Genomic DNA, 57057 nt, shown 5'->3' on the forward strand with positions numbered 1-57057 from the left:
CGCCCGGTTACATTCCGAACCCGGAAGCTAAGCCTTTCAGCGCCGATGGTACTGCAGGGGGGACCCTGTGGGAGAGTAGGACGCCGCCGAACAATCTTTCAAGGACCCTTGGTCCCAGCGTTCATGCTGGGACCAAGGGTCCTTTTTTGTTTTCTCGAAGCGCGTTGGCCGGTTGGCTGCGCGAGAATGTCTGTGGTACCCGATGACAGGAGTCACACCCATGTCCACCAACTCTCCCGACGATCGTCCGGAGCGCGAGCCGCGTCGCCGGGACGGCGGTGACAAGGGCGGCTTCCGCGGTGGTCGTGACGACCGGTCCAGCGCGCCTCGCCGTGACAACGACCGGGGTGGCTTCCGTCGGGACGACAGCCGACCCACGGGTGGCGGTTCCGGCGGTGGCTTCCGCCGTGACGACCGGGCCCCGCGTCGCGATGACAGCCGGCCGACCGGCGGTGGGTCCGGTGGTGGTTTCCGTCGCGATGACAACCGTGGCGGTGGCAGTTCGGGCGGTGGGTTCCGTCGGGACGACAACCGTGGTGGCGGTAGCTCCGGTGGTGGGTTCCGTCGTGATGACCGTGCCCCGCGTCGTGATGACAGCCGGCCCACCGGTGGTGGGTCCGGTGGTGGTTTCCGTCGCGATGACAACCGTGGTGGCGGCAGTTCCGGTGGTGGGTTCCGTCGTGACGATCGCGCCCCGCGTCGTGATGACGACCGTGGTGGGCGTCCCAGTGGTGGCTTCGAGCGGCGCGATGACCGGCCGCGTGGCCCCCGTCGTGACGACGACCGCCCCAGCGGCGGCTTCCGCCGTGACGACAACCGTGGCGGCGGTAGCTCCGGTGGTGGTTTCCGTCGTGATGACCGGGCCCCGCGCCGTGATGACAGCCGGCCCACCGGTGGTGGCTCCGGTGGTGGGTTCCGTCGTGACGATCGCGCTCCGCGTCGTGATGACAGCCGGCCGACCGGTGGTGGGTCCGGCGGTGGTTTCCGTCGCGATGACAACCGTGGCGGTGGTGGGTTCCGTCGTGATGACCGTGCTCCGCGTCGTGATGACGACCGTGGTGGGCGTCCCAGTGGTGGCTTCGAGCGGCGTGACGACCGGCCGCGTGGCCCCCGTCGTGACGACGACCGCCCCAGCGGCGGCTTCCGCCGTGACGACAACCGTGGCGGCGACCGGGATCGTGGCCCGCGTCGTGATGACGACCGTGGTGGGTACCGCGGTGGGCAGCGTGACGACCGCGGTGGCCGTTCCGGTGGTTTCGAGCGGCGTGACGAGCGGGACCGTGAGCCGATCAAGCGGCTCCCCATCCCCGACGACGTCACCGGTGACGAGATCGACAAGGACGTTCGCCAGGAGCTCCTGAGCCTGCCGAAGACGCTTGCCGAGGATGTCGCACGCAACCTCGTCATGGTGGCCAACCTGATCGACGAGGACCCCGAGCAGGCGTACGCGTACTCGCGCATCGCACTGCGGCTGGCCTCGCGTGTGGCCGCCGTGCGTGAGGCCGCCGGCTTCGCCGCGTACGCCACGCAGAAGTACGCCGAGGCGCTGGCCGAGTTCCGGGCGTCCCGTCGGATGACCGGGTCCGTGGAGCTGTGGCCCGTCATGGCCGACTGCGAGCGTGGCCTCGGCCGCCCAGAGAAGGCGATGGCCATGGCCGGCGAGCCGGAGGTGCAGAAGCTCGACAAGGCCGGACAGGTCGAGATGCGTCTCGTGGCCGCCGGAGCCCGCAGGGACATGGGGCAGATCGATGCCGCCATCGTCACGCTGCAGGGACCCGAGCTGGCGTCGAGCGCCGTGCACTCGTGGACTCCGCGCCTGCGTTACGCGTATGCGGACGCGCTGCTCGAGGCCGGTCGCGAGGACGAGGCGCGCGAGTGGTTCGGCAAGGCCCTGGAGGCCGACAAGGACGGTTCGACCGACGCGTCGGACCGGCTGGCCGAGCTCGACGGCGTCGAGTTCGTCGACGCTCTCGGTGAGGGCGACGACCACGAGGCCGTCGAGATTGTCGACGTCGTGGAAGCCGACGCTGCGGGCGACGAGCTCGACGACCAGGACGACGAGGACGAGGACGACGACGAGGACTCGGACGAGGCCCCGAAGGCGTAAGTCGTGATGAAGAGGGCGGCACCCGGTTCGGGTGCCGCCCTCTTCTGTTTGTGGCGCGGTTCGGTCAGTCCAGGTCGAGGCTGCGCAGCACGATGCCCGTGGCAGGCTTGGGGCCGAACGATGTCGATTTACGCGGCATCGTGACGCCCTGCCGGGCCAGGTCGCGGACGACTTCTTCCCGTACCGGATGGAGCAGAACCGCCGTGGCGTTGTGGCGTTCGGCCTGCTCGACGGCGGCTGCGGTGTCGTGGATGTACGCGATGTGTTCCGGGGCGTCGGGGATCCGCCAGACCTGGTCGAGCAGCGTGGAGTGCAGGACCGTCGCGTCCAGCGTCCGCCAGGCCAGGGGGCGGTCCGCCGGGACCGTACGGGACAGAAGCCCTCCGTCCGGGCGGTCGACCAGGTGGAAGCCACCGTCGCCGGCGAGGAGGAACGCGTTGCCCTCGGCCGTGGCTTCGGCGAGGGCGCCGAGCGCGTGGGGGAGCGGGCCCTCGACGTCCCGGACGCGGAAGAGGCCGTCCAGGGCGGCGAGCGCTTCGGCGACCGGGAGTCCGTGCAGCAGGCGGTGGATGGCGCGGACCTGGAGCGGGTAGCGGGCCGTGTCGACGAGAAGGACCAGGCCGAAGTCCCAGGGGCCTGGGCCGGTCTGTTCCTGCTGGAGTCTGAGATACGTGGCCCAGCGGTGGTGGCCGTCTGCGATCAGCGCCTGGTGGCGGGAGAGATCCGACTCGATCTCGGCCCGTTCCGCGGGGTCGGTGACGGCCCAGAGGCGGTGGCTGAAACCGTCCTCCGTCGTGGTGGCGAGGAGCGGCGGGCGCGCGACCATGCGTTCGATCACGGCGGTCGTGCCGGTGCGCCGGCCGTCGCTCCGGTACGTGAGCAGCAGCGGCTCCAGATGGGCCGCCGTCGTGCGCATCAGGTCGGCCCGGTCCTCGACGACGTGGGCCATGACGTCCTCGTGCGGGAGCACGATGCCGTCGGCGGCGGGTGACAGCGCCAGGGCGCCGATCAGGCCGCGTTGCAGGATCTCGCTGTTGCGCTGCTCGTAGACGTACAGCGCCGGTGCCGGATCGGGCGCGAGCACGCCCTCCGAGAGCCAGTCGCCGAGCGTCTCGGCGGCCTGCTGGTGGCGGGCCGTGGCCGTGTCCGCCTGCGGCAGGATCAGCCTGACGATGTTGTGCGGGTCCGCCGACTCCAGGTGGTGGAGTCCGTCGGGCCTGACGACGACGTCGTACGGCGGTGAGGTCACCGCGGCGAGGCTGCCGACCCGCTCGGGGACGTAACGAAGTCCACGGAACGGGATCAGACGCAGCCCCTGTTCGGCGGGACCTGATGTGTTCATTTCTGCATCGTATGTGCGCTCCGCGCATGCGCGATGATCGGGGGAGAGGCATGAATGAGGAGCGTATGCATATGAGTCAGCAGTACACGTCCCGGCCGCTCGGGAGCAGCACGGCGCTGAGCGAGGCGTACGACACGGCCCTGCTCGATCTGGACGGGGTGGTGTACGCGGGCGGGCACGCCATCGTCCATGCCGTCGAGTCGCTCGGCATCGCACGGAACGGCGGGATGCGTCTCGCCTATGTGACGAACAACGCGCTGCGGACGCCGGACGCGGTGGCGGAGCATCTGACCGAGCTCGGTGTGCCTGCCGAGGCCGCCGATGTGATCACCTCCGCTCAGGCGGTGGCCCGGCTGATGGCGGATCAGCTGCCGCCCGGTGCGCGGGTGCTGGTGATCGGCGGGGAAGGGCTGCGGGTCGCCCTGCGCGAGCGCGGTCTGGTGCCCGTGGAGTCGGCGGACGACGAGCCGGTTGCCGTGGTGCAGGGGTACGGCGGTCCGGACCTGGCATGGGGGCGGCTGGCCGAGGCGAGCTACGCGGTCGCGCGCGGGCTGCCCTGGTTCGCGTCCAACACCGATCTGACGATTCCGAGTGCCCGGGGCATCGCGCCGGGCAACGGCGCCGCGGTGGAGGTTGTCCGGATCGCTACGGGCGCCGAGCCGCAGGTCGCGGGGAAGCCATTGCCGCCGATGCACCGCGAGACCGTGCTGCGGACCGGGGCCGAGCGGCCGTTGGTCGTCGGGGACCGGCTGGACACGGACATCGAGGGCGCGTTCAACGGGGGCGTCGACTCGCTGCTCGTGCTCACCGGGGTGACGGACGCCGCCCGGCTCCTGGCCGCCGAGCCGCGGTACCGGCCCACGTACGTGGACCGGGATCTGCGGGGACTGCTCACCGGGCAGCCCGAGGTGACGGTGGTGGACGACGCGTGGCGCTGCGGCGGCTGGAGCGCCGCCGTGCGCGGGGACGAGCTGGTGCTGGAGGGGCAGGGCGACGAACTGGACGGGCTGCGGGCGCTCTGCGGGGCGGCCTGGACGTATGCGGGCGAGGGTTCGTGCGGCCTGGACGCGGGGAAGGTGCTCGCGAGACTGGGGCTGTAGGGCGGAGGGTAGGCTTGCCTAACTTGCGTCGACCGACTCCGGGAGTACGACCATGCAGCGCCTCACCGCAGATTCGGTGACCCTCGGCTACGACCAGCGGGTCATCGCCGAGGACCTCTCGGTCGAGATTCCCGACAACTCCTTCACGGTGATCGTCGGCCCCAACGCCTGCGGGAAGTCGACCCTGCTGCGCGCGCTGTCCCGGATGCTGAAGCCGAGCCGGGGCCAGGTGCTCCTGGACGGGCAGTCCATCCACGCGCTGCCCGCCAAGAAGGTCGCGAAGCTGCTCGGGCTGCTGCCCCAGACCTCGATCGCTCCCGACGGCATCACGGTCGCGGACCTCGTCGCGCGCGGTCGCTACCCGCACCAGGGGCTGCTGCGGCAGTGGTCGCCCGAGGACGAGCGCGTTGTCGTGGAGTCCATGGAGTCCACGGGTGTGGGTGAACTCGCCGGTCGCTATGTCGACGAACTGTCCGGTGGGCAGCGTCAGCGTGTCTGGATCGCGATGGCGCTCGCCCAGCAGACCCCGCTGCTGCTGCTGGACGAGCCGACGACGTACCTCGACATCCAGCACCAGATCGACGTGCTCGACCTGTGTGCGGAGCTGCACGAGACGCGTGGGCGCACTCTGGTCGCCGTCCTGCACGATCTGAACCATGCCGCGCGGTACGCCACGCATCTCATCGCGATGCGTGAGGGGCGGGTCGTAGCCGAGGGTGCGCCGGGTGAGGTCGTCACTGCGGAGCTCGTCGAGGAGGTGTTCGGGATGCGGTGCCAGGTCATCGATGATCCGGAGACCGGCACGCCCTTGGTGGTGCCGGCCGCCCGGAAGGCGCGGACAGGCGCTAGAGCAGGGATCTGAGCTTCAGGAGGTCCCGGAAGCCGGCCTCCAGGCGGACCCGGCCCGAGCCCCACGCCTTCGCGAAGTTCAGCTCGCCGGCCACCATCGCCACGAGATCGTCACCCGCCATCGCCAGCCGGATCTGGGCCTTCTCGCGGGGTGGGCCCTCGACCGTGTCGAGAACCGTGATCCGGCCATCCTTCAGCCGCCCGGTGAAGGTCACATCGAGATCCCTGATGTGACAGCTCAGTGACCGGTCGAGGTCGGCAGCGCTGCGCACGTCCCCCTCGGCCCCTGTCAGGTTGTCGGAAAGTCTGTCGAGTGCGCTGCGGCACTCCGCCATGGTCGCCATATCGCCGTCGACGCTACCTCAGCCCTTCGCGGTAGCGTTTCGGCATGAGCGACGACTGGATGCCGGGGCCGGAGACGCCGCCCGGGACCACCTCCGGGGAACCGGAACCGGCTGCCCCGCCCTCCTTCGAGCCCGCGGCGCCCACGCCCCTGGGCGTCGTACGCACCCCCACGGGGAACGCCGACGTGGACGCGCGACTGGAGCGTCTGGCCGATGCGGACCACCTCCCGGCGGACGGGCACACCGAGGTGTACGAGGATGTACACCGTGGACTGCGCGAAGCGCTGACCGCACTGGACGCCCGGCCCGCACCCGCGCCGATGGCCCCGCACAACCACAGGAGCTGAACCGAACGTGGCAGGAGTGGCACGTCGCCGCCTCGACGCCGAGCTGGTACGCCGTAGTCTCGCCCGCTCTCGCGAGCACGCGAGCCAGCTGATCGCAGCGGGGCGGGTGACCGTCGGAGGTACCACCGCGACCAAATCCGCCACGCAGGTCGAGACCAGCGCCGCGGTCGTCGTCACGAAGGACGAGGGCGATCCGGAGTACGTCTCGCGCGGCGGGCACAAACTGGCCGGCGCCCTCGCCGCCTTCGTACCCCTGGGGCTGAAGGTCGAGGGGCGGCGGGCGCTGGACGCCGGGGCGTCGACCGGTGGCTTCACCGATGTACTGCTGCGGGCCGGAGCCGACCATGTCGTCGCCGTCGACGTCGGCTACGGGCAGCTCGCCTGGTCACTGCAGTCCGATGAACGCGTCACCGTCAAGGACCGTACCAACGTGCGGGAGTTGACGTTGGAGCAGATCGACGGGACGGCGGTGGACCTGGTGGTCGGCGATCTGTCGTTCATTCCGCTGGGGCTGGTGCTGCCCGCTCTCGCGCGCTGTGCCGCCCCCGACGCGGACCTGGTCCTCATGGTCAAGCCGCAGTTCGAGGTGGGCAAGGAGCGGCTCGGCAGCGGCGGGGTGGTCCGCAGCCCCGAACTGCGGGCGGAAGCGGTACGGGAGGTGGCCCGCCGGGCCGGTCTGCTGGGCCTGGGGGTACGGGGTGTGACGGCGAGTCCGCTGCCCGGACCCTCGGGGAACGTCGAGTACTTTCTGTGGCTGCGGGCCGGAGCTCCTGAGCTGGACCCCGCGGATGTCGACCGTGCAGTGGCGGAGGGGCCTCGTTGACGACGAATACGGCACGAACAGTATTTCTTCTCGCGCACACCGGCCGGCCGGCCGCGATCCGGAGCGCCGAACTCGTCGTGCAGGGGCTGCTCCGCAACGGTCTCGGCGTGCGGGTGCTGGCCCACGAGGCGGCCGATCTGCCGCTGCCACCCTCCGTCGAGATCGTCAGCGAGACGGGCCCCGCCGCGGTGGACGGCTGTGAGCTGCTGATCGTCCTCGGCGGGGACGGCACACTGCTGCGCGGCGCCGAGATCTCCCGGGCCTCCGGGGTACCGATGCTCGGCGTCAACCTCGGCCGGGTCGGCTTCCTCGCCGAGGCCGAGCGGGACGACCTGGACCAGGTGGTCGAGAGGGTCGTCTCCCGCGCCTACCAGGTCGAGGAGCGCATGACGCTCGACGTCGTCGTGCACAGCAACGGCGACATCGTGCACACCGACTGGGCGCTCAACGAGGCGGCCGTGCAGAAGGTGTCGCCGGACCGGATGCTGGAAGTCGTCCTGGAGATCGACGGCCGCCCGGTCACCGGTTTCGGCTGCGACGGGATCGTCTGCGCGACCCCGACCGGTTCGACCGCTTACGCGTTCTCGGCTGGCGGACCCGTGGTCTGGCCGGAGGTCGAGGCGCTGCTCATGGTGCCGATCAGCGCCCACGCGCTGTTCGCCAAACCGCTCGTGACCTCTCCGACCTCGGTGCTCGCCGTCGAGGTCCAGCCGCACACGCCGCACGGGGTGCTGTGGTGCGACGGGCGCAGGACCGTGGAGCTGCCCGCGGGCGCCCGGGTCGAGGTACGGCGCGGGGCGGTGCCCGTACGGCTGGCACGGCTGCACCAGGCGTCGTTCACGGACCGGCTCGTCGCCAAGTTCGCGCTGCCCGTTTCCGGGTGGCGGGGAGCGCCCCACTGACCCTCCGGATGCCCGGCTCCGGCACCGTCCCGCGCACCCTCCCGCACACCGGAGAGTGAATCGGGTACCGGGCCCCGTCGCATACCGGGGTCCGGACCTCGTAAGGTCGTGTCCGTGTTGGAGGAGATGCGGATACGGTCGCTCGGAGTCATCGACGACGCGGTGGTGGAGCTGTCACCCGGTTTCACCGCGGTGACGGGCGAGACCGGCGCGGGCAAGACCATGGTCGTCACCAGTCTGGGGCTGCTGCTCGGCGGGCGCGCCGACCCTGCCCTGGTACGGATCGGGGCCAAGGCCGCGGTCGTCGAGGGCCGGATCACGGTGTCCGAGGGCGACGCGGCAGCGCTGCGCGCCGAGGAGGCCGGGGCGGAACTCGACGACGGTGCGCTGCTCATCAGCCGTACCGTTTCGGCCGAGGGGCGTTCCCGCGCTCATCTCGGCGGCCGGTCCGTGCCCGTCGGGGTGCTGGCCGAACTCGCCGACGAGCTCGTGGCCGTGCACGGCCAGACCGATCAGCAGGGACTTCTCAAGCCTGCCCGGCAGCGTCAGGCCCTCGACCGGTACGCGGGCGGTGGCGTCGACGTGCCCCACGCCAAGTACGCCTCCGCCTACCGGCGGCTGCGCGCGGTCGCGGCGGAGCTCGACGAGCTGACGACGCGTGCCCGCGAACGGGCCCAGGAGGCAGACCTGCTGCGCTTCGGCCTCAACGAGGTCGCCGCCGTGGATCCCAGACCGGGTGAGGACGTCGAGCTCGCCGCCGAGGCGCAGCGGCTCGGTCATGCCGACGCGCTCGCCTCCGCCGCCGCCCTCGCGCACGGAGCGCTCGCGGGCGATCCGGAGGACCAGGAAGGTGTCGACGCCACGACCGTGGTCGCGGCGGCGGGCCGGTCCCTGGAGGCCGTACGGGCCCACGATCCGGCACTGGCCGGGCTCGCGGACCGGATCGGGGAGATCTCCATCCTGCTGGCCGACGTGGCCGGGGAGCTTGCCGGGTACGCCGACCAGCTGGAATCCGATCCGCTGCGGCTCGCCGCGGTCGAGGAACGCCGCGCGGCACTCACCGCGCTCACCCGCAAGTACGGCGAGGACGTCACCGCGGTCCTGGCCTGGGCAGAGGACGGCGCGGGGCGGCTCACCGAGCTGGAGGGCGACGACGACCGGATCGGCGAGCTGACGGCGGAGCGCGACGCGCTGCGCGGCGAACTCTCCGCACTCGGACAGGCGTTGACCGACGCGCGTACGGAAGCGGCGGAGCGTTTCGCCGGGGCCGTGACCGCGGAACTGGCGTCGCTCGCGATGCCGCACGCCCGGGTCTCGTTCGAGATCAGGCAGACCGAGGCGCCGGACGAGGCGTCCGGCATCGACATCGGCGGGCGGAGCGTCGTCTACGGCCCGTCCGGCGCCGACGAGGTCGAACTGCTCCTGGCCCCGCACCCCGGCGCCCAGCCCCGGCCGATCGCCAAGGGCGCGTCCGGCGGTGAGCTGTCCCGCGTGATGCTGGCCGTCGAGGTGGTGTTCGCGGGGTCCGCCCCCGTACCGACGTACCTCTTCGACGAGGTCGACGCGGGTGTCGGCGGCAAGGCGGCCGTGGAGGTGGGCCGGCGCCTGGCGAAGCTCGCCAGGTCGGCGCAGGTCGTGGTCGTGACCCATCTGCCCCAGGTGGCGGCCTTCGCCGACCGGCAGCTGCTGGTCGAGAAGACGGTCGACGGCTCCGTGACGAGGAGCGGTGTGACGGTCCTGGAGGGCGAGGACCGGGTCCGGGAGCTGTCGCGGATGCTCGCGGGCCAGGAGGACTCGGAGACGGCCCGTGCGCACGCCGAGGAGCTGCTCGCCTCGGCGCGGGCGGACAGGTAGCGCGGATATCGGGGCAGGCGCGCACGGGAGCCCCTCGGTGGGGCTCCCGTCCCGGGGCCCGACTCGCCCGGCGGTCGCGCGGCCTCCGGGCAGGCGCGGGCAGGGGCGCCGGACGGTCGGAGCGGGTGCGTCCGGACGGCAAGAGCGCGCCATTTGTCTCACCCGTGCGAGTGATGCGGTGCGGCTCGTTGTCACCAGGCGCACGGCAACAACGCTCCGGCGGTCCCGGAACGTGCGTACGGACTGGCATCCTTGGCGCTGTACATACCGCCGACTCGGGAGCCCCGGGAGCCATTCAACGTGTCACAGCTGCATACGGTCCAAGTCCTCGGCGGGGGCAGTGCGGGCAGCAGCGCACATGTCAGCTCGCTGTCCGCAGGGCTCGTGGCCAGGGGCGTGCGGGTCACGGTCTGCGCACCGGCCGAGCTGGACCGCGCCTACGACTTCCCCGCCACCGGAGCACATTTCCTGCCCGTTCCCCGGCGCAGTGACCCCTCCGCCGTCGCTGCGCTGCGTGCCGCCTGCGCGGACGCCGACGTCGTTCACGCCCATGGACTGCACGCGGCGGTACGCGCCGGGCTCGCGCTCAGCGGGCGGCGCACCCCGCTCGTCCTGACCTGGCACACCCGCTCCCATGCCGAGGGCGCCCGGCGCCGGCTGCTGCGCATGCTGGAGCGAAGGGCCGTCCGTGCGGCGGCCGTTGTCCTCGGTACGTCATCGGACCTGGTCGACCGTGCCCGCAGGTGCGGTGCGCGCGATGCCCGGCTCGCGCCGGTCGCGGTGCCCGTGGCCCGGTTCCCCGTGAGTGTCCACGACGGCAAGGCGAGGGCCGAACTGGGCGCGGTCGAGCGGCCGTTGCTGATGTCCGTGGGCAGTCTCGTGCCGGCCCACGGGTACGACACGCTGCTGGACGCCGCCCGGATGTGGCGTGAACTCGACCCCGTACCCCTGCTGATCATCGCGGGGGAGGGGCCGTCCAGGGCGGCCCTGCAGCGCCGCATCAGGGACGAGGAGCTGCCCGTCAGCCTCATCGGCTGCCGGGAGGACATCGGTGAACTCCTCGCCGCCGCCGATCTGGCGATCCTGTCCAGCCGCTGGGAGGCCCGGTCGCTCCTGGCCCAGGAGTCGCTGAGGCTCGGTGTCCCGCTGGTCGCCACCGCGGTCGGCGGAGTGCCCGAACTCGTGGGTGAAGCCGCCGAACTCGTACCGTACGGGAACGCCGAAGCGCTCGCCCGTACCGTGATCCGGCTGCTCGGCGACCCGGAGCGGCGGGCGCGGCTGACGGCCGCTGGGCCCGTACAGGCCGCCGGCTGGCCGACCGAGGACGACACGATCGCGCAAGTGCTCGCGGTGTACGACGAGTTGGCGCAGCCGCAGCTGGTCCGCACCCGCTGACTCGCTTCTCCGAAGAGGGCGTTACGAGGCGTGGCGGCGGGCGCGCAGGGCCAGGCTCAGGGCCAGCACCGTCTGCGGGTCGTCCAGGTCCGTGCCGAGCAACTCGCCTATACGGGCCAGCCTGTTGTAGAGCGTCTGCCGGTTCAGATGCAGTTCGCGGGCCGTCTCCGCCTTGCGGCCCGCATGAGCGAGATACGCCTCAAGAGTGGGGAGGAGCGGGGGCCGCGAGGTGCGGTCGTGGTCGCGCAGCGGGCCGATCGCCCGGTCCACGAAGGCCGCCAGATCCGGATGGTCCCGCAGCCGCCACAGCAGCAGATCGATGTCGAGGCGCCGGGCGTCGTACCAGGGGCGGTCGCTGAGCCCCTGCGCTGCGGCTGCCGTCTCCGCCGCGTGCCGCAGCCCCGCGCCGGCCGCTGCCCAGCCGCCCGCCACACCGACCACCACGACCGGCGGATGCGATCCGGCGCGCTCCAGGCCCGCGCGTGCCACGCCCGCCCGCAGGGCCGCGGCGACCCGGTCGGCCACCGCTGTGCGTTCGGTCTCCGAGCGCAGCCCCAGCAGCAACGGGACCCTGCCCTCCACGGGGCGGACGCCGAGCAGTACGGGCACGCCCACCGATGACAGTTCCTCCAGGACCGCGCGGGCGAGCAGCGCCCAGTTGCCCGAGGGGGAGAGTTCGGGGGCCAGTCGCATCACCACGGGCAGCAGCGGAGCCTCGCCCGGCTTGAAACCGAGGACCCTGGCCTGGGCGGGCGCGTCCTCGGGGGCGATCCGGCCCTCGGCGAGGTCGGTGAGGAAGTCGCCCCGGCCGCGTGCCGCGAGCTCCTCCTCCTGGCGCGCCTGCATCAGGACGACGGCGATCAGGCCCGCGGCCCGCTCGGCCGCCATCCGGTGCACGGGCACCAGCGGCCCGTCCACGGCCAGCATCACCAGCCTGGCCCGCACCGAACCGGCCCCCGCGCCGCCGCCGGGTACATCCACCAGCAGGGCACTGGCGGGCGGGCTCTCGCGGGCCGCCCGGCCGCCGCGCATCCCGTCCCAGACCTGGAGCGGATCCGCGCTCGCCGGGCGCGCCCCGGTGCCCGCCGCGTACAGCAACTGGCCGTCGGCGGTCTCCAGGAAGACCGGGTTGGCGGTGAAGTCCGCCAGGATGCCGAGCACCTGCGGGACCCCGCCGCCGCCCAGCAGCGCGTGCGTACAGCGCATGTGGACCTCCTCGGCCTGCTGGAGGAGCGCGTAGTGCCCGTTGACGATCTCGGTGTGGACCTCCTCGGTCACCGCCACGAACGGCACCTCGCGGTGCAGCTGCACGAGCGGCAGCCCGGCCGCGCGCGCGGCGTCCACGATGGACGCGGGCAGTCGGCTGAAACGCGGTCCGAGTTCCACCACGAGCGCGGCTATGCCACGGTCGGCGAGCCGGCGAACGAAGGCCCGCTGCTCGGCGGGGCGGGTGCCGAGCCCGAGGCCGGTGGTGAGCAGCAGTTCGCCGCCCTTGAGGAGCGACGCGATGTTCGGTACCTCGCCGGCGTGCACCCAGCGCACCGTACGGTTCAGCCGGTCGGCACCGGCCACGACCTCCGGGAGCCCGCCGCGCAGCCCGGGGAGCTCCAGCGCGCGCTGCACGGTTATTCCGCCTTGGGTCTCCACTGGCTGAGGCCTCACGCTTTCACTCGGATCCGCAGGACTGTCGCCCTGACCAGGAAGTTACCGGGCGAATGGGGCCGTGAACATCGACCGTTCCGTCGATATGGCGTGCGTCACAGTTGCCCGGCGGGCTGGATGTTGTGGTTGAGGCGGAACACGTTGCCGGGGTCGTACCGCGCCTTGACCGCGGACAGCCGCGCGTAGTTCTCGGCGCCGACACCCTCGACGACCCGGGACGATCCCTCGTTCCCGATGAAGTTCAGATACACGGCGCCACCTGACCAGGGACGCATATCGGCGCGCACATCGCGTACCCACTGCTTGGCGCGCGCGTCGTCCGACGGGCTCTCCCAGACGCCGAAGGGGTGGACCGCCCAGGGGGCGGAGCGCCACGGCAGCGGGTATCCGTCGGTGTTCCTGGACACCGCGCCGCCCATCGGGAACAGCACGTGCTGGGTCGCCGAAGGCATCGGCATGTCGTCCGCGCGGGCGCAGAACACCTCCACCGCCTCGTCCGGGAGACTGTCGAGATACTCGGCGGACCAGTAGTTCCGCATGCCGGGCGGGTCGTCCAGCATGCACTGGAGGTCCGCGTACGGCAGTTCGGCGATTAGCTCCGCCTCGTGGCCGAGCGCGAGCAGCGGGGCCGCGACGGCGCGGGCCCGTTCCTCCGTTCCCGCGAAGGTGAGCAGCGTCGCGCAGACCGGCGTGCCGACCAGACGCTCCGGTACGAAGTCCTCGGGCGGCGCCGTGAAGTAGAGACAGCCGCCGCCCGCCTCGTCCGGCGCCGAGCCCATCACGTCGCGGAACGTCTCGACGACGGGGCGGCCCTCCTCGGGGCGGTGGAGCAGCAGGACGAAGCTCATCGCGGGCAGTTCGTGCAGTTCAAGGGTGAGGGCCGTGGCGACGCCGAAGTTGCCGCCGCCGCCGTGCAGGGCCCAGAAGAGCTCGGGGTTCTCGTCGACACTCGCGTGCACCGTTTCGCCGTCCGCGGTGACCAGCTCGACGGACAGCAGGTTGTCGCAGGCGAGCCCGAACTTCCGCTCCAGCCAGCCGGAACCGCCGCCGAGCGTGAAGCCCCCGACGCCGGTGGTGGAGGCCCGGCCGCCGGTCGTCGCCAGACCGTACGGCTGGGTCGCCCGGTCCAGGTCGCTCATGGTGGCCCCGCCGCCCACCCGTACCGCGCGGGACGCAGGGTCGACCGTCACCTCGTTCATTCGGCGCAGGTCGACGACGAGCCCGCCTTCGCTCAACGCGGTGCCGGCCACGCCGTGGCCCCCGCCGCGCACGGCGATCTCCAGCCCGTGCGCCTGGGCGAAGCGCAGGGCGTGCGCCACATCGGCGGGGGACTCGCACTGGGCGATGACCGAGGGACGGCGGTCGATCATGCCGTTGAAGACGGTGCGTGCTTCGTCGTAACCCGTGTCGGCGGGTGTGAGCGCGTCCCCCGCGAGTTCCTCACGAAGGCCGGTGAGGTCGGCTTCGACTGTGCTGCGGGGCGCCATCGAGGGCCCCCTTCCGGAGGCGTGACAGGACAGTCCAAGCGTATTACCGCTTGCTCGTACCGGCCGTTCGGCACTGTCCTGCCATCGCACCCCCCGTGGGCTCAGCCGACGTACGCGCCGCTCGCCGTCAGCCGCAGGGCCGTGTCGATCAGCGGCACGTGACTGAACGCCTGCGGGAAGTTGCCCACCTGGCGTTGCAGCCGGGGGTCCCACTCCTCCGCGAGCAGCCCCAGGTCGTTGCGGAGCGAGAGCAGCTTCTCGAAGAGGCGGCGCGCCTCGTCGACCCGCCCGATCATGGCGAGGTCGTCCGCCATCCAGAACGAACACGCCAGGAACGCGCCCTCGTCACCCTCCAGGCCGTCCACGCCCGCGTCCTCGCCCGCGGTCGGGTAGCGCAGGATGAAACCGTCCTCCGTGGACAGCTCCCGCTGGATCGCCTCGATCGTGCCGATGACCCGCTTGTCGTCCGGTGGCAGGAAGCCCATCTGCGGGATGAGCAGCAGGGACGCGTCCAGCTCCTTCGAGCCGTAGGACTGCGTGAAGGTGTTGCGTTCCGGGTCGTAGCCCCGCTCGCAGACATCGCGGTGGATGTCGTCGCGCAGCTCGCGCCAGCGCTCCAGCGGCCCCTCGGTGTCCCCGGACTCGATCAGCTTGATGGTCCGGTCGACCGCGACCCAGGCCATCACCTTGGAGTGAACGAAGTGGCGGCGCGGCCCGCGCACCTCCCAGATGCCCTCGTCGGGCTCGTCCCAGTGCTTCTCCAGGTAGCTGATCAGCTTGAGCTGGAGCCCCACCGCGTAGTCGTTGCGGGTCAGGCCGGTCATGTGCGCCAGATGCAGCGCCTCGGTGACCTCGCCGTACACATCGAGCTGGAGCTGCCCCGCCGCGCCGTTGCCGACGCGGACCGGGCCGGAGTTCTCGTACCCGGGCAGCCAGTCGAGCTCGGCCTCGCCGAGCTCCCGCTCGCCCGCGATCCCGTACATGATCTGAAGGTTCTCCGGGTCGCCCGCGACGGCCCGCAGCAGCCATTCGCGCCAGGCCCGGGCCTCCTCGCGGTAGCCGGTGCGCAGCAGGGAGGAGAGGGTGATCGCCGCGTCACGCAGCCACGTGTAGCGGTAGTCCCAGTTCCGTACGCCCCCGATCTCCTCCGGCAGGGAGGTCGTGGGGGCCGCCACGATGCCGCCTGTGGGCGCGTACGTGAGGGCCTTGAGGGTGATCAGGGAGCGGACCACGGCCTCCCGGTAGGGCCCGTGGTACGTGCACTGGTCGACCCACTCGCGCCAGAACTGCTCCGTCGCCTCAAGGGAACCCTCGGGGTCGGGCAGGGCCGGGGGCTCGCGGTGCGAGGGCTGCCAGCTGATGGTGAGCGCGATCCGGTCGCCGGGGCCCACGGTGAAGTCGGAGTACGTCGTCAGGTTCTTGCCGTAGGTCTCGGCCGGAGTGTCCAGCCAGACCGAGTCGGGGCCGGCGACGGCGACGGTACGGCCGTCGACCTTGTGCACCCAGGGCGTGACCCGCCCGTAGCTGAACCGCATGCGCAGCTCCGAGCGCATCGGCACCCGGCCGCTCACACCCTCCACGATCCGGATCAGCTGCGGCGCGCCGTCACGCGGCGGCATGAAATCGGTCACGCGGACGGTGCCGCGCGGCGTGTCCCACTCCGATTCCAGGATGAGGGAGTCCCCTCGGTAGCGGCGACGGTCCGCGTAAGGCGGCGGTGTCCCCTCGCCGGTCGCCGGGGCCAGACGCCAGAAGCCGTGCTCCTCGGTGCCAAGCAGTCCTGCGAAGACGGCGTGCGAATCGAAGCGGGGCAGGCACAGCCAGTCGGCCGTGCCGTCCCGGCAGACCAGGGCAGCGGTCTGCATGTCTCCGATGAGTGCGTAATCCTCGATGCGCCCGGCCACGTGCATCTCCAGTCGAACGGCCATGTCGCCCCGAGGGGCGCTTACTGCAGGTCAAGGGTCGTGGGTCGTGGGGGAAGAACCGACGAGATCTCGCACCGGCTGAGCGGGCGGGGGTGGTGCCGCTGGCCGGCCAGCTCGGCAGCAAGTGTCCGAGCAGGATACGACGCAGATGGATGATCCGCGCGACCGTCTCGGCAACACCCCTGAGCCGAACGGGTGGGACGTGAAACGAGTGCGGTCATCCTGTGTGGCCCGTGTGAGGGAGTGTGGCCGGAAGCAGCCTCTCGTCGTCGCTGTTACCCTGGTAGCCCGTGGACCGGTGGTCGTTCCCGACAGTGGACGAGACCCCCGAACCGCAGCGACGGCACCTCCGGATTCTCCGGTTCGGCAACGCCGGCACGCACCTCACGATCGCGACCACGGGAGCCCCCTTTGGCTATGCAGCCCACATCCACGACGACCAAGCACATCTTCGTCACCGGGGGTGTCGCCTCCTCCCTCGGCAAGGGTCTGACTGCCTCCAGCCTGGGTGCCCTGCTCAAGGCACGGGGCCTGCGGGTCACCATGCAGAAGCTCGACCCCTACCTCAACGTCGACCCGGGCACGATGAACCCCTTCCAGCACGGAGAGGTGTTCGTCACCAACGACGGCGCCGAGACCGACCTGGACATCGGCCACTACGAGCGCTTCCTCGACGTCGACCTCGACGGCTCGGCCAACGTCACCACCGGCCAGGTCTACAACACGGTCATCGCCAAGGAGCGGCGCGGCGAGTACCTCGGCGACACCGTCCAGGTCATCCCGCACATCACCAACGAGATCAAGCACCGCATCCGCCGCATGGCGACCGACGACGTCGATGTCGTCATCACCGAGGTCGGCGGCACGGTCGGCGACATCGAGTCGCTGCCGTTCCTGGAGACCGTCCGTCAGGTCCGCCACGAGGTCGGCCGGGACAACGTCTTCGTCGTCCACATCTCGCTGCTGCCCTACATCGGGCCGTCCGGCGAGCTGAAGACCAAGCCCACCCAGCACTCGGTCGCGGCCCTGCGCAACATCGGTATCCAGCCGGATGCCATCGTGCTGCGCGCCGACCGTGAGGTCCCGACCGCCATCAAGCGCAAGATCTCGCTGATGTGCGACGTCGACGAGACCGCCGTGGTGGCCTGCCCGGATGCCCGCTCGATCTACGACATCCCCAAGGTGCTGCACACCGAGGGTCTGGACGCCTATGTCGTGCGCAAGCTCGACCTGCCGTTCCGCGATGTCGACTGGACCACGTGGGACGACCTGCTGGACCGCGTCCACAACCCCGACCACGAGATCACCGTCGCGCTCGTCGGCAAGTACATCGACCTGCCCGACGCCTATCTCTCCGTCACCGAGGCCATCCGTGCCGGTGGCTTCGCGAACAAGGCCCGCGTCCAGGTCAAGTGGGTCGCGTCCGACGACTGCAAGACCCCGGCCGGCGCCGCGAAGCAGCTCGCCGACGTCGACGCGATCTGTGTCCCCGGCGGCTTCGGCGACCGCGGTGTCAACGGCAAGATCGGCGCCATCCAGTACGCCCGCGAGAACAAGGTGCCGCTGCTGGGCCTCTGCCTCGGCCTCCAGTGCATCGTGATCGAGGCGGCGCGCAACCTCGCCGAGATCCCCGACGCCAACTCCACCGAGTTCGACGCCGCCACCTCCCACCCCGTCATCTCGACGATGGAGGAGCAGCTCGCGTACGTCGAGGGCGCGGGCGACCTGGGCGGCACGATGCGCCTCGGCCTCTACCCCGCGAAGCTCGCCGAGGGTTCGGTCGTCCGTGAGGCGTACGCCGACCAGCCGTACGTGGAGGAGCGCCACCGCCACCGCTACGAGGTCAACAACGCCTACCGCACCGAGCTGGAGAAGAAGGCCGGTCTGGTCTTCTCCGGCACCTCCCCGGACAACAAGCTCGTCGAGTTCGTCGAATACCCGCGCGAGGTCCACCCCTACCTGGTCGCCACCCAGGCGCACCCGGAGCTCATGTCCCGCCCGACCCGCCCGCACCCGCTCTTCGCGGGCCTGGTGAAGGCGGCCGTGGAGCGCAAGACGGCCAAGTAGTCCGCAGGAGATACCGTTGACCGGGGTACGCGTCCGCAGGGACACGTACCCCGGTTTCTGTTTGTTCGTGGTTCGTGGGAGGACGTACATGGGTTTCCAGGACACGCCCGAGGAGTGGCAGGTCACCGCGACCGCGACGCCCTTCACCGGCAAGAAGACCAGCATCCGGGCCGACGACGTCGTCATGCCCGACGGCACGACCGCACGCCGCGACTACCAGGTCCACCCCGGCTCCGTGGCGGTCCTCGCGCTCGACGAGGACGGCCAGGTCCTCGTCCTGCGGCAGTACCGCCACCCTGTGCGCCACAAGCTCTGGGAGATCCCGGCAGGACTGCTCGACGTCCCCGGCGAGAACCCCTTGCACGCCGCCCAGCGCGAGCTGTACGAGGAGGCGCACGTCAAGGCCGAGGACTGGCGGGTGCTGACCGACGTCTACACCACCCCGGGCGGCTGCGACGAAGCGGTACGCATCTTCCTGGCCCGGGACCTCTCCGATGTGGTGGGCGAACGCTTCGAGGTCTCCGAGGAGGAGGCCGACATGGAGCTGGCGCGGGTGCCGCTCCAGGAGCTCGTACGAGGGGTACTCGCCGGGGACCTGCACAACAACTGTCTGGTCGTGGGAGTCCTCTCGCTCACCGCTGTGCTCGCCGGCGAGGGCGTGGACTCGCTGCGCCCGGCCGAAGCTCCGTGGCCGGCCCGTCCGTTCGAGGCCTGACGGCCCGTCCGCTCGCCTCTCTCCGTACGCGCCCCCGGTCGGACGATCGTAGAAAACGCTGATCCGATCGGGGGACCCGTCCGCCGCGCTCCACCGTGATCGTCCGCACCCCTGAACTACGCTCGGAAAGCCCCGTCCGGAGTTCCGGCGGGCACCGCGTGCAGCGAAGTGGAGCGTGGCTCGTGACCGATCAGGCGGTGGACACCAGCGGCCCGGCCGGAGCAGCGGGGACCGAGGAGCCGTCCGGCGCCACCCCACCCCAATTCTTCGGGCGGGAACGCGAGTTGAAGGAGCTCCGGGCCGATATCGAGCGGGCCGGTCTGGACACGCTCGCGGGGCGCGGGAGCGCCCGTGCCCGGGTGCTGCTGATCGCGGGCCGGCCGGGTTCGGGGCGCAGCGCACTGGCCGCCGAGCTCGCGCGAAGACTCACGGGTCCGGGTTCCGGTGAGGGTTCCGCATCGGCTTCCGGTTCGGGTTCCGGAGCGGCTCGTTCGGGTGACTATCCGGACGGTGTGCTGCGGGTCGGGCTCACCGACCCCGGCGGCGACCGGGTCCCCACCGAACGTACCGCCCGCGACATCCTGAACCTGGTGGGTGTGGCCGCCCCGCCCGGCGCCGACGAGGACGAGCTCTCCGAGATGGTCCGCGAGGCCCTCGCCGTACGCCGTGTCCTGCTCCTGCTCGACGACGCCGTGGACGCCGAACAGGTCGACCCGCTCCTGCCCGACAACCCGGACTGCCTGGTCGTGGCCACCGCTACGGGCCCGCTCACCGGCATCCCCGGGGTCCGCCCCTGCACCATCGGCGGCCTGGACGCGGGCTCCGCCGTGCAGCTGCTCGGCCGGATCATCGGCCAGGTCCGCATCACCGTCGACCCGCGCACCGCCGAGACCCTTGCCGAGGAGTGCGGCGGGCAGCCCGCCGCGCTGGCCCTCGTCGGAGGCTGGCTCGCCGCCCACCCCATGGCGTCGGTGGCCGATGTCACCAAGCAGGTGCACGAACTGCCCGACGACACGGACCAGCCCACCGGCGCCCGCCCGCTGGCCCGCGCGTTCCGTCTGGTCTACGAGTCCCTGCCGCAGGCCGCCGCCCGGATACTGCGACTGCTCGCACTCGCGCCCGCCGGACTCGCCGACGCCCACACCGCCTCCGCGCTGGCCGGCTGTTCCGTCTCGGCGGCCCAGTCGACGCTGGACGACTTCGTCGGCCTCGGCCTGCTGCGCGGCGACGGCGCCGCTCTGCCGCAGTACGAGGTGCCCGGCTGCCTGGCCCCGATGCTGCGCGCACTCCTGGAGGACCGGGACCGGCCGGCCGAGATCCAGCTGGCCAGGGCCCGGATGCTGGAGCGGACCGTGCGCCAGCTCCAGTCCTGCCGGGCGGTCACCGACCCCGAGGACTCCCCGTCCCAGCGGAAGCTGGCCGGACTGCCGCGATCCCTGCGGTTCCCCAACGCCGAGTCGGCCGCCGCCTGGCTGCGCATCCGCCAGCCCGCCCTGCTGGCTTCGGCCAGGATCGCCGTCGAGGACGGTGATCTGGACACCCTGGCCAGGAGGCTGGTGGCCGCACTCGTACGGGCGCTGGCCGTCCACCGCGGCACGGAGGAGGCGGCGCCCGAGCTCTACGGGCTGCACCGGCTGGTCCTCGATGTCGCCGAACGCCGCGATCTGCCGCGCGAAAGGGCCGCCGCCCTGCTCAATCTCGCCGATCTGGACGCCAGAACCGGCCGTACGCAGGACGCGCTGACCCGATACCGGGCAGCGCTGGACGCCGGACGGCAGGCGAAGGACCTCTACGCGACCGGCCGCGCGATGGAATCCGTAGGCGGGGCCTACGCCGAGCTCGGGGACTTCCACCGGGCCTCCGACTGGTACGGCCGGGCCCTCGCGCAGCGGCTCACCCAGGGGGAGCGGGCCGACGAGGCGCGGCTGTACGGGCGTCTCGGTGCCGTACACACCTATGCCGGGCGGTACGGCGAGGCCCTGCGGAACTGGCGGGCCGCCGCGGCGGGCCATCGCAGGCTCGGGGACGTGCCCGCCCAGGCGCGGGCGCTCAGTGAGGCCGCGCGGGTCCAGGAGTACGCGGGCCGTCCGCAGGAGTCGCTGCACACGTGCAGGGAAGCGGTGGAGCTGGCACGGCAGGCGCAGGACGTACGGCTCCAGGCGGCGCTCCAGCTGCGGCTGGCCGACACGCTGGACCGGCTGGGAGACCCCGCGGCGGCCAGGCTGCACCGGGGTGCGGCCGACAGATTGCTTGGCGAGGAGGGTTCTGCCTACGAAATCCGTAGTGCTTCGGCTGAAAGTTAATGCTTTGTAAGGCTAGACAGCGCGAAGTCCTTCATTAGACTGGCTCTGCCGCGTGTCACTGCGGTGTCTCCATTTATGCTGGGTGTATCCGGGTATCCACCGCTATGCCCGTACCCCCTCCGAGCCAAGGACCGTGATCGACGTGAAGGTCGGCATCCCCCGCGAAGTCAAGAACAACGAGTTCCGGGTGGCGATCACCCCTGCCGGAGTGCATGAGCTCGCCCGCCAAGGCCACCAGGTCCTGGTCGAGCAGAACGCCGGCGCCGGTTCGTCCATCACGGACGAGGAGTACATCGCCGCCGGAGCGCAGATACTGGCCACCGCAGACGAGGTCTGGGCAGCCGCCGACCTCCTGCTCAAGGTCAAGGAGCCGGTCGCCGAGGAGTACCACCGCCTCCGCAAGGGCCAGACGCTCTTCACCTACCTGCACCTCGCCGCCTCCCGCGAGTGCACCGACGCGCTGCTCGAGTCGGGCACCACGGCCATCGCGTACGAGACGGTCGAGACCGCCACCCGCGCGCTTCCGCTGCTCGCCCCGATGTCCGAGGTCGCGGGCCGGCTGGCCCCGCAGGTCGGCGCGTACCACCTGATGCGCTCGGTCGGCGGCCGTGGTGTGCTTCCGGGCGGCGTCCCGGGCACGGCGCCCGGTGAGTGCGTCGTCATCGGCGGCGGTGTCTCCGGCTGGAACGCCACGCAGATCGCCGTCGGTCTCGGCTTCCACGTCACGCTGCTCGACCGCGACATCAACAAGCTCCGTGAGGCCGACAAGGTCTTCGGTACGAAGGTGAAGACGGTCGTCTCCAACGCCTTCGAGCTGGAGAAGGCGGTCGTCGAGGCCGACCTCGTCATCGGCGCCGTTCTGATCCCCGGAGCGAAGGCCCCGAAGCTGGTCACCAACGAGCTCGTCGCCAAGATGAAGCCCGGAAGTGTACTTGTCGACATTGCAATCGATCAGGGTGGCTGCTTCGAGGACTCGCACCCGACGACGCACGCCGAGCCGACCTTCATGGTCCACAACTCGGTCTTCTACTGCGTCGCCAACATGCCGGGTGCGGTGCCGAACACCTCCACGTACGCGCTCACCAACGCGACGATGCCGTACATCCTGGAGCTCGCGAACCGCGGCTGGGTCGAGGCCCTGCGCCGCGACGCCGCACTCGCCAAGGGGCTCAACACCCATGACGGGCAGGTCGTTTACCGCGAGGTGGCCGAGGCGCACGGCCTCGACCACGTCGAGCTGAACACGCTTCTCGGCTGACGAGTCAACACTTCTCGTCAACCTCATACGTCCGGCCGGACCTTGCTCAGCAAGGCCCGGCCGGACGCGTGTCCGGGCCCTGTGAGGCGCTCGCTCAACTCGCCTCGAACGTAACCCTTTACCCGTTTCGTGCCCCCGCGAAATGTGCGGCTTGTTCTCCGTGCACCCTTGACAGAGGGGTGTTCGATTGCCGACACAACGGGCCGGGTCCGGCGGATTGTGTTGCTGCGGACCGGTGACACGCCATAGAGTCGCCAATCGTCGGCATGGTGCCACGCTGACCTATCGATAAGTTTCCTGGTCACGTCCAAGGAGGTAAGACGACTTGTGAATGAGTCGACATTTACTCCTGGGGGTGGTCAACCAGGGATGCCCGCACGGGGTCTGAGCCCGATCGGGCTCGAAGCTGTCGGCTCCGTCGCTGTCCGCACCTTCGCCACCCACCAGCACATGACGACAGCCCCCCAGATGATGGACGGCCTACACGTGAACGCCACGGCCGGCAACGAGAGTGGTCGCAAGTCCGACCACTTCGCCGACTTCGCCGAGGTGCCCGAGGGGCACTTCTACGACCCCGACGCCGAGTACGAGCCCGATCCGGAGTACGCGGCCACGCTCGCACCCGACGCCGCGCGCCAGCGCCGCGAGAGGATCGGTCCGACGGGCCGCCCGCTGCCGTACTTCCCGATCCCGGGCCCGCTGACCTCTCACGGCCCCGCGAAGATCATCGCGATGTGCAACCAGAAGGGCGGCGTCGGCAAGACCACGTCGACCATCAACCTGGGTGCGGCGCTCGCGGAGTACGGACGACGCGTCCTGCTCGTCGACTTCGACCCGCAGGGTGCCCTGTCGGTCGGCCTCGGGGTCAACCCGATGGAGCTCGACCTGACGGTCTACAACCTGCTCATGGAGCGGGGCATGTCGGCCGACGAGGTCCTGCTGAAGACCGCAGTGCCCAACATGGACCTGCTCCCGAGCAACATCGACCTCTCGGCCGCGGAAGTACAGCTGGTCAGCGAGGTCGCCCGCGAGTCCACCCTGCAGCGCGCGCTCAAGCCGCTGATGGCCGACTACGACTACATCGTGATCGACTGTCAGCCCTCGCTGGGTCTCCTCACCGTGAACGCCCTGACGGCGGCTCACAAGGTGATAGTGCCGCTCGAGTGCGAGTTCTTCGCGCTGCGAGGCGTGGCCCTGCTCACCGAGACCATCGAGAAGGTCCAGGAGCGACTCAACCCGGAACTGGAGCTCGACGGCATCCTCGCCACCATGTACGACTCCCGCACCGTGCACAGCCGCGAGGTCCTCGCGCGCGTCGTCGAGGCATTCGACGAGCACGTCTACCACACGGTCATCGGACGCACGGTGCGCTTCCCGGAGACCACGGTCGCCGGTGAGCCCATCACCACGTACGCCTCCAACTCGGTCGGCGCCGCCGCCTACCGCCAGCTCGCCAGGGAGGTGCTCGCCCGGTGTCACGCCGAGTGAGTCTTCCGGGCGCCGACGAACTGTTCCGTACGACCGGGGGAATGGGCCTCCAGTCCTCCTCACCCGCGGAACGGCGACGCAAGGCGAACGGTGAGGCACGCGTGCCGGCGCCGGCCGGGGAGAGCGACTCCCGGACGGACACGCCGGGACAGAGCGGGGGACCGGCAGGGGCGGGGAGCGGTTCGGCCGCCCCCTCCCGTGAGGAGCACTCGGCGGCCGAGGCCGACGGGAGCGAGCCGCGCAGCCGCGGCGGAGAGGCCGACCGTCCCGCGGCGGCCGGCACGCCCGGCGCCGTGTCCCGGCCCCCGTCCTCGCAGGAACCCGTGCCCGCCGTCCAGCAGCAGCGCAGGCGTGGTGGCGGACGTGGTGCGAACCGCAGGCCCAGCGGCCGGGAGCGCCACGACGAGAAGATCACGGTCTATGTGTCGGCCGAGGAACTGATGGACCTCGAACACGCCCGGCTGGTCCTGCGCGGCGAGCACGGGCTCGCGGTCGACCGCGGGCGCATCGTCCGCGAGGCCGTCGCTGTCGTACTCGCCGACCTGGAGTCGCGGGGCGACGCGAGCATCCTCGTACGGCGACTGCGCGGTCGCTGAGCGGAACGGCGCAGGTAGCCTGCCCGGGAGGGCCGCCGACCGGGTGGCCCGGCCCCGGGTACGGGCCACCACCCGCCCGTCTCCCCGCCGCACCCCTGGACCGCGATGCCGACGACCGACGACGCCGCCCGCCCGCCCCGCCGTACCCTCGGCCGCGGGCCGGGCGCGGTGGGGGCCGAGCCCGCGGAAGCCGTCCCCGCATCCGTACGTGAACCCGCATCCGTACGTGAACCCGCGCCCGCCCCCGTACCCGAAGCGCCCCGCGAAGTGCCCGAAGCGCCGCGCGAAACGGTCCCCGCCGAGCCCGGTGAGGCAGGTGAGGCCGGCGACAAGCGGTTCACCGTGCGGCTCGCGAACTTCGAGGGCCCTTTCGATCTTCTGCTCCAGTTGATCTCCAAGCACAAGCTCGATGTGACCGAGGTCGCCCTTTCCAAGGTCACCGACGAGTTCATGGCGTACATCCGCGCCATGGGCCCGGACTGGGACCTCGACCAGACCACCGAGTTCCTCGTCGTCGCCGCGACCCTGCTGGACCTCAAGGCCGCCCGGCTGCTCCCCACCGCCGAGGTGGAGGACGAGGCGGACCTCGCGCTCCTCGAAGCGCGGGACCTGCTCTTCGCACGGCTGCTGCAATATCGCGCGTACAAACAGATCGCCGAGATCTTCCAGACCAGGCTGGAGGCCGAGGCCCGCCGCCACCCGCGTACCGTCGGCCTCGAACCGCACCACGCGGAGCTGCTGCCCGAGGTCGTCATCAGCATCGGACCCGAGGGTTTCGCCAGGCTGGCCGTGAAGGCGATGCAGCCGAAGGCCAAGCCGCAGGTGTACGTCGACCACATCCACGCACCCCTGGTCAGCGTGCGGGAGCAGGCCGAGATCGTCGTGATGCGGCTGCGCGAGGCGGGCGAGCTGAATTTCCGCGCCCTCACCGAGGACGCACCGGACACCCTCACCGTCGTCGCCCGCTTCCTCGCGCTGCTGGAGCTGTACCGGGAGAAGGCCGTCACCCTCGACCAGGAGGAGGCGCTCGGTGATCTGCTCGTGCGCTGGGCGGGCGGTGAGGACGCGGTTCCCACCGTGACGGACGAGTTCGACCAGGAGATCCACGAGTCGCAGGACACACCGGAGGACGTACAGGCATGAGTGAGCAGAGCCACGAGGACGGGCAGGGCGCCACCGTCGCAGGACTCGACCTCAAGCCCGCCCTGGAGGCGGTCCTCATGGTCGTGGACGAGCCCGCCACCGAGGAACACCTCGCCAAGGTGCTCCAGCGCCCCCGCAGGGCCGTGGCGGACGCCCTGCGGGAACTGGCCGACGAGTACACCGTGCAGCGCCGTGGATTCGATCTGAGGCTCGTGGCGGGCGGCTGGCGCTTCTATACCCGCCCCGAGTACGCGGAGGCCGTCGAGGGCTTCGTCCTGGACGGCCAGCACGCCCGCCTCACCCAGGCGGCTCTGGAGACCCTCGCCGTCGTCGCGTACCGCCAGCCGGTGAGCCGCTCCAGGGTCTCGGCGGTGCGCGGAGTGAACTGCGACGGCGTGATGCGGACCCTCCTCCAGAGGGGCCTGGTGGAGGAGGCGGGCGCGGAACCCGAAACAGGTGCGATCCTGTACAGGACGACGAACTACTTTCTGGAGCGTATGGGCCTGCGAGGCCTGGACGAGCTCCCGGAGCTCGCGCCCTTCCTCCCGGAGGCGGACGCGATCGAGGCTGAGACGCTAGAGGGTGTGCCGTCGTTCGATCCGGACGCACCGGACACCCCGGATACTCACGCACACGACAAGACGGAATTTTGATGCGAAGCAGTGGCAGGAACAGCGGAAGCGGCACCGGCGGCGGCAAGAGCGGCGGCAACCGGGACAACCGGGGTGCCGGCGCCGGCCGGGGCTCCCAGCCGAGGACCGGTGGCGGACGCGACGACCGCGGCTTCCAGCCGAAGGCCGGTGGCGGACGCGACGACAGGCGCGACGACAGGCGTGGCGGCGGGCGCGACGACAAGCGTGACGAGAAGCGCGACGACAAGCAGCAGGAGCAGCGTCCCCGCAGGCCCCGCCCCGAGGAGCGCCGCTACGACGTGGGCAACGACAAGCCGGGCGGCGACGGCGGCCCCCGCAAGGGCCGCGGTACGGCGGCACGCGGCGGCGCCAAGGGCGGCCCGAAGGCCGCACAGCACGTGAGCAAGGGCGGACGCCGTGTGGGCGCCCCGTCCCGCCCGCGCGAGCTCGACGCCAAGATCGAGCAGCGCAACCGCGACCGGTACGCGGAGAAGCCCGAGATCAGGACGCCCAAGACGCACCCGGGCGCCGAGCAGGAGGGCGAGCGGCTGCAGAAGATCCTCGCCCGCGCCGGCATGGGCTCGCGCCGGGCGTGCGAGGAGCTCATCGAGCAGGCCAGGGTCGAGGTCAACGGCGAGATCGTCCTCGAGCAGGGCAAGCGCGTCGACCCGACGCGGGACGAGATCAAGGTCGACGGTCTGACCGTCGCGACCCAGTCGCACCTGTTCTTCGCGCTGAACAAGCCCGCCGGTGTCGTCTCCACGATGGGCGACCCGGACGGCCGCCAGAACCTCGGTGACTACGTCAACAACCGCGAGACGCGGCTGTTCCACGTCGGACGCCTCGACACCGAGACCGAGGGCATCATCCTGCTCACCAACCACGGTGAGCTGGCCCACCGTCTGACGCACCCCGGGTACGGGGTGAAGAAGATCTACCTGGCCGCCATCCAGGGCCCGCTCCCGCGCGACCTCGGCAAGCGGCTCAAGGACGGCATCCAGCTGGAGGACGGGTACGCCCGCGCCGACCACTTCAGGGTCGTCGAGAACACCGGCAAGAACTACCTGGTCGAGGTGACCCTCCACGAGGGCCGCAAGCACATCGTCCGCCGGATGCTGGCCGAGGCCGGCTTCCCGGTCGAGCGGCTCGTGCGCACGTCCTTCGGGCCGATCCCGCTGGGCGACCAGAAGTCCGGCTGGCTGCGCCGGCTCACCAACACCGAGGTGGGCATGCTGATGCGCGAGGTCGGTCTGTAACCGCACTCCTCGAAGGGCCCGCGTCCGGCTCCTGTTCGTATCCGAACAGGAAATCGGCCGCGGGCCTTTTGCTGTCACCGTTCCGCCTTTATAGTCAGAGTGACTATTAAGGAGGCGGGCGTGAGTCTCGCGGACATTCTGGATCCCCTGCAGCAACCCCTGGTGACGTTCCTCGGTACGCCGGTCAGCTGGACCGAGGTTCTGGGCTTCGGCAGTGGAGCGCTCTGCGTCTGGCTCGTGGCCCGCCAGCATCTCGCCAACTGGCCGATCGGTATCGCCAACAACCTGTTCTTCATCCTGCTGTTCACCCAGGCCGGCCTGTACGCCGACGCCGGCCTCCAGATCGTCTTCATCGCCCTCGCCGCGTACGGCTGGTGGACCTGGACCCACGGGGGTGGACCAGGTACGTCCGTCCTGCCGGTGCGCGGCACCACCCGCACCGAATGGACCTGGCTGCTCACGGCGGGGGCGGTGGGGACACTCGCCCTGACCCTGCTGCTCTCCCGGGCCACCGACTCGACGGTGCCCTTCTGGGACGCGCTGACCACCTCGCTCTCGCTCATGGCGACGTACGGGCAGTGCCGCAAGCGCGTCGAGTCCTGGTGGCTGTGGATCGCCGCCGATGTCGTGTACATCCCGCTGTACGCGTACAAGGAGCTCTACCTCACCTCCCTCCTGTACATGGGCTTCCTTACGCTCTGCCTGATCGGCCTGCGCAACTGGAGCCGTGAACTGATCCCCGAGAAGCAGCAGTTGGCGGGGGTCGCGGCATGAAGCGTTACGAACACGGCCTGGTGCTCGGCAAGTTCTATCCGCCCCACGCCGGCCACCACCACCTCGTCCGCACCGCCCAGGACCGCTGCGAACGGCTGACCGTCCTGGTCTGCGCCGCCTCGGTGGAGTCCGTCCCCCTCGCCGACCGGGTCGCCTGGATGCGGGCGGTGCACCCGGATGTGACGGTGGTGGGCGCCGTCGACGACACCCGCATGGACCTCCACGACCCGGCCGTCTGGGACGCCCACATGGCCGTCTTCACCGGAGCCGTCCCGGAACGGGTCGACGCCGTCTTCACCTCGGAGTCGTACGGCGACGAGCTGGCCCGCCGCTTCGGCGCCGAATCCGTCTGCGTCGACCCCGACCGCACTGTGTTCCCGGTCTCCGGCACCGCGGTGCGCGAGGACCCGGTCGGCTGCTGGGACTTCCTCGAACCGCCCGTACGGGCCGCGCTCGCCCGCCGGATCGTCGTCCTCGGCGCCGAGTCCACCGGCACGACGACCATGGCGCGAGCCCTCGCCGAGCACTACCGCCGACGCGGAGGGGTCTGGGCGCGGACCGGCTGTGTCGACGAGTACGGGCGGGAGTTCAGCGAACAGAAGCTGGCCGGGCTGCGCCGCCTGGAGCCCGGCGCGCAATGGGAGGACGTCGTCTTCACCACGGACGACTTCCCGCTGATCGCCCGCGCCCAGAACGAACGGGAGGACGCGGCCGCCGCGACCGGCTCGCCGGTCCTCTTCTGCGACACGGACTCCTTCGCCACCACCGTCTGGCACGAGCGGTACGTGGGCGGGCGCAACCCGCTCGTCGAGCGGACCGCCGACCTTGCCACCCACCACCTCTGGCTGCTCACCGACCACGAAGGCGTCGCCTTCGAGGACGACGGGCTGCGCGACGGCGAGGAGCTGCGGCCCTGGATGACGGACCGCTTCCGCGCCGAACTCGCCAGGACAGGACGTGAGTTCATCGAACTCACCGGACCTCATACCGAACGTCTCAAGGCGGCCGTGGCCGCCGTGGACACCCTGCTCGCCACGGGCTGGCACTTCGCCGCCCCGCTCCCGGAGCGCCGATGAACACCGCCCCCGAGGGCTACGACCCCCACGCTTTCGTCCCCTTCGCGGTCACCGTCGACCTCGCCGTCTTCACGGTCCGCGAGGCGCGGCTCCACGTCCTGCTCGTGGAACGGGGCGGGGAACCGTACAAGGGACAGTGGGCGCTGCCCGGCGGCTTCATCCTGCCCAGGGAATCCGCGGAGGAGGCCGCCCGCCGCGAACTCGCCGAGGAGACCGGCCTCACCCAGGACACCGTGGGCGGACTCCACCTGGAACAGCTCCGCACCTACACCGAACCGGACCGCGACCCCAGGATGCGGGTCGTCTCCGTCGCGTACGCCGCGCTCCTGCCCGACCTGCCCGAACCGCGCGGTGGCGGGGACGCGGCCCGCGCCCAGTGGTGGGACGCGCGGGAGCCGAGCGCCCTCGCCTTCGACCACGAGCGCATCCTCGCCGACGCGTACGACCGGATCGGCGCCAAGCTCGAATACACCTGCCTGGCCACCGCCTTCTGCCCGCCTGAGTTCACGCTCGGTGAACTCCAGCAGGTCTACGAGACGGTCTGGGGCGTCGAGCTCGACCGCCCCAACTTCCGGCGCAAGGTCCTGGCCACGCCCGGCTTCGTCGAAGCCGTCGAAGGATCGCCGCGCCGCACCGGCGGACGGGGGAAACCGGCCGCCCTGTACCGGGCGGGTACCGCTGCCGCCCTGCACCCTCCACTCCTGCGCCCGGAAGGACGAACCGAATGATCGTGACGAGGACGATGACCAAACAGGCTGCCACGGGGGCCCTCATGGGCCTCGCGCTGGGCGACGCGCTGGGCTTCCCCACCGAGTTCAACGATGTGCCGGCCATCCTCGCGAAGTGCGGGCCGTGGCGGCAGATGACACTGGCGAACCCCGCGTTCGTCAGCGACGACACCCAGATGACGCTCGCGCTCGGGCGGGGCATCCGCACCGCGATGGACAGCGGACTGCTGACCCCTCACGGTCTTGTCCGGCCGGTGCGCGAGGAGTTCATCACCTGGTACCACGACCCGGAGAACAACCGGGCCCCCGGCAACACCTGCCTCCAGGCATGCCGGCTGCTCGACAGCGACCGGCCCTGGCAGGAGGCCAGCCAGACCCGCTCCAAGGGCTGCGGGGCGAACATGCGGGTCGCGCCGGTGGGCCTCGTACCGGGGCTCAGCGACGAGCAGCGCGCAGGCGCCGCACAGCTCCAGGCCGCGCTCACCCACGGCCACCCGACGGCACTGGCCGCCTCCGACCTGATGGCCCGCGCGGTGTTCCTGCTGGCCCAGGGGGCGGAGCCGCTGGGCCTCGTCGGGCAGCTGCGCAGCTACGCGTACGAGAACAGTGGCCGCTATCTGACGCGCTGGCTGGGAGACCTGTGGCGGTACGCGGGCGATGCCTCGCCCGAGGCGTACATCCGGCGCGGCTGGGACGAGTGCCTGACCGCTCTGGGGAAGGTCCAGGACGCGTTGCGTGATCCGTCACCCGAGACCGACCCGTGCGAGGTGACCGGCGACGGGTGGATCGCGGAGGAGGCCCTCGCCACGGCCCTGCACTGCTTCCTGCTCTTCCCCGAGGAACCGCTGACCGCCCTGCGCAGGGCGGCCTGCACTCGGGGCGACTCCGACTCGCTGGCCTGTCTGACGGGGGCGCTGTCGGGAGCGCACCTGGGGGCGGGGGTGTGGCCGAAGGAGTGGTCGGAGCGGATCGAGTACCGCAGCGATCTGCTGTCGCTGGGGGCGCTCTGGGACGCGTGAACCGTGCGGGGCGGTCAGGTGGGCGCCGAGGCCCGGCGGGTGCGGACCAGGAAGTCCTCCACCCGGGCACGGTCCGGGCCGGGCGGCAGCGGGGTGGTGAGCACCGCCTCGGCGTTCTCCTCGGCCAGGCGGGTCATCCGGCGCTCCACCTCGGCCCACGGGACCTCGCCCCGCTTGACCGCGAGCAGGTCCTCACGGGCATCGCCGGCCTCGATCGTCAGCCGGCCCGTACGCAGCAGGTCCCGGCTGCTCGTGAGCAGACGCAGCAGATGCATGGCGTGCTTCCAGCGGGGCGCCCCGTACAGCCGTACGTCCGCGTCGAGCTTTCGGCGCTGCCCCAGGGCGTAACCGGCGAAGCTCTGGTGGGCGAGCCGCGACAGGAAGGCCCCGCGCAGGTCGAGGAGCTCCCGGCCCGTCGCGTCGGCCCGCTCCACGAGCGGTGAGTGCAGGCACTCCAGCACATTGGGATTGGCCCGCAGCGCAAGCTCGCAGAAGCGTTCCAGTTCCCAGGAGAACTGCTCGTCCGCCGGCCCGTCGACATGGGTCGGCGGCTTCTCGAAGCGCCAGAACAGCGGGGTGGGGGCCAGGAAGACACCCCGCCGGTCCGTGTCGCTGCCGGCCGTCGCGAGCCCGAAGGCGCGGGAGCCCATCACACACGAGTAGATCGTGTGATCGCGGACGAGAACCTCGGCTTCGGGGGTGATCATGCCCGCGAGCGTACGTGCCACGGGGGTGGCCGGCGCCAGCGATTTACGCGAGCCGGATGCTCGCTCCGGACACCGTGATCTTCTCGGCGGGCAGCGGACGCGGCGCCGGTCCCGCTTCGACGGCGGCGTTCACGATGCTGTACCTGCTGCCGTGGCACGCGCAGTCGATCGTGCCGTCGGCGACCTTCGAGACCGTGCACCCGGCATGCGTACAGATCGCGGAGAAGGCCTTGAACTCGCCTTCCTTCGGCTGGGTCACCACCACCTTCTGCTCCTTGAAGATCGTGCCGCCGCCGACCGGGATGTCGGAGGTCTTGGCGAGCTCCTCGCCACCGGGAGCCGGCGTCCCGGACGCCGGGGCGCTCGGCGTCGTGGTCCGGCCCGTCTCCGGGACCGTGGCGGCCGGGGTGGTGGTGCTGTCCCCGCCGCCGTCCCCGGACGATCCGCAGCCCGTCGCCAGTGCCGCGGCGCCCGCCGCTCCCGCGGTCAGGACTGTCCTTCGCCGTGCGTTCATGGTTCTCCTCGTGTGGGGGACTCCCTGTGGCGACGATCGTGGCGGCACGGACCGGATTGGCGAAGCAACCTGGCGGGTGTGTCACTCCGCACGCTTTTCGGGCCACCCCCTCGTCTCACGGACAGAGCAGCGTGACCACGTGCCCCGCCGCCCCTCTAGGCTGAAATGAAAAGGCGCACATCAGCGCGCCCGGCGAAGAAGCGAGGGGTACGACGTGGCGGTACGAGCGGTCCGCGGAGCCGTCCAGCTGGAACTGGACGAGGCCGGACACATGGACGAGCGGGTCGGCGCCCTGCTCACCGCCATCCTGGAGCGCAACAGCCTCGTCGCGGACGACCTGATCAGTGTCTGGTTCACCGCCACACCCGATCTGCACAGCGATTTCCCCGCTGCCGCCGCCCGCGGCCTCGGCATCGTCGACGTACCGCTGATCTGCGCGCAGGAGCTCGACATCGACGGGGCCATGCCCCGCGTGGTCCGTATCCTCGCCCATGTCGAGACCGGCCTCTCCAAGGCCGGAATCAGCCACGTCTACCTCGGCGCCACCGGCGCCCTCCGCAAGGACATCGCCCAGTGAGAACAGCCGTCGTCATCGGTACCGGCCTCGTCGGCACTTCCGCAGCGCTCGCCCTCGCCGGGCGCGGCGTGCATGTCCACCTCGTCGACCAGGACCCGTCGTCGGCGCGCACCGCGGCCTCGCTCGGCGCCGGTACGGACGAGGCCCCCGAGGGCCGCGTGGACCTGGCGATCATCGCCGTGCCGCCCGCCCACACCGCCACCGTGCTGGCCACCGCCATGCGCGAAGGCGTCGCCCGCGGCTACCTGGACGTCGCGAGCGTCAAGGGCGGCCCGCGCCGCGAGCTGGAAGCGCTCGGCGTCGACCTCACGCCCTACATCGGTACGCACCCCATGGCCGGCAAGGAGCGCTCGGGCCCCCTCGCGGCCACCGGGGACCTGTTCGAGGGCCGCCCCTGGGTCCTCACCCCCACCAGGGACACCGACACCGAGGTGCTCAACCTGGCCCTGGAACTCGTCGCGCTCTGCCGCGCCGTACCGGTCGTCATGGACGCGGACGCCCACGACCGGGCCGTCGCCCTGGTCTCCCACACCCCGCAGCTGATCTCGTCGATGGTCGCCGCCCGCCTTGAGGAGGCCGACGAGACGGCCGTACGCCTCTGCGGGCAGGGAATCAGGGACGTGACCCGGATCGCGGCCTCCGACCCCCGGATGTGGGTGGAGATCCTCTCCGCCAACCCGGGTCCCGTCGCCGATGTGCTCGCCGGGGTCGCCGACGACCTGGGCGAGACGGTCCGGGCGCTGCGCGGCCTCCAGTCCGGCGACGAGGACAAGCGCAGGGCGGGCACCGAAGGCATCGAGGACGTCCTGCGCCGCGGCAACGCGGGCCGGGTCCGGGTGCCGGGCAAGCACGGGGCGGCCCCCGCCTCGTACGAGATCGTGGCCGTGCTCATCAGTGACCGGCCGGGCGAACTGGCCGGGATTTTCGCCGATGCCGGGCGGGCCGGGGTCAATATCGAGGACGTCCGCATCGAGCACGCCACCGGCCAGCAGGCGGGCCTGGTGCAGCTCATGGTCGAGCCGAGCGCGGCGCCGGCGCTCGGTGCGGCGCTCAAGGACAGGGGCTGGTCGATCCGGCAGTGAGCTGCCCGGACCGCACGGGGTACAAGGGCCCGCCCGGCACTCGGTAACCTTGGGGGTGGCTGCCTGGACGGTGGCCCGACTCCGCCCGCCCCGTGTACCAGGAAGGTGTCCACCACCGTGGAAACCGCAGCAGCCGCAGCCCCGACCGCCCCGGCCGCGGTTATCGTCGCCATAGACGGGCCTTCCGGCACCGGAAAGTCGAGCACGTCCAAGGCCGTCGCCGCCCAGCTCGGGCTCAGCTACCTGGACACGGGCGCCCAGTACCGGGCGATCACCTGGTGGATGCTGAACAACGGCATCGACGTACGGGACGCGGCAGAGATCGCGACCGCGGCCGACAAGCCGGTCATCGTCTCCGGCACAGACCCGGCCGCGCCCACGATCACCGTCGACGGCGAGGACGCCGCGGGCCCGATCCGTACCCAGGAGGTCACCTCCAAGGTCAGCGCGGTCAGCGCGGTCCCCGAGGTGCGCAGCCGGATCACCGAGCTGCAGCGGACCATCGCCGCCGAAGCGGAGCACGGCATCGTGGTCGAGGGCCGTGACATCGGCACCACCGTCCTGCCGGACGCCGACCTCAAGATCTTCCTCACCGCCTCCCCCGAGGCGCGCGCCGCCCGCCGCAGTGGCGAGGTGAAGGGCTCCGACCTCGCCGCCACCAAGGAGGCGCTGATCAAGCGCGACGCGGCCGACTCCGGCCGCAAGACCTCGCCGCTGGCCAAGGCGGACGACGCGTGCGAGGTGGACACCACGGAGCTGACCCTTCAGCAGGTCATCGAGTGCGTCGTGACCCTCGTCGAGGAGAAGCGGGCCGCGAAGTGACCGAAGCCACGGGGGCGCCCACGCCGCGTGGAGCGGCCGTCGGGCGAGGGATCGGCGTCGGGCTGATGTACGGGCTGTTCAAGCCCCGTGTACTGGGCGCGTGGCGGGTCCCCGCCGCCGGACCCGTCATACTCGCGGTGAACCATGCGCACAACATCGACGGACCGATGCTCATGGGGACCGCGCCCCGGCCCGTCCACTTCTTGATCAAGAAGGAGGCGTTCGTCGGCCCGCTCGACCCGTTCCTGCGCGGAATCGGTCAGCTGAAAGTGGACCGTACGACCGTCGACCGCACCGCCATCACCCACGCGCTCGGCGTACTGGAGAACGGCGGGGTTCTCGGGATCTTCCCCGAGGGCACGAGGGGCGAGGGCGACTTCGCTTCCCTGCGCGCCGGGCTCGCGTACTTCGCGGTACGCGGCGGGGCGCCGATCGTCCCGGTAGCGGTTCTGGGAAGCACGGAGCGCCGGGGACGGTTGATATCGGCGTTGCCTCCGCTGCGCAGCCGGGTCGATGTCGTCTTCGGCGACGCCTTCCAGGCGGGTGACGGCAGCGGGCGGCGGACCCGTAAGGCGCTCGACGAGGCGACCGTACGGATCCAGGGCCGGCTGACCGCGCACCTGGGAAACGCCAGGCGCCTCACCGGGCGCTAGGTAAGACTTGAGTAGTGGGCCGCGCTGACAGCGGCCCATCGATGATGATGCAAAGAGGAACGGACTTCATGAACGACCAGATTCACTCCGACGGCTCGGACCACGAGCACGGAGCACTTGGCGATGCCGAGTACGCGGAGTTCATGGAGCTCGCCGCGCAGGAGGGGTTCGACCCCGAGGAGGTCGAGGGCGCGATCGGTGAGGCCGGTCACGGACCGCTTCCGGTCCTCGCAGTCGTCGGCCGCCCGAACGTCGGCAAGTCGACCCTGGTGAACCGCATCCTCGGCCGCCGCGAGGCCGTCGTGCAGGACAAGCCGGGTGTCACCCGTGACCGCGTCAGCTACGAGGCCGAATGGGCCGGACGCCGCTTCAAGCTCGTCGACACCGGCGGCTGGGAGCAGGACGTGCTGGGGCTCGACGCCTCGGTCGCTGCCCAGGCCGAGTACGCGATCTCGACGGCCGACGCGGTCGTCTTCGTCGTGGACGCGACCGTCGGCGCGACCGACACCGACGAGGCCGTCGTCCGGCTGCTCCGCAAGGCCAAGAAGCCCGTCGTGCTGTGCGCCAACAAGGTCGACGGACAGAGCGGCGAGGCGGACGCCACCGCGCTCTGGTCGCTCGGTCTCGGCCAGCCCCACCCGGTCTCCTCGCTGCACGGCCGCGGCACCGGCGACATGCTCGACGCCGTGCTGGAGGCGCTGCCCGAGGCCCCGGCGCAGACGTTCGGCACCGCCCTCGGCGGCCCGCGCCGTATCGCGCTGATCGGCCGGCCGAACGTCGGCAAGTCCTCGCTCCTGAACAAGGTCGCCAACGAGGACCGCGTCGTCGTCAACGCCATGGCGGGCACGACCCGTGACCCGGTCGACGAGCTGATCGAGCTCGGCGGCATCACCTGGAAGTTCATCGACACGGCCGGCATCCGCCGCAAGGTCCACCTCCAGGAAGGTGCGGACTACTACGCCTCGCTGCGTACCGCGGCGGCCGTGGAGAAGGCCGAGGTCGCTGTCATCCTGATCGACGCGAGCGAGTCCATCAGCATCCAGGATCAGCGGATCGTCACCATGGCCGTGGAAGCGGGCCGCGCGATCGTGCTCGCCTTCAACAAGTGGGACACCCTCGACGAGGAGCGCCGCTACTACCTGGAGCGGGACATCGAGACCGAGCTCGCCCAGGTCGCCTGGGCCCCTCGCGTCAACGTCTCGGCCGTCACCGGCCGGCACATGGAGCGCCTGGTTCCGGCGATCGAGACCGCGATCGAGGGCTGGGAGACCCGCATTCCCACCGGCCGCCTGAACGCCTTCCTCGGTGAGATCGTCGCCTCGCACCCGCACCCGGTCCGTGGCGGCAAGCAGCCCCGCATCCTGTTCGGCACGCAGGCGGGCGTCAAGCCGCCGCGGTTCGTGCTCTTCGCCTCCGGCTTCCTGGAGCACGGCTACCGCCGCTTCGTCGAGCGCCGGCTGCGTGAGGAGTTCGGCTTCGACGGCACCCCGATCCACATCTCGGTCCGGGTCCGCGAGAAGCGCGGCCGTAAGAAGTGACCTCGTAGTTCACGTGACGAAGCCCCGGACCGCTCGCTTCCGCGAGTGGCCCGGGGCTTCGTCGTACCGTCAGTTGTCCCGCGATCCCGGCGGCAGGGCGGCGGGGTGCGACCGTCCCGCGTGCCGGCCGACCCGCTGCCAGGAACCGAGATTCCCGGTGTGCGTGGTCTGACCGCCGTGGCTGCCGTGCCCGCCGCCGGCCTGCTGGCCGCCGAGTGGGGACCGGCTGCCGAACAGCCCGGCGCCGAAGCTCGGGAAGCCGAGATTCTCCTCGCCGCTCCGGTCACCCGGAAGGGCCCGGAACGATCGCCGGTACTCGGAGTACAGCGCGTCGTAGATCGGGGTCGGCGACTTGCCGCCCGATGGGTCCTGCGACGGGCGCATGGCAGGAATCTGACTCTGGTGCTGGCGGGAGGGGTCGTATGAGTGCACGTATGTGCCAACGACCTCGCCGCCCGTCGGATGCGGGCCGGGCGGAGAAATCGCTGTTCGGCGGGGGTACGGAGGACGTACCGGCACGGTCAGGTACCGGCCAGCGGCATCGCGGCGGCCACCAGGAGTCCGTTGACGGCGGCCTTCTCCAGGGCGTCGCGGAGCAGATCCTCGCGCGGCTGCTGGCCGATCGAACCCGCAGGGGCCGCGAAGACGAGCACGGACTGTGCCTTGTTGGCCGCGGCACGCCAGCCCTCGGTGACCTGGAGCGGCTGGTGGGCCTGCCACCAGGCGACGGGGGTGCCACCGCCGGAACCCGGCTGCAGCACGGCGTGCAGCTGCCCCATGGCGAGGAGCACGGACCAGCCGGGGAGCACGTCCGGCAGCCTGCTCACGTCGGGGGTGGGCAGGAAGCCCTGCTCCAGCAGCAGCTGGAGGAACTCGTCGCCCCCGCTGCCGTCGGTGCCGGGCCGGGCGATGGGGCCGGTCGGCTCGACGACCAGGGCCGGTCGGAGGTCGTCCTCGATGAGGACGAGACCGCTGGTGATGCCGAGGACAGCCTGTTCGGGCATGAGACCCTCCGGGTTCTGTGGCTCGCTGCCTGTGATGGATCGCACCGCCCCCTGGAGCTGGTCCTCCGCGACCTGGACGACCTGCGAGGGGATGCAGGTCGCGTGGGCGAACGCGAGCACCGCGGTCTCCTCGCCGACGAACAGCACCGTGCTGGTCCGCTCCTGCTCGGAGTCGCCGGGGGTGCGGCAGGAAGTGCAGTCGTAATTGCCTGGGGCGCTGTCGCCGACGAGCAGCCGGTCGGCTTCGGCATCGCCGATCTCGGCGCGTACGTCCTCGCTGACGTCGAGCATGCGCGGCACGGGTGGCTCCTCGAACTCGGTGCGTGGGCCGGGCTGTTCCCGGCTCATGAAAGAACAACGGACGATCCACGGCCTGGGTCACGCGCGAAGGGGCACCGAAGTGCGGAAGTCTGCTTCCGGCCGGGTCGGCCTGTCCGGAAATCGCACAGGCCCCGGTGACCCCGGGGCCTGTGCGCGCGGGCTTCGGGGAACGTACGGGGCCGACCGGGTGCGGATCGCCGGTGCGCCGCGTGGCCCGGATCGCGTGCGGCCCCGGCCGTCTAGCGTGACCCGATGCCGCATCCGCGCTCCAGGCCCGCCGCTCCGCCCGCGTCCGCGCCGGTGGGGGCTGCCCTCCTCGCCCTCACGCTGTTGTTCGCGCCGCCGGCCGCCCTGGCCGCTCCGCCGCCACCGGTGCCTTCCCCCGGAGCGCCCGCGGCCGGCCCGCCGGGCGGCTACTGGCCCGGCGGGTACGCCTGCGATGCGAGCAAGGGGCCCTGGGACTGCGTCGCCGCCTGCGAGAGCGGCGGCGACTGGCAGATCAATACGGGCAACGGCTACTACGGCGGGCTCCAGTTCCGGCAGTCGACCTGGGAGGAGCACGGGGGCCTTGAATTCGCCCGGCGTGCGGACCTGGCCACTCGTGAGGAACAGATCCAGGTCGCGGAGGAGGTGCTGGGGACCCAGGGCTGGGGTGCCTGGCCGCACTGCGGCGCTCCGTACCGCGGCCTCGGCCGGGTGCATACGGTCAGGGCGGGCGAGACGCTCAGTTCCATCGCCGCCGACTACCGGATCAAGGGCGGCTGGAAGGCGCTGTACCGCGCCAACTCCCGGAAGATCGGCAAAGATCCGGACCGACTCATTCCGGGAACGGTGCTGGTCATCGGCTTGCAGTGACCGGTCCGTGACCGGCAGTAGAACTTCTGTGTGAATGCTGTGCGCTGACAGGGCGACAAGTACAGTCCCCAGCAGACCAGTCGACCAGGGGGATACGGCGACGCAATGCACATTTCATTTCTGCTCCACAACGCGTACGGCATCGGGGGAACGATCCGTACCACGTTCAATCTGGCCGGCCAGCTGGCCGAGCACCATGACATCGATATCGTCTCGGTCTTCCGGCACCGTGACACACCCGCGCTGGGCGCGCCCGCGGGCGTACGGATGAGCCATCTCGTCGACCTGCGCAAGAAGAGTGCGACGTACGACGGTGACGCGGCCGAACACACCAGGCCCGCCGCGGTGTTCCCGCGCGGGGACAGCAGGCACAAGCAGTACAGCAGGCTCACCGACGCCCGGATCGCGGGCCACCTGCAGTCGCTGGAGGCCGACGTCGTCGTCGGTACCCGGCCCGGCCTCAACGTCCACATCAGCCGGCAGGCGAGGCGCGGACCGGTGCGCGTCGCCCAGGAGCACCTGACGCTTGGCAGCCATCCGTACCGCCTGCGCCGGGAGATCGGCCATCGTTACGGGCTGCTCGACGCCGTCACGACCGTGACGGAGGCCGATGCCAGGGACTACCGGACCCGCCTGCGGCTGCCGGGTGTCCGGATCGAGGCCATCGCGAACAGTGTGCCCGCGCCGGCCGGCCCGCCCTCCGCGTGCGACGAGAAGTGGGTGGTCGCGGCGGGCCGCCTGCACCGAGTCAAGCGGTACGACCTGCTGATCCGGGCCTTCGCCGACGTGGCGGCCGTCCGGCCCGACTGGCGGCTGCGGATCTACGGCGCCGGCGACGCGACCGGCAATGAGCAGCCCGCCCTGAGCGGACTCGTCGACGAACTCGGCCTGAAGGAACAGGTGTTCCTGATGGGGGCGGTGCACCCGATGGAGGCCGAGTGGCCCAAGGGTTCCATCGCGGCGGTGACTTCGGACCGCGAGTCCTTCGGTATGACCATCGTCGAGGCGATGCGCTGCGGGGTGCCGGTCGTGGCCACCGACTGCCCCTACGGCCCGGCCGAGATCATCGAGGACGGCACCGACGGGCGGCTGGTGCCGATGGGGGACAAGGCGGCAATCACCACCGCCCTGCTCTCGCTGATGGAGGACGACGAGCTGCGCCGCCGTATGGGCAGCGCCGCGATGGCCTCCTCCGAACGGTTCGACCCGGCCTCCATCGCGGAACGCCACCTGAGCCTCTTCACCGAGCTCACCGCGCGGGGCGCCGCCGGCCGCTCGCGGAGCGCGCTGCGCACCGTACTGCACAGGTCCCGCGGCAGTGTGCTGGACGGGGCGTACGCGCTGCGCTACAAGGCGGCCGACGTGATCCGCAAGGGGGGAGCCTGACGCGATTGCGGACACTGGTTGTCCGCGACCGCTGAGAGACTCTCCCCATGCTGGAGACCTCCGCACGACTGCTGCGCCTGCTCTCGCTGTTGCAGGCCCACCGGGACTGGTCCGGCGCCGATCTGGCGGGCCGGCTCGGTGTGACACCCCGTACCGTCCGCCGCGACGTCGACAAACTGCGCGAACTCGGCTACCCGGTCCATGCCAGTCCGGGCACGGGCGGCGGATACCAGCTCGGCGCCGGCGCCGAGCTGCCACCGCTGCTCCTGGACGACGAGGAGGCGGTCGCGGTCGCCGTCGGGCTGCGTACGTCGGCGGGCCAAGGCGTCGAGGGCATCGGCGAGACGTCCGTCCGGGCGCTCGCCAAGCTCGAACAGGTCCTGCCGAACCGGCTGCGGCGCCGGGTGAGCGCGCTCGGCGCGTTCACGGTGCCGCTGCTGCGCGGCCCGGACGCGTCCACGGTCGACCCGGGCGTGCTCACCGAGCTGGCCGGGGCGTGCCGGGACAGCGAGCGGCTGCGGTTCGAGTACCGCGACCACGGCGGCTCGGTGTCGCGCCGGACCGTCGAGCCGCACCGGCTGGTGTGCACGGAGCGCCGCTGGTATCTGGTCGGCTGGGACGTGGACCGGACGGACTGGCGTACGTTCCGCGCGGACCGGATCACGCTCACCCCGCCGCACGGCCCCCGCTTCGAGCCGCGTGCCGCCCCCGCGGAGGATCTGGCGGCCTATGTCTCCAAGGGCGTCTCCTCCACCGCGTACGCCGTGGAGGCGGTCATCCGGCTGAAGGTCCCGCTGGCACGGGCGGCCGAGCGGATCTCGCCGTCCGCGGGAGTGCTGGAGGCGGTCGACGAGCACAGTTCCCTGCTGCGTACGGGAGCGGCGAGCCTCGATGTGATGGTCATCCACGTGATGCTCATGGGCTTCGACTTCGAGGTGGTCGAACCCCAGGAGCTCACGGACGCGATCAGGACGGCCAGGGACCGTCTCTCCAGGGCGTTGGGCTGAACGGACGCCGGTGGCTGAATATACGAGAACGATAAGTCCTACATAAGCAGGCGTGAATTTCAGGTGGCGGGGACATTTCCGTACCGCCTCATGTGCCGAGAAATAGCAGGTCACCCCGGAGATCTTGCGCGGCGGAAATTATCTGCCGCGTTCGCCGCGCAGATCATTCCCGGTAGTCCGCGCATAAGGCTTCAGTAGTTCCGGACTGCCCGTTCGAGTGACGTTGTTCGATGTAAACGGGTGTGGGGATCCTGTGACACAAGCGTGACCGGTACGGCATGTGGGGATGCAGTAGGGAGCCCCGGTATCCCGGCTTCCGTCACGGTCCGGGGCCGCCTACGGTGGGGGGTATGGCACCTATACCGACCCCTCCCGCACAGCCGGACGACGCCCCGCAGTCGTACGTCGGCCTCGACGCCGAGGCCGCCGAGCGGCAGGCGCGGGCCCGCGGATGGAAGACCGTCAGGGCTCTGCCGCCGGGCTCGATCATCACCATGGAGTTCATGGGCGGACGGATCAACTTCGAGGTCGACCAGTCCGCCGTGACCCGCTGCTGGGTGGGCTGAGCAGGCGGCTCAGCTGCCGCCCATGGGACGTGCCGGGGTGGTGTTGGCCGTGTTGGCGCCGGCCCGGGGCGCGCGGTCCGCGTGGGGCGGGCGGCGTGGGCCGGCCGGAGTGACCGGAGTCCGCTCCGAACGCACCGTGTGGGCGCGTGGCCTGGCGTTCACCGCGGGGTGACCCGCCGTGGCGACGGGCGCGGCGGCCTCCTCGGCCTCCGCCGCGCCCTCGGTGCCGATCGACTGCGGCAGCAGGACGGTCCGCGGCCCGCCGACGGCGACGGGCACGACCGGGGCGAGGCGCCTGCGGCGCGCCCGCCACTGCTCGCGCACCGAGAAGATCCACGCCTCGGCACGGGTGATCACCGGCTCGAACCACGGCAGGCCCAGCATGATCAGCAGACCTGCCGCCCAGCCCAGCAGGACATCGCTGAGCCAGTGCGTACCGATGTAGACGGTGGTGAGCCCGACGCCCAGCGAGACCGTCGCCGACAGGGCCGACAGATAGCGCCTGGCCCGCGGCGTGGTGGCCAGGTAGGCGAGGATTCCCCAGGTCACGACGGCATTGGCGGTGTGTCCCGAAGGAAATATATCGCCGCCCGCGAACATCTCGGCCGAGCCGATCTGTGTCGCGTAGTGGGGGCCGAGCCGCCCGAGGCCGAGCTTCACGGCGCCGACCGTCACATTGAGCAGCAGCAGGGAAGCGCCCAGGGTGAGCAGCGGGCGCAGGGTGTGCTGGCGCCAGGACCGCCAGCCCAGCCAGCAGGCGACCATCACGGCCGTGGGGCCTCGCTGCCCCAGTACGACGTAGTAGTCGAGGAAGGCGTGCAGCTCGGGCCACTGCTGGTACGGCCGGAACAGCATGACCTTCCAGTCGAGGGCCACCAGCCAGGACGAGACCAGCACGGCGAAGACGATGGCGAGATAGAACGCCAAAGTCCCGCCGAAGAGAGCGATGCGGTGGCGACTCATCCGCGGGATCTCTATCTTCGGCGGTTCCGGCTCCCGGTCCAGACGGGCAAAGATGTCGGTACGCACCCAATCGACGTTACAGCGAGTGAGTGTGAGTACAGGCCGATCCGGCCGCTTTGTGATGACGATGTGATGTGGACTTTGTCTCAGCAGGGCCTCAATTCCGAACGTCACGGAGAATCCCGGTGACCTTTCGTCCAATTGGTTCGGCAGCCGCCTCGTAAGCGTGTTTGAGGGTGTGGGAAATAGTGCGGGGCGGATCTTGTATGAAATTCTCCGGCCATTCGCGGTGCGTGTCCGGGAGGTGACGGACGAGTGGCCCGGAGGTGCTGCCCGGGTGTCCGGAGCCCCCTGGGGACACCGCCCGTGAGCCGTTTCGCGGCTCCGGACGTGGTCCCGGGGAGGGGTCGGCGGAGCGGGTCGGCGTGGCGTACGGCACACTCCATGGCGCACCGGGGTATGAGGTGGACCACGTCTGACCACGCCGAACTCGCGTACGCTGACGGATCACTCGCCCATCGATGCCGGGCCCGGAGGGATACCGCACGCAGTGTCCCCGGATGGTCTGCCGAGCGTGAGGGACTCTCTGGGAGGTACGTGTATGTCCGGGACGACCACGGCCGGAAACCGGCTGCGTGAAACAGGCGCCGGCGCCAACCGCTGGGTCGTCCTGGTCGTCCTCTGTCTCAGTCTTCTGCTCGTCGCGCTCGACGCGACGGTCCTCCATGTCGCCGTCCCCGCGGTCACCGAGGACCTGCGTCCCAGTGCCGTGGGTCTGCTCTGGATCGTGGACGCCTACCCGTTGGTCTGCGCCTCGCTGCTCATCCTCTTCGGCACACTCGGTGACCGTGTCGGCAGACGACGGGTCCTGTTGCTGGGGTACGGGCTCTTCGGCGTCGCCTCGGCGCTCGCCGCGATGGCGGACACGCCCGCCGTACTGATAGCGGCACGTGCCCTCCTCGGCGTCGGCGGCGCGATGATCATGCCGGCGACGCTTTCGATCCTCCGCCAGGTCTTCCCCGACCGCCGCGAGCGGGCGCTCGCCATCGGGGTGTGGACGGCGGTCGCCGCGGTCGGCGCCGCCTGCGGGCCGGTGATCGGCGGTTTCCTGGTCGAGCACTTCTGGTGGGGTTCGGTCTTCCTGATCAACATCCCGCTGATGGCGGTCATGCTGCCGCTCGGCCGCCGGCTGCTTCCCGAGTCCCGCGGCAGCAGCGACGGCCCGTGGGACGTGCTCGGCGCGCTGCTCGCGGCGGCCGGCGTGCTGGGAGTGGTCCTCGGGGTCAAGCGCCTGGGCGGCGGGGAAGGCGTACTGAACGTCGCGACCCTTGCCCCGCTGCTGATCGGCGCCGCGCTCCTCTTCCTCTTCGTACGCAGGCAGAAGCGCCGTACGCATCCACTGATCGACATAGGGATGTTCTCCCGGCCCGCGTTCAGTACCGCGGTGGGCTGCATCGTCCTCGCCATGCTCGCCCTGGTCGGCCTGGAACTGATCGCCGTCCAGTACCTCCAGCTGGTCCTGGACCTCAGTCCGCTGGAGACCGGTCTGCGGCTGCTGCCGCTGACCTTCGCCGCGATGGCGGCGGGCGCCACCGGCTCGTACACCCTGCGCCGCGTCGGCCCCCGCCGGATGGTCGCCTGCGGCTTCGTGCTGACGGCGGCAGCTGTGCTGCTCCTGACCATGATGGGCCAGCAGGACCGGCCCGCCCTCCTGACCGTCGGCTTCGTGCTGCTCGGCTTCGGGCTGCAGTCCACGCTCTTCGGGGCGTACGAATCGATGCTGAGCGAGGTCCCCGCCGAACGGGCGGGTGGTGCGGCGGCGATCGGTGAGACGTCCTACCAGCTCGGCGCGGGGATGGGCATCGCGCTGCTCGGCAGCGTCATGAACGCCGCCTACGCGCCGGGTCTGGCCGGGCTGCACGGCCGTGGCGTGCCCGCCGAGGCCGGAACGGCGGCCTCGCACTCGCTGGGCGAGGCGTACCAGGTGGCGGGGCAGCTGGGCGGCCCGATGGGCGCCCTGCTCCGGTCCACAGCCCGACACGCCTTCATGAACGGCCTCCACCTCACCCTGCTGGTCAGCGCCGGGCTCCTGCTGCTCGGGGCGCTGGCCGCGCTGCGGCTGCCGAAGGTCATGGACTGCACGCCGGCGGAGCTCTGCAAGCCGCGCGAGAAGCACGCCCCCGAGCCCCGGGCGGCAAGCGTCGACGAGCGCCCCGAGCGCCGGCTTTCGCTGCCCGCCCGGCGCGAACCCGCCGAGGCGACCGGCTCTGGACGAGCGGCACACTGAGCCGTAATGTCGGCACGGACGTCATAACTACCACTGCTAGTTTTCGTTCCGTGCGAGCCGCCGGAGGCACCCTCATGTCCACCACTCCGCCCTCGAAGCCGTCGAAGCCGTCGAAGCTTCCGCCGTTCGACCCCGCCGACCCGATCGGCATCGACGATCTGCTCAGCTCCGAGGACCTCGCGATCCGTGACACCGTCCGGGCCTGGGCCACCGACCGCGTACTGCCGCACATCGCGGAGTGGTACGAGAACGGCGAGCTGCCCGGTATCCGCGAGCTCGCCCGTGAGCTCGGCTCGATCGGCGCCCTCGGCATGTCAATGGAGGGATACGGCTGCGCGGGCGCCACCGCCGTCCAGTACGGGCTCGCCTGCCTGGAGCTGGAGGCGGCCGACTCGGGAATCCGCTCCCTGGTCTCCGTACAGGGCTCCCTCGCCATGTACGCGATCCACCGCTTCGGCTCCGAGGAGCAGAAGCAGCAGTGGCTGCCCGGCATGGCGGCGGGCGAGATCATCGGCTGCTTCGGACTCACCGAGCCGGACCACGGCTCCGACCCGGCCGGGATGCGTACGTACGCCAAGCGCGACGGCGAGGACTGGGTGCTCGACGGCCGCAAGATGTGGATCACCAACGGTTCCGTCGCCGGGGTCGCCGTCGTCTGGGCGCAGACCGACGAGGGCACGGGCGGCACCGGAATCCGTGGATTCGTCGTGCCGACCGACACCCCGGGGTTCTCCGCACCCGAGATCAAGCACAAGTGGTCGCTGCGGGCCTCGGTCACCAGCGAGCTGGTTCTCGACGGCGTACGGCTGCCCGCGGACGCGGTCCTGCCCGGGGTCACCGGTCTGCGCGGCCCGCTCAGCTGCCTGAGCCATGCCAGGTACGGCATCGTCTGGGGCGCGATGGGCGCGGCGCGCGCCAGCTTCGAGGCGGCGGTCGACTACGCGAAGACCCGGGAGCAGTTCGGCAAGCCGATCGGCGGCTTCCAGCTCACGCAGGCCAAGCTCGCGGACATGGCCGTCGAACTGCACAAGGGCATCCTGCTCGCCCACCATCTGGGCCTGCGGATGGACGCGGGGACGCTCCGCCCCGAGCAGGTCAGTTTCGGAAAGCTCAACAACGTGCGGGAGGCCATCGAGATCTGCCGCACCTCGCGCACGATCCTCGGCGCCAACGGGATCTCGCTCGAATACCCGGTGATGCGCCACGCGACGAATCTGGAGTCGGTGCTCACCTACGAGGGGACCGTGGAGATGCACCAGCTGGTGCTGGGCAAGGCGCTCACCGGTCTGGATGCCTTCCGGTGAGCACCTTGCTCAGCTCTGGTTGAAGAAGCCGTCGGCCGGCCGGCCGGCGGCTTCGCCGTTGACCACCTTGGTGTCGGCGGGGGTCAGCAGGAAGACCCGGGTGGCCACGCGCTCGATCGAGCCGCGCAGTCCGAAGGTCAGCCCCGCGGCGAAGTCCACGACGCGCTTGGCGTCGGTGGGGTCCATGGCCGTGAGGTTGACGATCACCGGGACGCCGTCCCGGAAGAGCTCGCCGATGCCCCGTGCGTCCCGGAAGCTGTCCGGGGTGACGGTCGCGATCCGGCGGCCCTTCTCCTCGGCCGTCTCGGAGGCCACCTGAACGCGCGGGTCGGTGACCCACGCCTGGCCCGTACCGGTCTCAGCACCCTCGGAGTACTCGTCGTCGTAGTACCGCTCGTCGTTGTCCTCAACGAGGCCCAGCCACGCACTCGCCTTGCGTACCGATCCCATGGACGCCTCCTCTCACCGCGGTTCCTTGGCGTTCCGCATCTCTTTCGTATCCCTATGGTCGTCCATGATGCGGATACCGCGCCAAGTGGATAGTCGGCGCGCAGGGGATTCGTGACGGTACTGGTGCAGAAGATGTGGCGATTCGTCAAGGTTCCTCCTGCATAAGGCAGCTGGCAGAAGGAAAATATGATGCTCCGGTCCGTACGGGTGACATGGGGGGCGTACGGGTGAACGGATCGCTCGATACGATGCACGCCGCGCAGGTGCACGAGCCCGGCGCGGACTGTGAACGACTCTCGGGGGACCGTCGTGTTCGGAATCGTCAGGCCCTGTACCCACCGTTTGTCGGAGGGGCTGAGGGCGGAGTGGATGGCGCATCTCTGCGGGCTCTGTCTCGCGCTGCGCGCGGACCACGGGCAGTTCGCCAGGATTGTCACGAACTATGACGGCCTGATCGTCTCGGTCCTGACGGAGGCTCAGGCGGAGCGCGACACCGGACGGCGACGTACCGCGGGCCCCTGCCCGCTGCGCTCCATGCGGACCGCACCGGTCGCCCGCGGCGAGGGCGCACGGCTCGCCGCCGCCGTCTCGCTCGTCCTGGCCTCGGCGAAGGTGCGCGACCACGTGGCCGACCGGGACGGCCTGTTGGCGCGCAGGCCGGTCGCTGCGGCGGCACGCCGGGTGGCCGCGGGCTGGGACCGGGCCGGGGCCCGTACCGGCGCGGAGCTCGGCTTCGATACGTCGGTGCTGGTCGACGCGGTGGACCGGCAGACCGGGATCGAGTCGCTCGCCGGGCCGGGAACCCCGCTGCTGACGGTCACCGAGCCCACCGAGACGGCGACCGCTGCGGCCTTCGCGCACACCGCCGTACTCGCGGGCAAGCCCCAGAACGCGGCTCCGCTCGCCGAGGCCGGCCGGCTCTTCGGGCGGCTCGCGCATCTGCTGGATGCCGTGGAGGACAGGGAAGCTGACGCGGCATCGGGTGCCTGGAACCCGCTCACCGCGACCGGCACCCCGCTCACCGAGGCGCGGCGGCTCTGCGACGACGCGCTGCACGGGGTGCGGCTGGCGATGGCCGACGCGGAGTTCACCGACAGCAAGCTGGCGCACGTCCTGCTCGTGCACGAACTGCGGCGCTCGGTGGACCGGGCCTTCGGCTCCACCTCCTGCTCGCACCGGCATCCGGACGCAGGCCCGGCCGGAGCCTTCGGGCCGCCGCCCGGCAACCCGTACGCGCCGACGCCCGGCGGTCCGTACGGCCCGCCGGGACCTCCGCTCCCGCCCGAGCCGCCCCGCAACCGGCGCGGACTGATCGCGGGCTGTCTGGTGTGGGCGGGGCTCGCCTGCACCTGCCAGATGTGCTGCGGAGGCTTCAACGACCCGTGGAGCGGCGAGGAGCGCGAGGGGCTGTGCCAGAAGTGCGACCCCGGAAACTGCTGCGACGCCTGTGACTGCTGCAGCAACTGCTGCAGCTGTGGCGGGGAGGACGGCGGCTGCTGCAACTGCGACTGCGGGTGCGACTGCTGATCCGGCGACAGCGGGTCACTTGAGCTCGGGCGGCGAGATCCGCGAGGTCTCGATCGCCGACTCGGTGGTGCCCCACTTCTTCAGGATGCGGTCGTAGGTGCCGTCCGCCTTGATGCTGTTGACCGCGGCCTGGAAGGCGGGCGCCAGCGGGGTGCCCTTCTTGAACGCGAACCCGACGTCGAGCCGCTTGAACTCGTTGAGGAAGCGCAGCCCCTCCTGCTGCGCCACGGCGTAGCGCAGACCGTTGATCGTCGACATCACCACATCGCTGCGGCCCTGCTGGAGGGAGATCCAGACGGCGGCCTGGTCGGCGTACGTCTTCACGTCGTACGGCTTCTTGCCCGCGTCGGCGCACCGGTGCCGGTTCTCCTCCAGAGTGACCTCGAAGGTGGTCCCCGCTCCGGTGGCGACGGTCAGGCCGCAGAGCTGGGTGAGGTCGGTGACCTCCGTCAGCTTGTTGTCGTCCCGGACCGCGAAGCCCTGGCCGTCATTGATGTACGTCACGAAGTCGATGGTTCTGCGGCGCTCGTCGGTGACCCCGAAGTTCCCGGTGCCCACGTCGTACTTTCCGCTGCCGAGCGCCGGGAGGATCGCGTCGAAGGAGGCGACCTCGCGCTTCAGCTCCAGTCCGAGCGCCCTGGCCACGGCGTCCGCGAAGTCGATGTCGGCGCCTGCCAGGGTTTTGCCGTTCTCCAGGTAGAAAGCCCCGGGGGGAGTGCCGACGCTGGAGGCGAGAGCGAGAGTGCCGGAGGCGCGTACATCCGCGGGCAGCAGCTTCGCGGCGGCCTCGTCCTTCTTCACCGCCGAGACCACATCCGTCGTCGGGATCGTCCCCTTGCCCGCGGCGGCCGGTCCGGCGCCACCGGCCGGCGCCGACGCCGGATCCCCCGATCCGCACGCGGTGAGCGTGAGTGCGGCCACGGTGATCAGGGCGAAGGCAGCGGTGTGCCTGGTTCGGGGCATGGCGGTGCGTCTCCAGGGTCGTCGAGGTCGCCGGCCGTGTTCCGGTGCGTGGGCAGCACGGAGGCACGGGGCGGGAGATCAGCTGTGCGAGGGGAGGGTGACGCGGCGTTGTGTACGTGAAGGCACGCGGGAAGAAGCGCTCGGGCGCGGAGAAGGGCGCGAGCGGGAAAAGCGGTGGCGCAGGGCGTCAGCTCAACAGGAAGAGGACCACACGCGACCGAAGTCGATGTGGGAGCGGGTGACCAGCCACTGCTGCGAATGCATGGCCCAAGTGGAGCAGGCATCCGTTTGCGCGTCAACTGATCCGAGACGTACGACTCACAGTGTGGACAAGCTTGACAACAGGCCGCGCACAGAGGTTGTCTCGGAAGCGGACCGGCGCTGAGGGGCCCGGTCCACGTTGTGCTGCTCCGCTGTGAAGGCACGTCCCGTGTTCGATCTCTGCATCCACGGAGCCTTCGCATGTCCGCGCAGCCGGAAACCCTCCATTCCCCAACTCCCATAGCCTCTGATCCATTTGGCAAGGGCGACGACACGCCTGCCCTGCGGATCGTCCCGGTCCGCCGAACAGGGCAGTGGGCGGCGGCCGTTGCCGTCCTGGTCCTCCTCGGCCTGGCGCTGACCTCCGTCGTCCGCAACGACGCCTTCCAGTGGGACGTCGTCGGCGCCTACTTCACCACCGACTCCGTCCTGCGCGGACTCGGCCTCACGCTCTGGCTCACCGCGCTCGTCATGGTGCTCGGCTTCGCACTCGGCACCGTCCTCGCCGTGCTCAGACTCTCCACCAACCACGTGCTGAAAAGCGTCAGTTGGGGGTACGTCTGGCTGTTCAGGTCCACGCCGATCCTGGTCCAGCTGCTCTTCTGGTTCAACATCGGCGCGCTGTACCCGCAGATCCTCGGCGTCAGCACCGTGAACCTCCTCGGCCCCGTCACCGTCGCCGTCATCGGACTGACCCTGCACGAGGCCGCGTACGCCGCCGAAGTGGTCCGCGGCGGCATCCTCTCCGTCGAGCGCGGCCAGCTGGAGGCCGCCCAGTCGCTCGGCCTCGGACCGTGGCGCAGGCTGAGCCGGATCGTGCTGCCGCAGGCGATGCGCTCCATCGTGCCGCCCGCGGGCAACATGCTGATCGGCACGCTCAAGGGCACCTCGATCGTCAGCATCATCGCCGTGCAGGACCTGCTCTACTCGGTGCAGCTCGTCTACCACCGCACCTACCAGGTCATCCCGCTGCTGCTCGTCGCCACCCTCTGGTACGTCGCCGTCACCTCGCTCCTCAGCATCGGGCAGCACTACATCGAGCGGCACTACGCACGCGGCTCGGCGGGCACCCGATGAGCGCCGTACCCACCCTCGTCATCATCGGCGCGGGGCCGCGCGGCACCGGTGTCATCGAGCGCATCGCCGCCAACGCCACTGAGCTGTACGGCAATCAGCGCCTCGACATCCACCTCGTCGACCCGCACCCACCCGGCGGCGGCCGGATCTGGCGGCAGGACCAGTCCCCGCTGCTGCGGATGAACTCCATGGCCGAGGACGTCACCATGTTCACCGACGACACGGTGCGCCAGGACGGCCCCGTACGCCCGGGACCCGCACTGCACACCTGGGCGGCCGACGTCCGTGACGGGCGTACCACCGTCGACACGGCACCCGAGATCCTCGAAGAGATCAGGGGGCTCGGCGGCCAGGACTTTCCCAGCCGCCGGCTGCAGAGCGCCTATCTGCGCTGGGTGTACGAGCAGTCCATCGCCGCACTCCCGCCCGGCATCACCGTGCACGAACACCGCGGTCACGCCCTGCGCGTCACCGGCCCGCGCGCGGGCCGCCAGCGGGTCTGGCTGGAAGGGCGCACAGCGCCGCTGCTCGCCGACCTCGTCGTCCTGACCATCGGGCATCTCGACGCCGAACCCGACGCCGGGCAGCAGGAGTTGACGGACTTCGCCGACCGGCACGGACTTGTTCATCTGCCGCCGGACTTCACAGCGGACAGCGACCTCTCCGCCCTGCCCGCGGGCGAACCGGTCATCGTCCGGGGCTTCGGCCTCGCCTTCATCGATCTGATGGTGCTGCTCACCGAGGGGCGCGGCGGCCGGTACGAGAACGGCGTCTACCTGCCATCCGGCCGTGAGCCCGTGCTGTACGTCGGATCGCGGCGCGGTGTCCCGTACCACTCCAAGATCGGCTACGGCTGGGAGGGCGAACCGCCTTCGGCGCCCCGCTACTTCGGCCCCGAGCAGGCCGAGGAGCTGCTGAGCAGGACCGGCCCGCCCGACTTCCGGCGCGAGGTGTGGCCGCTCGTCGAGAAGGAGCTCGGCCACGCCCACTACCACCGGCTGTTCGGCGCCCACCCCGAGCGCACCGCCGTCGACTGGGCGGTCTTCGAGGAGAAGTACGACGCGTCGGAGCCCGGCAGCCCCGAGCTCGACGCCCTGGTCTCCGCCGCCGTCCCCGACCCCGCGGACCGGCTCGGCCTGACGGCGCTCGACCACCCGCTGGACGGGGTGCGCCACACCTCGTACGACACGTTCCAGGACGGCCTGCGCGCCTACATCACCGCCGACCTGGAACGCCGCCACGACCCCGGCCACAGCCCCGATCTCGCCGTCTTCCTCGGACTGCTCTCCGTCTACGGGCAGTTGATCCGGCTCGGCGACATCGGCACCTGGTGGCACGGCTACTTCAGCTACCTCGCCTCCGGCCCGCCGGGCCCCCGGCTGCGCCAGCTCCTCGCCCTCTCCCGGGCCGGTGTCGTCCGCTTCCTCGGCGCCTCGGTCACCGTCGAGGCCGACGAGGAGCGGGGCGTGTTCCGGGCCGGCAGCGCCACCGTACCGGGCGAGCGGATCGAGGCCGGGGCCCTGGTCGAGGCCCGGCTCCCCGACCCCTCGCTCCAGCACACCCGCAGCCGGCTGCTCCGCGGGCTGTACGAGGACGGGGCGGCCGCCACCGGTACAGGGCTGCTCTCCGTGGACCCGGCCGACGGCCGGATCCTGGAGCGCGACGGCCGTGCGCACCCGCGTCGCTTCGCCCTCGGGCCGAACACCACGGCACGGTCCAGTGGCGCGTTCACCCGGCCGCGCACCGGCGGCCCGGCCTTCGGGCAGAACGACGCCACCGCACGGGCCGCGCTGGCGTTCCTGCGCGACCTCTCCTGTCGCGGTCGCGTCAGCGCCTGATCCGCGGCCCCCCTTCTCGTATACAAGTCGCCAAAGGGACCTTCATGTCGCTCACCAGCGATCCACCGATCGATCCATCGGTTCATCCGTCCATTGATCAACCCATCGACAAAGAGACCTACGCGGATCCGGCAGCGGACTACTCCGAGCTCACCGTCGTCCCCCTGCGCCACCCCTGGCGCTGGGCCGCCGTCGCCGCGACCGCGGTGCTGCTCGCCCAGTTCCTGCACGGTCTCGTCACCAATCCCGGCTGGGAATGGGACGTCTTCGCCCGGTTCTTCACCACCGAGACCATCCTCAAGGCCGTCTGGGTCACCTTGCAGCTGACCTTCTACGGCACCGTGCTCGGCTTCGCGCTCGGCATCGTCCTCGCCTTCATGCGGCTGTCGGCCAGCCCGTTCCTCCGGGCGGTGGCCTACGCGTACATCTGGGCGTTCCGCTCCATCCCGCTCATCGTCCAGCTGCTGTTCTGGTTCAACCTGGCCTACCTCTACAAGGAGCTGCAGTTCGGCATCCCCTTCGGGCCGGGCTTCTTCTCCTTCGACACGATGAACCTCGTCGGTGCGATGAGCGCGGCCGTACTCGGACTGGCGCTGCACCAGGCGGCGTATGCGGCGGAGATCGTCCGGGGCGGTGTACTGGCCGTGGACAGCGGCCAGTCGGAGGCCGCGGCCGCCCTCGGTATCCCCAGGTTGCGGCAGTTGCGGCGGATCGTGCTGCCGCAGGCGATGCGTTCCATCCTGCCGAACGCCGCCAACGAGATCGTGTCCCTCTTCAAGGGCACGTCGATCGTCTCCGTGATGGCGATCGGCGAACTCTTCTACCAGGTCCAGGTCGTCTACGGCCGCAACGGCAGGGTCGTGCCCCTGCTCATGGTCGCCACGGTCTGGTACATCCTCCTGACCACCGTGCTCTCCGTCCTCCAGCACTACGTCGAACGTCACTACGCCAAGGGGGCCGTGCGATGAGCACCAGCACCACCGAAGTCCCGCACGCCATGGTCGAAGTCCGGTCCGTGCACAAGAGCTTCGGCACGCTCGAAGTCCTGCGCGGCATCGACCTCTCCGTACGCGCAGGGGAGGTGACCGTCGTACTCGGCCCCTCGGGCTCAGGGAAATCCACCCTGCTGCGCACCATCAACCACCTGGAGAAGGTCGACCAGGGCTGGATCAGCGTCGACGGCACCCTGATCGGCTACCGCAGGGACGGCGACAAGCTGTACGAGCTCCGCGAGCGGGAGGTCCTGCGCCAGCGCACCCGGATCGGCTTCGTCTTCCAGAACTTCAACCTCTTCCCGCACCTCACGGTCCTGGAGAACATCATCGAGGCCCCCGTCGCCGCGCTGCGCCGCCCCCGGAAGGAGGCCGTCGCCGCGGCGGAGAAGCTCCTCGCCCGGGTCGGCCTCTACGACAAGTCGGGGGCGTACCCCAGACAGCTCTCCGGCGGACAGCAGCAGCGCGTCGCCATCGCCCGCGCGCTGGCCCTCGAACCGAAGCTGCTGCTCTTCGACGAGCCGACCTCGGCGCTCGACCCCGAGCTGGTCGGTGAAGTCCTCGACGTCATCAAGGACTTGGCGCACCAGGGCACCACGATGATCGTCGTCACGCATGAGATCGGCTTCGCCCGCGAGGTCGCCGACACCGTCGTCTTCATGGACGAGGGCCGGATCGTCGAGCAGGGCGCGCCCGCCGACGTACTCGACCACCCCGTCCAGGAGCGCACCCGCGCCTTTCTCTCGAAGGTCCTCTGAATCATGTCCCGGCAGTTCCCTCATCCAAGGAGTACGTCCGTGTCCGTCCGCCGCACCCTCGTCGCCGCGCTCGCCACCCTCACCGCCGCCGGACTGCTCACCGCCTGCGGTACGAGCGACGCCGTCGAGGAGGTCAGGCCCGAGGGGCAGAAGGGCACCGGGATCAACATCGGCCCCGACCAGAACCGGATCCGGGGCAAGAAGGACGCGGCCATCGCCGCCAAGGTGCCGGAGGCGGTCCGCGAGCGCGGCACGCTCCGGCTGGGTGCGAGCGCGGACGCGTCCCCACCACTCGGTTTCTACGCCACCGACGACAAGACCCGGATCGGCTCCGAGATCGACATAGCGACCCTGATCGCCGACACGCTCGGTCTGGAGCCGGAGTTCGACGAGGTCTCCTGGGAGAACCTCTTCGTCGGCCTCGACAGCTCCAAGTTCGACGCCGTCCTCTCGAACGTCACCGTCACCGAGGAGCGCAAGGAGAAGTACGACTTCGCCACCTACCGGCTCGACAACATCGCCTTCGAGGCGAAGAAGGGCTCCGGCTGGAAGGTGAAGTCCCCCGCGGACGTGGCGGGGAAGACGATCGCCGTCTCCTCCGGCACCAACCAGGAGAAGATCCTCGTCGACTGGAGCGAGCAGAACGTCGAGGCCGGACGCGAGCCGGTGGAGATCAAGTACTTCCAGAAGGACACCGACTACTACCTGGCCCTCCAGTCCGGCCGGATCGACGGCTATCTGGGCCCGAGCCCCTCGGCCAACTACCACGTGGCCTCGGCCGGCCAGTCCGAGATCGTCGGCACGCTGTCCGGCGGCGGTGACGGGGTCCAGGGGAAGATCGCCGCCACCACGAAGAAGGACAGCGGCCTGGTCGAGGCATACGCCGCCGCGATCGACCACATCGTGAAGGACGGTTCGTACGCCGAGGTGCTGAAGCGCTGGGGCCTGTCCAACGAGGCCGTCGAGAAGTCGGAGATCAACCCGCCCGGCCTCCCCAAGACCGAGAACTGACCCGAGAGTTCCCGCATGTCTGCCAGCAGGCCCCTTCATCTGGCCGCCGAGATCGGCGGCCCGCCCCACTACGACGCCGGCCACTACCTCGCGCTCGCCCGGCTCGCCGAGCAGGGCGCACTCGACTTCGTCACCCTCGGCGACTCCTTCGCCCGCCCCGGGCTGGACGCGCTCGCCGTGCTCTCCAGGATCGCCCCGTCCACCGACCGGATCGGCCTCGTGCCGACCGTCACCACCACCCACACCGAGCCCTTCCACGTCTCGTCCGCCGTGGCCACCCTCGACTGGGTGAGCGGGGGCCGGGCCGGCTGGAACGCCGAGGTGTCCACGACCGGCGCCGAGGCCCGGCTGTTCGGCCGGCGCCCCGCCGCACCCGCCGCCGAGCTGTGGCAGGAGGCGGGCGAGGTCGCCGACACCGCCTCCCGGCTGTGGGACAGCTGGGAGGACGACGCCGAGATCCGGGACGTCGCGACGGGACGGTTCATCGACCGGGACAAGCTCCACTACATCGACTTCGAGGGCCGTACCTTCTCCGTCCGTGGCCCGGCCATCGTGCCCAGACCGCCCCAGGGCCGTCCCGTCACCGTCATCGACGGCACGAGCGGCCCCGCCCGCGAACCTGCCGCCCGCCACGCCGATGTCGTGTACGCGCGCGCCACCACGCCCGAGCAGGCCGCCGCGATCCGCGCCGATGTACGCGGACGGGCCGCCGCTCACGGCCGCGACCCCGACACCCTGCGGGTCCTGGTCGCGCTGACCGTCGACCTGGGTGACGCCGAGACGGCGCCGGAACCGGGACTCAGCAGCGGCCCGCAGCTCGCCGGAGGCGGCTCCTACTACCGGGGCGGCCCCGTGGACCTCGCCGAACTCATCGCCCGGTGGCACCGCGGCGGAGCCGTGGACGGCTTCCACCTCACGCCCATCGCACCCGGGCGCGACCTCGAAAGGATCGTCAACGGCACCGTGGCCCTGCTCCAGCACCGCAGCCTGTTCCGCACCTTCTATCCGGGCGGCACACTCCGCGAACACCTCGGCCTGCCCCGCCCGGCCAGCCGTTACGCCCTCGCGCCGGTGGGGGAGGAGGCATGAGCACGCCGAAGCAGATGCATCTCGCCGCCCACTTCCCGGGCGTCAACAACACCACGGTCTGGGCCGACCCCCGCTCGGGGAGCCAGATCGGCTTCTCGTCCTTCGAGCACCTGGCCAGGACCGCCGAACGCGGGAAGTTCGACTTCTTCTTCCTCGCCGAAGGGCTCCGGCTGCGCGAGCACAACGGTCTGATCCACGACCTGGACGTGGTCGGCAGGCCCGAATCCCTCACCGTGCTGAGCGCCCTCGCCGCCGTCACCGACCGGCTCGGCCTCGCCGCCACGGTGAACGCCACCTTCAACGAACCGTACGA

General features: G+C 70.9%; 53 protein-coding genes and 1 rRNA gene (1 of these 54 only partly in view). 42 read left to right on the forward strand and 12 right to left on the reverse strand.

Annotation, left to right across the window (positions count from 1 at the left end):
- From rrf to ACWGO0_RS13070, 3 genes are all read left to right on the forward strand, one after another.
- A 5S ribosomal RNA gene (rrf, locus tag ACWGO0_RS13060) occupies positions 1 to 92 on the forward strand; the annotation flags it as partial.
- Between the two features lie 207 nt (positions 93 to 299).
- Positions 300 to 1361 carry a hypothetical protein gene (locus ACWGO0_RS13065; protein WP_453532948.1) on the forward strand — a complete coding sequence of 354 codons (1062 nt, stop codon included), beginning with the start codon at positions 300 to 302 and terminating at the stop codon, positions 1359 to 1361.
- Positions 1358 to 2107 (forward strand): hypothetical protein, encoded by a 750-nt coding sequence (locus ACWGO0_RS13070; RefSeq protein ID WP_453532951.1) that lies wholly within the window; start codon positions 1358 to 1360, stop codon positions 2105 to 2107. The genes ACWGO0_RS13065 and ACWGO0_RS13070 overlap by 4 nt, the downstream gene beginning before the upstream one ends.
- Before the next feature lie 64 nt (positions 2108 to 2171).
- Here the strand turns inward: ACWGO0_RS13070 and ACWGO0_RS13075 are convergent, their stop codons facing one another.
- Complete coding sequence (locus ACWGO0_RS13075) at positions 2172 to 3449, reverse strand: DUF1015 family protein (protein WP_453532537.1); 1278 nt, start codon at positions 3447 to 3449, stop codon at positions 2172 to 2174.
- Between the two features lie 71 nt (positions 3450 to 3520).
- On the opposite strand from ACWGO0_RS13075, the gene ACWGO0_RS13080 reads away from it, so the two are divergent.
- Both ACWGO0_RS13080 and ACWGO0_RS13085 read left to right on the forward strand, forming a co-directional pair.
- Complete coding sequence (locus tag ACWGO0_RS13080) at positions 3521 to 4549, forward strand: HAD hydrolase-like protein (RefSeq protein ID WP_453532540.1); 1029 nt, start codon at positions 3521 to 3523, stop codon at positions 4547 to 4549.
- Positions 4550 to 4601: 52 nt separating this feature from the next.
- Entirely contained in the window at positions 4602 to 5411 is an 810-nt protein-coding gene (locus ACWGO0_RS13085; RefSeq protein ID WP_453532543.1) for an ABC transporter ATP-binding protein, read from the forward strand.
- Here the strand turns inward: ACWGO0_RS13085 and ACWGO0_RS13090 are convergent.
- The gene (locus tag ACWGO0_RS13090) at positions 5395 to 5742 is read right to left on the reverse strand and encodes an SCP2 sterol-binding domain-containing protein (protein WP_453532546.1); all 348 of its coding nucleotides are present in this window, start codon (positions 5740 to 5742) and stop codon (positions 5395 to 5397) included. The two genes, ACWGO0_RS13085 and ACWGO0_RS13090, sit on opposite strands and share 17 nt — an antisense overlap.
- Positions 5743 to 5786: 44 nt before the next feature.
- Here ACWGO0_RS13090 and ACWGO0_RS13095 point away from each other — a divergent pair, with 44 nt between their 5' ends.
- The 5 genes from ACWGO0_RS13095 to ACWGO0_RS13115 all read left to right on the forward strand — a co-directional run bounded on the left by ACWGO0_RS13095 (position 5787) and on the right by ACWGO0_RS13115 (position 11063).
- The gene (locus tag ACWGO0_RS13095) at positions 5787 to 6089 is read left to right on the forward strand and encodes a hypothetical protein (RefSeq protein ID WP_453532549.1); all 303 of its coding nucleotides are present in this window, start codon (positions 5787 to 5789) and stop codon (positions 6087 to 6089) included.
- Between the two features lie 7 nt (positions 6090 to 6096).
- Positions 6097 to 6912: a TlyA family RNA methyltransferase gene (locus ACWGO0_RS13100; protein WP_453532552.1), complete on the forward strand. Its 816-nt coding sequence runs from the start codon at positions 6097 to 6099 to the stop codon at positions 6910 to 6912.
- Positions 6909 to 7814 carry an NAD kinase gene (locus ACWGO0_RS13105; protein ID WP_453532555.1) on the forward strand — a complete coding sequence of 302 codons (906 nt, stop codon included), beginning with the start codon at positions 6909 to 6911 and terminating at the stop codon, positions 7812 to 7814. The genes ACWGO0_RS13100 and ACWGO0_RS13105 overlap by 4 nt, the downstream gene beginning before the upstream one ends.
- Positions 7815 to 7922: 108 nt before the next feature.
- Positions 7923 to 9668, forward strand: coding sequence for a DNA repair protein RecN (recN, locus tag ACWGO0_RS13110; protein WP_453532558.1), 1746 nt, complete (start codon positions 7923 to 7925; stop codon positions 9666 to 9668).
- Between the two features lie 300 nt (positions 9669 to 9968).
- On the forward strand, positions 9969 to 11063 hold the full coding sequence (locus tag ACWGO0_RS13115; RefSeq protein ID WP_453532561.1) for a glycosyltransferase family 4 protein: 1095 nt from the start codon (positions 9969 to 9971) through the stop codon (positions 11061 to 11063).
- Between the two features lie 21 nt (positions 11064 to 11084).
- On the opposite strand, the gene ACWGO0_RS13120 is transcribed toward ACWGO0_RS13115, so the two are convergent.
- The 3 genes from ACWGO0_RS13120 to ACWGO0_RS13130 all read right to left on the reverse strand — a co-directional run bounded on the left by ACWGO0_RS13120 (position 11085) and on the right by ACWGO0_RS13130 (position 16116).
- Positions 11085 to 12710, reverse strand: a complete 1626-nt coding sequence (locus tag ACWGO0_RS13120; protein WP_453532954.1) for a PucR family transcriptional regulator — start codon at positions 12708 to 12710, stop codon at positions 11085 to 11087.
- Positions 12711 to 12820: 110 nt separating this feature from the next.
- Positions 12821 to 14212: an FAD-binding oxidoreductase gene (locus ACWGO0_RS13125; protein ID WP_453532564.1), complete on the reverse strand. Its 1392-nt coding sequence runs from the start codon at positions 14210 to 14212 to the stop codon at positions 12821 to 12823.
- Between the two features lie 101 nt (positions 14213 to 14313).
- Complete coding sequence (locus tag ACWGO0_RS13130) at positions 14314 to 16116, reverse strand: glycoside hydrolase family 15 protein (protein WP_453532957.1); 1803 nt, start codon at positions 16114 to 16116, stop codon at positions 14314 to 14316.
- A gap of 438 nt (positions 16117 to 16554) precedes the next feature.
- On the opposite strand from ACWGO0_RS13130, the gene ACWGO0_RS13135 reads away from it, so the two are divergent.
- From ACWGO0_RS13135 to ACWGO0_RS13195, 13 genes are all read left to right on the forward strand, one after another.
- Entirely contained in the window at positions 16555 to 18204 is a 1650-nt protein-coding gene (locus tag ACWGO0_RS13135; protein ID WP_453532567.1) for a CTP synthase, read from the forward strand.
- A gap of 88 nt (positions 18205 to 18292) precedes the next feature.
- Positions 18293 to 18919: an NUDIX domain-containing protein gene (locus ACWGO0_RS13140; RefSeq protein ID WP_453532570.1), complete on the forward strand. Its 627-nt coding sequence runs from the start codon at positions 18293 to 18295 to the stop codon at positions 18917 to 18919.
- Positions 18920 to 19101: 182 nt separating this feature from the next.
- Positions 19102 to 21222 carry a tetratricopeptide repeat protein gene (locus tag ACWGO0_RS13145; protein ID WP_453532573.1) on the forward strand — a complete coding sequence of 707 codons (2121 nt, stop codon included), beginning with the start codon at positions 19102 to 19104 and terminating at the stop codon, positions 21220 to 21222.
- Positions 21223 to 21364: 142 nt separating this feature from the next.
- Complete coding sequence (ald, locus tag ACWGO0_RS13150; protein WP_453532960.1) at positions 21365 to 22480, forward strand: alanine dehydrogenase; 1116 nt, start codon at positions 21365 to 21367, stop codon at positions 22478 to 22480.
- 369 nt (positions 22481 to 22849) lie between these two features.
- The gene (locus ACWGO0_RS13155; protein WP_453532576.1) at positions 22850 to 23968 is read left to right on the forward strand and encodes a ParA family protein; all 1119 of its coding nucleotides are present in this window, start codon (positions 22850 to 22852) and stop codon (positions 23966 to 23968) included.
- The gene (locus tag ACWGO0_RS13160) at positions 23965 to 24564 is read left to right on the forward strand and encodes a hypothetical protein (protein ID WP_453532963.1); all 600 of its coding nucleotides are present in this window, start codon (positions 23965 to 23967) and stop codon (positions 24562 to 24564) included. Before ACWGO0_RS13155 ends, ACWGO0_RS13160 begins: the two co-directional genes overlap by 4 nt.
- Before the next feature lie 105 nt (positions 24565 to 24669).
- Entirely contained in the window at positions 24670 to 25707 is a 1038-nt protein-coding gene (locus ACWGO0_RS13165; RefSeq protein WP_453532578.1) for a segregation and condensation protein A, read from the forward strand.
- Positions 25704 to 26360, forward strand: coding sequence for an SMC-Scp complex subunit ScpB (scpB, locus tag ACWGO0_RS13170; protein WP_453532580.1), 657 nt, complete (start codon positions 25704 to 25706; stop codon positions 26358 to 26360). The genes ACWGO0_RS13165 and scpB overlap by 4 nt, the downstream gene beginning before the upstream one ends.
- On the forward strand, positions 26360 to 27595 hold the full coding sequence (locus ACWGO0_RS13175) for a pseudouridine synthase (protein WP_453532583.1): 1236 nt from the start codon (positions 26360 to 26362) through the stop codon (positions 27593 to 27595). Before scpB ends, ACWGO0_RS13175 begins: the two co-directional genes overlap by 1 nt.
- A gap of 120 nt (positions 27596 to 27715) precedes the next feature.
- A complete protein-coding gene (pnuC, locus tag ACWGO0_RS13180) occupies positions 27716 to 28369 on the forward strand; it encodes a nicotinamide riboside transporter PnuC (RefSeq protein WP_453532586.1) in 654 nt (217 codons plus the stop codon).
- Positions 28366 to 29445, forward strand: a complete 1080-nt coding sequence (locus ACWGO0_RS13185; protein ID WP_453532589.1) for an AAA family ATPase — start codon at positions 28366 to 28368, stop codon at positions 29443 to 29445. The genes pnuC and ACWGO0_RS13185 overlap by 4 nt, the downstream gene beginning before the upstream one ends.
- On the forward strand, positions 29442 to 30173 hold the full coding sequence (locus ACWGO0_RS13190; RefSeq protein WP_453532592.1) for an NUDIX hydrolase: 732 nt from the start codon (positions 29442 to 29444) through the stop codon (positions 30171 to 30173). The genes ACWGO0_RS13185 and ACWGO0_RS13190 overlap by 4 nt, the downstream gene beginning before the upstream one ends.
- On the forward strand, positions 30170 to 31192 hold the full coding sequence (locus ACWGO0_RS13195) for an ADP-ribosylglycohydrolase family protein (protein ID WP_453532595.1): 1023 nt from the start codon (positions 30170 to 30172) through the stop codon (positions 31190 to 31192). Before ACWGO0_RS13190 ends, ACWGO0_RS13195 begins: the two co-directional genes overlap by 4 nt.
- A 14-nt stretch (positions 31193 to 31206) precedes the next feature.
- On the opposite strand, the gene ACWGO0_RS13200 is transcribed toward ACWGO0_RS13195, so the two are convergent.
- Positions 31207 to 31899, reverse strand: coding sequence for a nucleotidyltransferase domain-containing protein (locus ACWGO0_RS13200; protein WP_453532597.1), 693 nt, complete (start codon positions 31897 to 31899; stop codon positions 31207 to 31209).
- A gap of 43 nt (positions 31900 to 31942) precedes the next feature.
- Positions 31943 to 32413, reverse strand: coding sequence for a Rieske (2Fe-2S) protein (locus ACWGO0_RS13205; protein ID WP_453532600.1), 471 nt, complete (start codon positions 32411 to 32413; stop codon positions 31943 to 31945).
- 214 nt (positions 32414 to 32627) lie between these two features.
- On the opposite strand from ACWGO0_RS13205, the gene aroH reads away from it, so the two are divergent.
- From aroH to der, 5 genes are all read left to right on the forward strand, one after another.
- Entirely contained in the window at positions 32628 to 32990 is a 363-nt protein-coding gene (aroH, locus tag ACWGO0_RS13210) for a chorismate mutase (protein WP_453532603.1), read from the forward strand.
- On the forward strand, positions 32987 to 34072 hold the full coding sequence (locus ACWGO0_RS13215; protein ID WP_453532606.1) for a prephenate dehydrogenase: 1086 nt from the start codon (positions 32987 to 32989) through the stop codon (positions 34070 to 34072). Before aroH ends, ACWGO0_RS13215 begins: the two co-directional genes overlap by 4 nt.
- Before the next feature lie 105 nt (positions 34073 to 34177).
- Positions 34178 to 34894 carry a (d)CMP kinase gene (gene cmk / locus ACWGO0_RS13220; RefSeq protein WP_453532609.1) on the forward strand — a complete coding sequence of 239 codons (717 nt, stop codon included), beginning with the start codon at positions 34178 to 34180 and terminating at the stop codon, positions 34892 to 34894.
- Positions 34891 to 35547, forward strand: coding sequence for a lysophospholipid acyltransferase family protein (locus ACWGO0_RS13225; RefSeq protein WP_453532612.1), 657 nt, complete (start codon positions 34891 to 34893; stop codon positions 35545 to 35547). Before cmk ends, ACWGO0_RS13225 begins: the two co-directional genes overlap by 4 nt.
- 68 nt (positions 35548 to 35615) lie before the next feature.
- Positions 35616 to 37085 (forward strand): ribosome biogenesis GTPase Der, encoded by a 1470-nt coding sequence (der, locus tag ACWGO0_RS13230; RefSeq protein WP_453532615.1) that lies wholly within the window; start codon positions 35616 to 35618, stop codon positions 37083 to 37085.
- Between the two features lie 69 nt (positions 37086 to 37154).
- Here der and ACWGO0_RS13235 read toward each other — a convergent pair whose 3' ends face one another.
- A complete protein-coding gene (locus ACWGO0_RS13235) occupies positions 37155 to 37469 on the reverse strand; it encodes a hypothetical protein (protein ID WP_453532618.1) in 315 nt (104 codons plus the stop codon).
- Between the two features lie 137 nt (positions 37470 to 37606).
- Positions 37607 to 38389, reverse strand: a complete 783-nt coding sequence (locus tag ACWGO0_RS13240) for a hypothetical protein (RefSeq protein ID WP_453532621.1) — start codon at positions 38387 to 38389, stop codon at positions 37607 to 37609.
- A 273-nt stretch (positions 38390 to 38662) separates the two neighbouring features.
- Here ACWGO0_RS13240 and ACWGO0_RS13245 point away from each other — a divergent pair, with 273 nt between their 5' ends.
- The 4 genes from ACWGO0_RS13245 to ACWGO0_RS13260 all read left to right on the forward strand — a co-directional run bounded on the left by ACWGO0_RS13245 (position 38663) and on the right by ACWGO0_RS13260 (position 42224).
- Positions 38663 to 39265 (forward strand): transglycosylase family protein, encoded by a 603-nt coding sequence (locus tag ACWGO0_RS13245; protein WP_453532624.1) that lies wholly within the window; start codon positions 38663 to 38665, stop codon positions 39263 to 39265.
- A gap of 105 nt (positions 39266 to 39370) precedes the next feature.
- Positions 39371 to 40651 (forward strand): glycosyltransferase family 4 protein, encoded by a 1281-nt coding sequence (locus ACWGO0_RS13250; RefSeq protein WP_453532627.1) that lies wholly within the window; start codon positions 39371 to 39373, stop codon positions 40649 to 40651.
- A gap of 47 nt (positions 40652 to 40698) precedes the next feature.
- A complete protein-coding gene (locus ACWGO0_RS13255) occupies positions 40699 to 41658 on the forward strand; it encodes a helix-turn-helix transcriptional regulator (RefSeq protein WP_453532630.1) in 960 nt (319 codons plus the stop codon).
- Positions 41659 to 42008: 350 nt separating this feature from the next.
- Positions 42009 to 42224, forward strand: coding sequence for an I78 family peptidase inhibitor (locus ACWGO0_RS13260; protein ID WP_453532633.1), 216 nt, complete (start codon positions 42009 to 42011; stop codon positions 42222 to 42224).
- 9 nt (positions 42225 to 42233) lie between these two features.
- On the opposite strand, the gene ACWGO0_RS13265 is transcribed toward ACWGO0_RS13260, so the two are convergent.
- Entirely contained in the window at positions 42234 to 43253 is a 1020-nt protein-coding gene (locus tag ACWGO0_RS13265; protein WP_453532636.1) for a phosphatase PAP2 family protein, read from the reverse strand.
- Between the two features lie 535 nt (positions 43254 to 43788).
- Between ACWGO0_RS13265 and ACWGO0_RS13270 the strand changes: the two genes are divergently transcribed.
- Positions 43789 to 45474, forward strand: a complete 1686-nt coding sequence (locus ACWGO0_RS13270; protein WP_453532639.1) for an MFS transporter — start codon at positions 43789 to 43791, stop codon at positions 45472 to 45474.
- Positions 45475 to 45548: 74 nt separating this feature from the next.
- The gene (locus ACWGO0_RS13275; protein ID WP_453532642.1) at positions 45549 to 46778 is read left to right on the forward strand and encodes an acyl-CoA dehydrogenase family protein; all 1230 of its coding nucleotides are present in this window, start codon (positions 45549 to 45551) and stop codon (positions 46776 to 46778) included.
- Between the two features lie 9 nt (positions 46779 to 46787).
- On the opposite strand, the gene ACWGO0_RS13280 is transcribed toward ACWGO0_RS13275, so the two are convergent.
- Positions 46788 to 47228, reverse strand: coding sequence for a cell division protein SepF (locus tag ACWGO0_RS13280; protein ID WP_453532645.1), 441 nt, complete (start codon positions 47226 to 47228; stop codon positions 46788 to 46790).
- 309 nt (positions 47229 to 47537) lie between these two features.
- Between ACWGO0_RS13280 and ACWGO0_RS13285 the strand changes: the two genes are divergently transcribed.
- A complete protein-coding gene (locus tag ACWGO0_RS13285) occupies positions 47538 to 48755 on the forward strand; it encodes a DUF5685 family protein (protein ID WP_453532648.1) in 1218 nt (405 codons plus the stop codon).
- A gap of 15 nt (positions 48756 to 48770) precedes the next feature.
- Here the strand turns inward: ACWGO0_RS13285 and ACWGO0_RS13290 are convergent, their stop codons facing one another.
- A complete protein-coding gene (locus tag ACWGO0_RS13290) occupies positions 48771 to 49718 on the reverse strand; it encodes an ABC transporter substrate-binding protein (protein WP_453532651.1) in 948 nt (315 codons plus the stop codon).
- Between the two features lie 462 nt (positions 49719 to 50180).
- Here ACWGO0_RS13290 and ACWGO0_RS13295 point away from each other — a divergent pair, with 462 nt between their 5' ends.
- The 7 genes in view from ACWGO0_RS13295 to ACWGO0_RS13325 are tightly spaced (at most 44 nt apart) and all read left to right on the forward strand, a layout consistent with a single transcriptional unit that may run on beyond the window.
- On the forward strand, positions 50181 to 51056 hold the full coding sequence (locus ACWGO0_RS13295) for an amino acid ABC transporter permease (protein ID WP_453532654.1): 876 nt from the start codon (positions 50181 to 50183) through the stop codon (positions 51054 to 51056).
- Complete coding sequence (locus ACWGO0_RS13300) at positions 51053 to 52894, forward strand: FAD/NAD(P)-binding protein (protein WP_453532657.1); 1842 nt, start codon at positions 51053 to 51055, stop codon at positions 52892 to 52894. The genes ACWGO0_RS13295 and ACWGO0_RS13300 overlap by 4 nt, the downstream gene beginning before the upstream one ends.
- Positions 52895 to 52938: 44 nt before the next feature.
- Positions 52939 to 53862, forward strand: a complete 924-nt coding sequence (locus ACWGO0_RS13305; RefSeq protein ID WP_453532660.1) for an amino acid ABC transporter permease — start codon at positions 52939 to 52941, stop codon at positions 53860 to 53862.
- Between the two features lie 29 nt (positions 53863 to 53891).
- Positions 53892 to 54644, forward strand: coding sequence for an amino acid ABC transporter ATP-binding protein (locus ACWGO0_RS13310; protein WP_453532966.1), 753 nt, complete (start codon positions 53892 to 53894; stop codon positions 54642 to 54644).
- A gap of 39 nt (positions 54645 to 54683) precedes the next feature.
- Positions 54684 to 55655, forward strand: coding sequence for an ABC transporter substrate-binding protein (locus ACWGO0_RS13315; protein WP_453532663.1), 972 nt, complete (start codon positions 54684 to 54686; stop codon positions 55653 to 55655).
- 15 nt (positions 55656 to 55670) lie between these two features.
- Positions 55671 to 56744, forward strand: coding sequence for an LLM class flavin-dependent oxidoreductase (locus tag ACWGO0_RS13320; RefSeq protein ID WP_453532666.1), 1074 nt, complete (start codon positions 55671 to 55673; stop codon positions 56742 to 56744).
- A 14-nt stretch (positions 56745 to 56758) separates the two neighbouring features.
- Positions 56759 to 57057, forward strand: partial view of an NtaA/DmoA family FMN-dependent monooxygenase gene (locus tag ACWGO0_RS13325; protein ID WP_453532969.1) — the 5' end (the start) only. Its footprint extends 982 nt past the window's final position; the window shows 299 of its 1281 coding nt (coding positions 1-299); its start codon is at positions 56759 to 56761; its stop codon lies beyond the right edge, outside the window.

This window comes from Streptomyces sp. NPDC055749 (genome assembly GCF_053617235.1).

Coding starts and splice junctions, on each gene's coding strand:
- ACWGO0_RS13260 (WP_453532633.1), top strand. CDS start 42,009: ATGGCACCTATACCGACCCCTCCCGCACAGCCGGACGACGCCCCGCAG.
- ACWGO0_RS13320 (WP_453532666.1), top strand. CDS start 55,671: ATGTCTGCCAGCAGGCCCCTTCATCTGGCCGCCGAGATCGGCGGCCCG.
- ACWGO0_RS13155 (WP_453532576.1), top strand. CDS start 22,850: ATGCCCGCACGGGGTCTGAGCCCGATCGGGCTCGAAGCTGTCGGCTCC.
- ACWGO0_RS13200 (WP_453532597.1), bottom strand. CDS start 31,899: ATGATCACCCCCGAAGCCGAGGTTCTCGTCCGCGATCACACGATCTAC.
- ACWGO0_RS13290 (WP_453532651.1), bottom strand. CDS start 49,718: ATGCCCCGAACCAGGCACACCGCTGCCTTCGCCCTGATCACCGTGGCC.
- ACWGO0_RS13310 (WP_453532966.1), top strand. CDS start 53,892: ATGGTCGAAGTCCGGTCCGTGCACAAGAGCTTCGGCACGCTCGAAGTC.
- ACWGO0_RS13195 (WP_453532595.1), top strand. CDS start 30,170: ATGATCGTGACGAGGACGATGACCAAACAGGCTGCCACGGGGGCCCTC.
- ACWGO0_RS13305 (WP_453532660.1), top strand. CDS start 52,939: ATGTCGCTCACCAGCGATCCACCGATCGATCCATCGGTTCATCCGTCC.
- ACWGO0_RS13125 (WP_453532564.1), bottom strand. CDS start 14,212: ATGGCGCCCCGCAGCACAGTCGAAGCCGACCTCACCGGCCTTCGTGAG.
- ACWGO0_RS13190 (WP_453532592.1), top strand. CDS start 29,442: ATGAACACCGCCCCCGAGGGCTACGACCCCCACGCTTTCGTCCCCTTC.
- ACWGO0_RS13245 (WP_453532624.1), top strand. CDS start 38,663: ATGCCGCATCCGCGCTCCAGGCCCGCCGCTCCGCCCGCGTCCGCGCCG.
- ACWGO0_RS13085 (WP_453532543.1), top strand. CDS start 4,602: ATGCAGCGCCTCACCGCAGATTCGGTGACCCTCGGCTACGACCAGCGG.
- ACWGO0_RS13095 (WP_453532549.1), top strand. CDS start 5,787: ATGAGCGACGACTGGATGCCGGGGCCGGAGACGCCGCCCGGGACCACC.
- ACWGO0_RS13175 (WP_453532583.1), top strand. CDS start 26,360: ATGCGAAGCAGTGGCAGGAACAGCGGAAGCGGCACCGGCGGCGGCAAG.
- ACWGO0_RS13280 (WP_453532645.1), bottom strand. CDS start 47,228: ATGGGATCGGTACGCAAGGCGAGTGCGTGGCTGGGCCTCGTTGAGGAC.
- ACWGO0_RS13075 (WP_453532537.1), bottom strand. CDS start 3,449: ATGAACACATCAGGTCCCGCCGAACAGGGGCTGCGTCTGATCCCGTTC.
- ACWGO0_RS13185 (WP_453532589.1), top strand. CDS start 28,366: ATGAAGCGTTACGAACACGGCCTGGTGCTCGGCAAGTTCTATCCGCCC.
- ACWGO0_RS13080 (WP_453532540.1), top strand. CDS start 3,521: ATGAGTCAGCAGTACACGTCCCGGCCGCTCGGGAGCAGCACGGCGCTG.
- scpB (WP_453532580.1), top strand. CDS start 25,704: ATGAGTGAGCAGAGCCACGAGGACGGGCAGGGCGCCACCGTCGCAGGA.
- ACWGO0_RS13255 (WP_453532630.1), top strand. CDS start 40,699: ATGCTGGAGACCTCCGCACGACTGCTGCGCCTGCTCTCGCTGTTGCAG.
- ACWGO0_RS13140 (WP_453532570.1), top strand. CDS start 18,293: ATGGGTTTCCAGGACACGCCCGAGGAGTGGCAGGTCACCGCGACCGCG.
- ACWGO0_RS13135 (WP_453532567.1), top strand. CDS start 16,555: ATGCAGCCCACATCCACGACGACCAAGCACATCTTCGTCACCGGGGGT.
- ACWGO0_RS13205 (WP_453532600.1), bottom strand. CDS start 32,413: ATGAACGCACGGCGAAGGACAGTCCTGACCGCGGGAGCGGCGGGCGCC.
- der (WP_453532615.1), top strand. CDS start 35,616: ATGAACGACCAGATTCACTCCGACGGCTCGGACCACGAGCACGGAGCA.
- ACWGO0_RS13165 (WP_453532578.1), top strand. CDS start 24,670: ATGCCGACGACCGACGACGCCGCCCGCCCGCCCCGCCGTACCCTCGGC.
- ACWGO0_RS13090 (WP_453532546.1), bottom strand. CDS start 5,742: ATGGCGACCATGGCGGAGTGCCGCAGCGCACTCGACAGACTTTCCGAC.
- ACWGO0_RS13275 (WP_453532642.1), top strand. CDS start 45,549: ATGTCCACCACTCCGCCCTCGAAGCCGTCGAAGCCGTCGAAGCTTCCG.
- ACWGO0_RS13300 (WP_453532657.1), top strand. CDS start 51,053: ATGAGCGCCGTACCCACCCTCGTCATCATCGGCGCGGGGCCGCGCGGC.
- ACWGO0_RS13250 (WP_453532627.1), top strand. CDS start 39,371: ATGCACATTTCATTTCTGCTCCACAACGCGTACGGCATCGGGGGAACG.
- ACWGO0_RS13270 (WP_453532639.1), top strand. CDS start 43,789: ATGTCCGGGACGACCACGGCCGGAAACCGGCTGCGTGAAACAGGCGCC.
- ACWGO0_RS13235 (WP_453532618.1), bottom strand. CDS start 37,469: ATGCGCCCGTCGCAGGACCCATCGGGCGGCAAGTCGCCGACCCCGATC.
- ACWGO0_RS13295 (WP_453532654.1), top strand. CDS start 50,181: ATGTCCGCGCAGCCGGAAACCCTCCATTCCCCAACTCCCATAGCCTCT.